This is a genomic window from Micromonospora zamorensis (genome assembly GCF_900090275.1).
Taxonomy (GTDB): Bacteria; Actinomycetota; Actinomycetes; order Mycobacteriales; family Micromonosporaceae; genus Micromonospora; species Micromonospora zamorensis.
The window spans coordinates 1,947,633-2,005,303 of record NZ_LT607755.1 but is presented as its reverse complement, the minus strand read 5'-3'; the positions used below and the strand labels follow the sequence as shown (position 1 = coordinate 2,005,303).

The following is a 57,671-nucleotide window of genomic DNA, read 5'->3' as shown; positions in this document are numbered from 1 at the left end:
TCCGTCGCCCGCGCCGGAGCGGCGTAACAGGACACTGCCGGCAGGCCTCGGCGCTCGCCGAGCAGCGCGGTCCAGCCCGCTTCATTGGACAGCCCGTCCCACAGGCCGACCCGGCCGAGCTGACGGCAGGAGTCCGAGGCGCACCGGTCGTCCAGCATCGGGAACTGCAGCAGCTGCCCCTTGGGCCTGAGACCACCGCGGTCCCGCGCGAGCAGGGCCAGGCCGGCAGCCAGGGCGCCACCGGCACTGTTACCGCTCAAGACGATCCGCTCGGGATCAAGGCCGAGGGAGGTGGCGTGACTGGCGAGCCACAGCAGCCCGGCATAGCAGTCCTCCACCGGGGCCGGATCCGGGTGCTCGGGCGCGAGCCGGTATTCGACCGACACCACGGCGAGGGAGAGCGCCTGAGCTCGGTCGAGCTCGCCGATCAGCTCGGTGCTGCGGTGGCTGCCGGCCACCATGCCGCCGCCGTGGGTGTGGTAGACCACCGGAACCGGCGTGGTGACGCCCACCGGTCGGCAGATCAGCAGAGTGATGTCAGGGGCACCGGCCGGGCCGGGGACCTTCCGTTCCTCGATCTCGAACGCCCCATCGCGGCGGATCTGCGCGTCGGTCAGACGGCCGGTCCGGGAGCGTTGCCGTCGGTCGGCGATCAGGTCGGCGGTGAGTGGCATCGGCAGCTCGGACAGGATCTCCGACAGCGGACCGGCCAACTCGGGGTCGAACGGTGGTGGGGCTGCGGCGGCCGCGGTCCCGGTCATCACGCCTCCTCCAGCAGTGCCAGAGCGTCCACTTCGAGCAGCAGGTCCGGGCGGTAGAGCGCGACCACCTGCACGACGGTGCTGGCCGGTGGCCGGGAGGTGTCGATGAACTCGTCGCGCACCGCCAGCACCGTCGGTACGAACGCGACGTCGGTGACGAACCAGGTGAGCTTGACGACGTCGTCGAAGCTGCCGCCGGCTGCGGCGAGACAGCGGCCCATGTTGGTGAAGACCTGCCGCGCCTGCGCCTCGGGATCGCCGGGGCCGACCAGCTCCCCATCGGCGTCGAACGCCATCTGCCCGGCGATGGCGGCGAGCCGGCCCCGCGCGACGACGACGTGGGTGTAGCCGGAGCTTGGCTGCACACCGGCGGGCTCGGCCAGGTGGGTGATGCGGGGTGTTGGCACAGTGTCCTCCCGAGGATTCGGTGATGGTGCGGGCGTACGCGACGACCACCGCGGCTCCAGGACGCCGAGCGATCAGGGCCTGATTGCCGGGCGGGCGCGGCGGTGGTCGCCGGTTACCGTGCCCGCAGCCGGACCGGCAGGCTCTCCGTGCCGTTGACAGCGATCGAGCTGACCCGGCGGACCGGGCCGTCCAACTCGATCGCGTACGCCCCGTCGAGCAGTTCGGAGAAGAGCACCCGCATCTGTGCCCGGGCCAGCGTGGCACCGATGCAGAAGTGCTCACCGACGGCGAGGGCGATGTGCCGATTCGGCGTACGCGTGATGTCGAACTCGTACGGGTCGGTGAACACGTCCTCGTCACGGTTGGCGGAGGGAAGCCAGAGCACGACCTTGTCGCCGGGGGCGATGCGCTGCCCGCGCAGTTCGTACGGGCGCGTGGCGGTCCGCACGCTGTGGGTGGCGCTCGATGTCCACCGCATGATCTCCTCGATCGCGCTGGGCAACAGCGCACGGTCCTGAGCGAGGCGTTTCCACTGCTGCGGGTGTTCGAGTAACGCCTGTGCCCCGCCAATGAGGGCCAGCCGGCCGTTCTCGGTGGCACCGATGAGGTTCTCGCAGTTGAGCACGACCTCGATCTCGGTGAGCAGGTCACCGCCCACGGTGCCGTGCAGCAGCGCGCTCACCAGGTCGTCGGTCGGTTCCTCCATCCGGCGGTACAGCAGGTCCATGAAGTAGTCGACGATGTCGGGGTGGGAGACGAGCGAGCTGTGGGCCGCGAAAGCCTCGTCGGTCCATCGGTACAGCTTGTCGTGGTCGTCTTCGGGCACCCCGAGGATGTGCGCGATCGTCATCAGGGACAGCCGTCCCGCCACGTCGGTGGCGAAGTCGCAGGTGTCCTGCTCTGCCGCGCGGTCCAGGACGCCTCGGACACTGGCGCGCACGTAGCCCTCCAACGCCCGCACCGCGCGGGTGTTGAACCAACCGGCCATCAGCGTCCGCAACTGCTTGTGGCGGGGGGCGTCGGTGAGCGCGAGCGTGAGGTTGCCGCCCGGATCGGGGCCGGCTGCGGCTGGCCGCAGCAGCACGCCCTGCGCCGAGCTGAACGTGGCGCTGTCCTGGTAGACCGCGCGGATGTCCGCATGCCTGGTCAGTGACCAGAATCCGGGCAGCTCGGTCGCGGGCTGCCAGTGCACCGGGGCTTCGGCGCGCATCCACGCCCACAGTGGGTGCGGATCGCCGGTGGCGTACAGGTCCGAGTCGGTGAGCTGGGACAGCGGCGGCGTGCCGGCAATGGCCCGGCCGGACGCGTCGGTCTCCGCTGGCTCGGTGGTGGTGGCCGGAATGGTGCTGATGGTCATGGCCGGACTGCTCCCGTCGCCTGGCTGTACACGTACTCGGAAAAGTGCTTGGCGAGGTCGGCCGCGGTTTTCTCGGTGACCACCGCGGGGTTGTACGTGACCTCCAGCCGCAGGCCCTCGCCGTCGGGCCACAGCTCGGCGTGCAAGTCCAAGGGCAGGTCGAGATACGGCTGCCGGACGAAGGTGACGCGGGCGTCCGGAAGCTCCAGCTCGGGTAAGGCATTGTTCTGGTAGGCGAACAGCGTCTGGTACGCCGGTGGCCGCCCAGCCTCGCCGAGCAGGTGGAATCCGGCCAGACTCTGGGCCGCGAGCATCTGTTGGACGTTGCGGCCCACGATCCGGACGGCACCGGTGTCGCCGGCGCACGCGGCATCGCGCAGCCGCAGGCAGACCATGGTGATGTGGCAGCCGATCGCGCCTTCCAGGGCGGGGTCGTCGCGGCGGGCCACCGGCACCCCGAAGGCGACGTCCCGCTGGCCGGTGACGTCGGCGACGCTGGCCGCCCAGAGGGCGAGGAGGACGACGAAGCGGGTGACGTTGGCTGCTGCGGCGGCGGCGTCAACGGCCGCGAGGGCGTCCGCGGCCAGCCTGACCTCGACCCGCTCGGGTTGCCGACGCGACCTGATCGGCACGATCGCAGCTGGTGCCGTCGTGCCGGTGGAGGGGTCGAACGCGGTCGCACCGTCGGCTGCGGCGAACTCGGCGAATGCGACGCGGCCGTCGGAACCCGTGCCGTCGCCGTCGAGGGTTGACGGATCGGACGACCACCGCAACGGCGGCACACCCGCCAGGGCGGCGCGCACCTCGGCGAGGCGGCGTTCGGGCTCGGCCAGCCGGCAGCGGGCCAGTTCGGCGCGGACCAGGTCGGCCAGGGCCGGGCCGGGCCCGAGCGCGACCGCGACCCGGTCGGGGTTGGCGCCGCCCAGGGCGATCCGGTACGCGGTGCTGAGATCGTTGGCGAGGACGGCCTCGGACCAGCCGTCGAAGGCGACGTGGTGCACCGCGCATCCGAACACGGCCGTGGGCGCTGCCGGCTCCGGCACGTCGACAGGCACGAGGACGGTGTGCCACACCTGGGCGTCCTGCGGTGCCAGCGGCGCGGCGAGCACCTCGCGGGCGGCGGCGAGGGCCGCGTCGACGCCGGCCTGCGGCGGCAGCACAGTCAGCGCGGGCGCCGGCACGTCGTCGGGATACGCCGCCGGCTCCGGGTCGAGCAGGTATGCCGCGCGCAGTGACTCGTGGCGCAGGTGTACGGCAGCGATCGCGACGGACAGGGCCGACCTGTCGAGTTCGCCCTCGACGACCCAGCTGAGCAGGCAGTGCCCGGTACGGTCGGCCGGGTTCAGCAGTTCCCGGGTCAGTTGCATGACCTGGACGGCGGTCAGCGGGGCCGCGTCGTCGTCGGGTACTGACAGGGCCGCCTCCCGCCCTGCCCCCGGGACGGCGGTCGCGTCGGACAGCCGGCGAGCAAGGCCGGTGACTGTCGGGTACTCGTACAGCCAGGACACCGGCACCGGAATGCCGGTGCGCGCCGAGAGACGGGCACACACCCGGCCGGCGTCGAGCGAGGTCAGGCCCATCTCGGGGAACGGCGTGTCCAGCGGGATCGTGCCGACACCGAGGACGGCGGCGGAGCACTCGGCGACGTCACGCAGCACCGGGTCGCCGAGGGTGGCCGGGTCGCAGCCCGCGACCGGGTCGGAGTTGACGGCGGGGGGTGTCAGCAGCGCCAGCAGCGCCCGCTCGTCCAGCTTGCCCTGGGCCGTGAGCGGAAACGCGCCGACGCTGACCACTGCGGCCGGACGGTGGTAGGCGACGAGCGCGTCGCGGATCCGGGACGTCGCATCGGGCAGCGGGTCACCGTCGCGGACGGGCACGCAGAACGCCACCAGCTCCCGGTCGCCGCGCCCGGTGGCGCGGGCCACCACCCGGCAGTGCCGTACGTCGGAGAGCAGTTCCTCGATCTGGCGTTCGACCTCGGCCGGCTCCACCCGGTTGCCACGGATCTTGAGCTGACGGTCGGCGCGGCCGCTCAGGTGCAGCAGTCCGTCCTCGTCCCAGGTGCCGAGGTCGCCGGTGCGGTAGACGCGGACGTCACGATCGCCGACGCGGATCCGGGTGAACTTGACGGCGGTGAGGGCGGGGTCACCGAGGTACTCGATCGCCAGGCCGTCGCCGGCCAGGCAGATCTCGCCGGTTTCGCCGACAGCGCAGGGGCGCTGTCCGTCCAACACGTACACCTCGGTGCCGGGCACGGGTCGCCCGAGCGGAATGCCGCCGGGCCGCTCGCAGTCGTCGGCGCCGATGCGGTGGGTGGTCGCGAAGACCGTGCACTCGACCGGGCCGTAACCGTTGAGCAGGACGGTGTCGGGATACAGCGCCAGGAACCGGCGTACGTGCGGCACGGACAACCGCTCCCCGCCGATCATCACCTGGTCCAGGCCCTCGAACGCGTCGGGCGCCTCGTCCATGATCAGATTGAACAGGCTTGCGGTGCACCACGCGGTGTTCGCACCGTGCCGGGCCACCCCGTGGCGCAGGGCCGACGCCGACAGGTAGGGATCGGCCACGATCACCGAGGTGCCGCCGTTGAGCAGGGCGGACCACAGTTCGAGGGAGAACGCGTCCCAGGGGGTGGCGGCCGCGAGCGGGATCACCGTCCGGTGGTCGAAGCGGGCGAAGCCGCCGGGCTGCAACAGGCGGGCCGTGGCCCCGTGCGGGCTGACCACCCCCTTCGGCCGACCAGTCGTGCCGGAGGTGAAGAAGACGCAACACGGGTCGGCAGCGGCGACGGCCACAGACCGGAAACCGGGGCCCGCGCTGACCGGTGCGGCCGAGATCGGCCATGCCGGCGCCGCAAGGTCTCCGGCTGGTTCGGTGCCGGTGACCACCAGTGGGGGCCGCAGGTCCGTGAGCACGGCGTCGAGGCGCGGCGCGGGCCAGTCCGGCGGCAGCAGGCAGTAGGCGGCTCCGGTCTTGAGCACTGCCAGCAGCGCGACGACCAGGTCGGCGCTGCGTGGCAGCAGGATCGGCACCCGGTCGCCGGGTCGCACCCCGGCGGCGACCAGGCCCGCCGCCCAGGCATCCGCGGCGGCGTCGAGCTGCGCGTACGTGATCGTGCGAGGGCCCTCCACGACGGCGGCGGCGCCGGGTCGGCACCGCGCCTGCCGGGCCACGGTCTGGTGCAGCCCTTCCGCCGGAGCGGTGTTGGGCGAGCCGACCGACCATCGCGGGTCTGCGTGCACGCTGTTTCCCCTCGTCGGTACCTCTCGGGGTGATCAGGCGACGTGCGTCGCCATGTTCAACACGAACGTTGCCATGACATTGCCTAGTCTGGCAACCTACTGGCAAGCCCGGGCATGTAGACCGCATCGATCCACGCCGGACGGTGCTCCTGGTGACCGATCAAAGGTGGGTGCATGGCACGCGACCGTTCCCTCGACATCGCCGTATCCGGCATGGCCGGCAGGTTTCCCGGCTCATCGGAGCTGACCCAGTGGTGGGACGCTCTCACTGCCGGCCAGGTGCTCACCCGTCGTTACCAGCGACAGGAACTCGCATCCGAAGGGGTGCCCCCGGACCTGCTCGACGACCCGGACTACGTGGCGGTGCACGGCCACCTCGCCGACGCCGACCGGTTCGACCACGTGCTGTTCCGGATGAGCCCGCGCGAGGCCGAGATGCTCGACCCGCAGCACCGGCTGATGCTGGAGTGCGCCTGGTCGGCCCTTGAGGACGCCGGCGCCAACCCGCTCGACACCGGCCTCACCACCGGTGTGTTCGCCAGCGCCAGCAGCAGCGACTACCTGCGGCGGATGGTGGCCGGCGGCCAGCTCACGCCGCTGACACTGGAGGACGCGCTGCACGGCACCGAGCCCGACTTCCTGGCCAGCCTCCTGTCCTACCGGCTGAACCTGAACGGCCCCGCACTGGCGGTGCAGACCGCCTGCTCGTCGTCGCTGGTGGCGGTACACCTCGCCGCGCAGGCACTGCTCAACGGCGACTGCGACCAGGCGCTCGTGGTCGCCGCCGGGATGGCCTTCCCACAGGCGGGGCACCTGCACGTGCCGGGCGGCATCCACTCCCCCACCGGCCACTGCCGCCCGTTCGACGCGAGCGCCGACGGCATCGTCGCCGGATCCGGTGTCGCCTGCGTGGTGCTGCGGCGCCTCGCCGACGCCCTCGACGACGGTCCCGCTCCGCACGGGGTCATCCTGGGTACCGCCATCAACAACGACGGCTCGGCGAAGGCCGGCTACTACGCGCCGTCCGTCGAAGGCCAACAGGCCGTCATCCGCGCTGCCCTGCGGGCCGCCGACGTCGACGGCGACTCCATCGGATACCTGGAGAGCCACGGCACCGGCACCCGCATCGGCGACCCCATCGAGTGGGCGGCCGCATCCGCGGCCCTGCGCGCGAGTGGTGCCCGCCCCGGCCAGGTCGCTGTCGGCGCGCTGAAGGCGAACACCGGCCACCTCGACAACGCCGCGGGTGTGGCCGGCCTGATCAAGGCGATCATGGTGGTCCGGGAAGGGGTGATCCCTCCGGTCGCCGGGCACAGCACGCTCAACCCGCTCCTCGAACACGACGGGTCGCCGCTGTACGTGCCCGGGCAGGCTCGGTCATGGCCCGGCACGGAACCTCGGCGCGCCGGGGTCAGCGCGTTCGGCGTCGGCGGCACCAACGCCCACGTGGTCGTGGAGCAGCCCCCGGTCGACAGCACCGCCCGCCGCGGCGCCAGCACCGGCCGCCACCTGGTCGTGCTGTCCGCAGCCGATGGTGCCGCGCTGGACCGCGCCGCCACCCGGCTCGCCGCGCACCTCCGCACCCACGACGTCCTGCCGCAGGACGTGGTGCGAACCCTGGCTACCGGCCGAGCACACCTGGCCGAGCGACTCGCCGTCATCGGAACCGACACCGACGAACTCGCCGAGCGGCTGGCCTCCCGTGGCACCACTGCGCGCGGCCGCGTACCCGCGACCGGCCCGGCACCGCTGGTGTTCGCCTTTCCCGGGCAGGGCGCCCAGTACCCCGGCATGGCCCGGCCGCTGGCCGCCGACCTGCCCGGCTTCAGCGCCGCGCTGGCGACAGTGCTCGACGAGTACGACCCCACCACCGCTGAACTGGTCGGCCGCGCGCTGCTCGACCCGGGTTTCCCCGCCGACGACCTGGCCGAGACCGCCCTGGCCCAGCCCGCCCTGTTCGCTGTGGAGTACGCCGCCGCGATGGCGCTGCGCGGGCTCGGCCTGCACCCGGCGGCCGTCACCGGGCACAGTCTCGGCGAGATCACCGCTGCGTGCGTGGCCGGTGTGCTCGACCTGGCCGACGCCGCCCGGCTGGTGACCGTGCGCGGGGCGGCCATGCAGCAGTGCCCACCCGGTGCCATGCTCGCCTTGACCTGCGGCGAACAGGACACCGCTGACCTGGTACACGCATCCGGCCTGGCGCTGGAGACCGCCGCCGTTAACTCTCCCGACCACACCGTGGTGGCCGGCCCGCCGGACGTCGTCGACGCTTTTGAGGCCTGGCTGAGCGGCCGGGTGCGTGCGCGGCGGCTGCGCAGCCGGCGCGCGTTCCACACCGCGCTCGTCGACGCCGCGGTTGCGCCACTGCGGGAGGCACTGGCCGGGATGCGACTCGGACCGCCCACGCTGCCGTGGGCAACCAACAGCGGTGAACTGCTCCTCCCGGGAGCCCCTGTTGGCGCGACCCTGTTCACCGCACAGGCGCGCCACACGGTGCGGTTCGGACCATCACTGCAACGGCTGGGCGAGCGGTTCACCGATGCGGTCGTGGTCGAGGTCGGGCCAGGCCACGCACTGTCCATTCTGGCGGAGAGCGGCGGCCTCACCGCCGTGCCGCTGTGCGGCGGTCGGCCCGGCGCCGACGACGAGGCGGTGCCCGACGCCCTGGGACGACTGTGGACCGTCGGTCAGCCGGTGGACATCGACGCGACGTGGCCCACCGGGCGCCGCGTCCACCTTCCCGGCTACGCCTTCCACGGGCCACGCCACCTGGCCGTCGAGGCCAGACCGGCGCCCGCCGGGCACAACCCGTCGGCTGTCGTCCCGCTGCCCGTCACCGCCGCGGCTTCGGCTGCGACCGTGTTTGCGACCGGGCGCGACGATGGCATCGGCGCGGCGCCTGGCACCGATCGCCCGGCCGGGGCCTTCGAGCAGGACGTGCCGTCGCTGCTCGGCCGGCTGTGGACCGATCTGCTCGGTCGGGACCAGTTGTCCGATGACGCCGACTTCTTCGCGCTGGGCGGCGACTCGCTGAGCATCACCCACCTGGCTCGCCGGCTACGCACCGAACTCGGCATCCGGGTGCCGATCCGCGACCTCATGACCCGCCCGACGCTCGGCGATCACACGTCGATGTGCCGAGCCCTGGTCGACAGCGACCGCGCACCTGTCGCGGTTGGCTGATCGACGCCGGGGCGGCCACCGTCCGCCGCTACCGCACCTCCGTCCGCACCCTTGTCACCAGGGAAGAAGGAGCTCGTCCATGACCACGCTGTCGATAACCCCGCCGCTGGGCACACCGGCCGACCTGCCGTGCCCGGCGTACCTCGGCGGTCCCCTGCCGGACGGTCCGCTGCCGCCGGTGCCGGACCTGGTGACCGCGGTGGCCGCGCGCACGCCGTCCCGGCCGGCGGTGCGCTGCGGCACCGACGAGATGAGCTACGCCGAACTCGGCACACGCAGCTCCCGAATCGCCGCCGCGCTCACGAACGCCGGTGTGGGCCGCGGCGACCGGGTGGCGGTCCTCGCCGAAGCCAGCACGGCCACCGTCGCCGCCATCCTCGCCGTGCTGCGCTGCGGCGCGGCGTACGTACCCCTGGACCCCGGCCAGCCCGACCAGCGGTTGGCCGAGATCCTCGCCGATGCCCAGGTCAGCGCGGCCCTGGTCAGTGACGGCACCGCCGACCGCCTGGCGGGCACGGGCCTGCCCCTGGTGCCGGTCACGGCAGGCGACACCGCCGCCGGCACCGACGGGGCACCGGTCGACGTCCCCGTGCTGCTCGCCGACTCGGCGTACCTCATCTACACCTCCGGCAGCACCGGGGAGCCCAAGGGCGTGGTGGTCGAGCACGGGCAGTTGGCCGCCTCGACCCTGGCCCGGCGCCTGGTCTACCCGGGCGAACCCACGTTCCTGCTGGTGTCCCCGCTCAGCTTCGATTCCTCGGTGGCCGGCCTGTGGGGCACGCTGACCGCAGGCGGCTGCCTGATCGTGGCAACCGGCGCGCAGGTACGCGACCCGGAGCAGTTGGTCAGACTGGTCGACGACCACAGGGCCACCCATCTGCTGTGCATCCCCTCGCTGTACAGCTACCTGCTCGATGCCGCCGCGCGCATGGGAGGGGGCCGCCTGGAGTCGCTGCGGACCGCGATCGTGGCCGGTGAGGCCCTGCCGCAGGAGCTGGTGGAGCGGCACTTCGTCGAGACCTCCGGTCGCTGCGAGCTGGTGAACGAGTACGGCCCGACGGAGGCGACCGTGTGGGCGACCTACCAGCGTTTCACCGCACCAGCCCCGGTGACCATCGGCCGCCCCATCCCAGGCGCCCGGGTGTACCTCCTGGACGAGCAGCTGTGCCCGGTCCCCGTCGGCGAGTCGGGCGAGCTGTACGTGGCCGGCGCCGGTGTGGCCCGCGGCTACCACGGGCGGCCCGAGGCCACGGCCCGGGCGTTCCGCGACGATCCGTTCGCGGCCATCCCAGGCGAGCGGATGTACCGCACCGGTGACCTGTGCCGGTGGACCAACGACGGCACCCTGGAGTTCCTCGGTCGCCGGGACCATCAGGTCAAGGTCCGCGGTCATCGGATCGAGCTTTCGGCCGTCGAGGCACAGCTGTGCGCGCTGCCCGGCGTCCGCGAGGCCGTGGTCGTCCCCGCCGCCGGTGACACCGAGCTGGTCGGCTTCGTCCTCTCCCCCGCCGGAGCTGCTCCGGAGTCCCTGCGACGGCAGATGGCCGACCGGGTTCCGGCGGTCATGGTGCCGAGCCGGATCGTGGTCCTGGACCACTTCCCGCGCACGGCCAACGGCAAGACCGATCGGGCCGCACTGCGCGGCCTGGCCGACGCCGGCCCAGTGACCGCCGAGGCGGCGACGCCGGCCGGACCGGCCCGACCGCCCACAGCGGACCCGGCCGAGCTGGCCGTGCAGGTCAGTGCGGCGTGGACCGATGTGCTGCAGCGCGACGACGTCCCCGCCAACGTCAACTTCTTCGACCTGGGCGGTCACTCGCTGGCGATGTTCCGGCTACGAGACACGCTGGAGCGGCGTACCGGGTGCCGGCTGTCGGTGGTCGCCCTGTTCCAGCACACCACTGTGGCGTCGCAGGTGGCGCTGCTGCGCGACGGCGGCGACGCGGCTGACGCCGACACGGCCACCGGCGAGGCACGCTCCGCCCGTGCCCAGCGGGCCCGCGCGCTGCGCGCCCGGCGTACCGGCCTGATGCAGGAGGCAGAGTGATGACGATGCGCGAATCCACCACCTGGCTGCGGTGCCCAGCGCCGCTCACCGACCCGGACGTGCGTCTGGTGTGCTTCCCCCACGCGGGCGGCTCCGCCGCCATGTTCCATTCGTGGGGCGGGCGTCTGCCCGGCGTCGAGGTGCACGCTGTCTGCTATCCCGGTCGCGCGCACCGGATCGCCGAACCGCCGCCCACCGACCTTCGCCAGCTCGCCGTGCAGATCACCGAGGCGCTGGTGCCGTTGGCGGACCGGCCGCTGATCCTGTTCGGTCACAGCATGGGCGCGGCCATCGCCCTGGAGACCGCTGTCGCGCTGCAGGAGCGTGGGATCGAGCCGTTCCACCTGTTCGCGTCGGGATCGCGCGACGCGCCGTACCCAGGGCCGGAGCAGTTGTCGGACCCGGACGACCTGAACGACGCGGCGGTCGTGCAGCGCCTGCTGACGCTCGGCGGCACGGACCCGGAGTTGGCCGCCGACCCCGAGTTCCAGGAGTTGGTCCTGCCGTACGTGCGTGCCGACGGCCGGATGTTCCACGCGTACGAACCGGGAACGGGGCCGATGCTGCGGTGCCCGGTGACGACGATCGTGGGCGACGCCGACGACGACGCCGACTGCCGCCCGTGGTCGACGCTGACCACCGGGACGGTCCGCGCGTACGGTGTCCGTGGCGACCACTTCTACCTGGTGGCCGAGCCACCGCTGGCGCTGCTGGGCGACTGCCTGCCCGCGCCGGTGAGGAGTGGGCCGTGACGATCACCTCCGCCGCGCTGGGATCTGTGACCACCGGCCTGCCCCGTTCACCCGCCGACGACGTCGGTCCCGTGGACGGGTCGCCGCGCCGGACCGCGGCGGACGTCCTGGCACTGGTCGAGCGGCACGACCTGGAGATCGTCCGCTTCCTGTGGGTGGACCACAACGGGATCCTCCGGGGCAAGGGCGTGGGCCGGGAGGTGCTCCCCGGCCGGCTACGGTCGGGGGTGCCGCTGTCGGTGGGTCGCCAGGCGGCGAGCCTGCTGGACCAGGCCCAGCCGGTGCCGGGGTTCGCGGTGATGGACGAGGTGCGCATCTCCGCCGACCCGGACACCCTGGCGCTGCTGCCGCACGCGCCGGGCTCCGCGGCGATGCTCGGTGACCTGCTCACCAGGGACGGCGCCCCGTGGGGTGCGTGTCCGCGGGCGTTCCTCCGCGACGCCGTGGCCGAGGCCCACCAGGAGGGGTACGCCGTCGTGGCCGCGTTCGAACCGGAGTTCACGCTGCTGCGCGACGGGGTGCCGTTCGACGACGGGCTCACGCTCGACAACGAGGCGTTCGACGTCACCAACGGCTACGTGATCGCGCTGATCCGCGCCTTGCGCTCGGTCGGTGTGGCGGTGGAGCAGTACCACCCGGAGACCTCTCCGGGCCAGCACGAGGTCACGGTCCGGCCCGCCCCGGCACTGCGTGCCGCCGACAACCACGTGTGGCAGCGGATACTCACCCGTGGTCTGGCCCGGCAGCACGGGCTGCGCGCCACGTTCGCCCCGGTGCCGCTGTCGGGGCTGCGCGGCAATGGCAACCACCTGCACGTGTCCCTCTGGCGCGACGGCAACGCGTTCGCCGCGCCCGGAGCGGGGCTGTCGGACGTCGCGCACCACTTCATCGCCGGGGTGCTGACGCACCTGCCAGCGCTCACCGCCCTGCTGTGCCCCAGTGTCAACAGTTACGCGCGGCTGGTGCGGGGCAGGTGGGCCGGTGCCTACGGGTGTTACGGCTTCGACAACCGCGAGGCCGCGGTCCGGGTCCCGTCGGTGCTGGGCGGCGACGAGTCCGGCACCACCAACGTCGAGATCAAGCCATGCGACGGCACCGCCAACCCGTACCTGGCGCTGGGCGCCGTCATCCATGCCGGGTTGGACGGGGTACGGCGGCGGCTCGATCCAGGCCCGCCACTGACCGTCGACCCGAACACCCTGTCCGACGCGGAACTGCGGCGCCGCGGGGTCACCGTCCTGCCCGCCAGCCTGGCTGAGGCGGTTGCCGCGTTGGAGCGCGACGAGCTGTTGATGTCGGTGCTGGGTTCGCCCCGCCGGGACCTCTACACCGCGATCAAGCGCGCAGACGTTCGCGACCTGGCGGCGATGCCCGAGTCGGAGGTGTACGCCCTGCACAACACCCGGTTCTGACCCGGATACGCAGGGTTGCCGACGCGGCAACGCGCCGGCAACCCGTGGAGGCAACCCCTGTGCCGGCACGCTGTCACGCGGCCCGTCGGCGTGGCTATACTCCTTTTCAACCACATACCGTCGGTGGCAATGCCGAGTCATTACCGGCGGTCATACCTGCGGCGCTTGATGTCGGTTGTCGGAGACCTTGGCCTTGGGGGTTGGAGATGCTGCAGCAGTCCGAGTTCGGGCCCCGGCTTCGCGCACTGCGCGAAAAGCGCGGCCTTTCCCAGGCGGCGCTGGCAAAGGGTGGAATCTCCACCGGCTACCTCTCCCGCCTCGAGTCCGGGGCCCGGCGTCCGACCCCCCGTGTGGTGGCGTACCTCGCGCAGCGCCTCGGCGTGCCGGCCTCGGTCCTGGAAGACCCGAACGCCGACCCGGTGAACGTCGTGCAAGCTTCCCCGTTCACCCAGATCCTGGCCGCGATGATCTCCGCCAGCGGTGACGACCGCGTCGCCGAACCACTGGCCGAGGCGCTGCGTACCGACGGCCAGCGAGACCCGGCCGAGCGTTGGCAGGCGCTCTGGCTGCTCGCGGAGATCCGCGGTGACGCCGGCGAGCGCGACGAGCAGCGCCACCTGTTGGAGGAGCTGGTCAAGCTGAGCACGCAACTCGGCGTCGCGCCGCTGCTGGCCCGCGCGCAGACCCAGCTGTCGCGTTGCCTGCGCACCCTCGGCGACACCACCGGCGCCCGGGAGTACGCGCAGCAGGCGCACAGCATCGCCGACGAGCTGTCGCTCACCGACCGCGCGGCGACCCTGCAGGCCCTCGTCTCCGCGCTGGCCGAGGCGGGCCAGCTCGATGAGGCCCGCACCCACGCCGACGAGTTGTGCCACCTCACCAAGCCTGCCGGCGGGACGCTGCACGTCGAGGCACTCTGGTCGGCCGCGACGGTCCGCACCCGCCAGGGTGACCACGCCGGCGCCATCGCCTATCTGGAGGAGGCGTTGTCCGGCGCGAACAGCCGCAACGACCTGCAGCTGTGGATCCGGCTGCACCTGGCCGCCGCCTCGCTGTATCTGCAGATCACTCCGGCGCAGCCGTCGCAGGCCCGCACCGCACTCGATGCTGTCGGCCCGGTCCTGAACCTGATCGGCACCGAGCGTCAGCACCAGGAGTTGCAGAGCCTCCAGGCTCACCTGGCGTTCGCCGAGGGGCGGCTCGACGACGCGCGCGTGCTGTGCGAGGCGGCCGCCTCCCAGCGTTCGCTGCTGTCGTTCCGCGATCGGCTCAAGCTCGCCGCCCTACACGCGCGTCTGTCCATTCTGGGCGGTGAGGCCGAGGGCGGCATCCGGGCGCTGCAGGACCTCGCCCGCCAGGCCGACGAGGCCCACAACGTCGAGCTCGCCGCCGAGCTGTGGCGCAACCTCGCGGAGACCCTGGCCAAGCCGTACGGTGACGGCCCTGCCCTCGCCGGCCGAGCCGCCACCGGCTGAACCGGTCCGGTGCCCGTTCGCCCCTCGACGGCAGGCCATTTCAACATCGGTCAGGCGGCGCAGATCCGGCGCAGCGACCGGCCGAACGCCTCGATGTCGGCAAGGCTGTTGTAGTGGTGCACCGACGTGCGCACGAACCGTTCGATCCCGGCCGCGGCCAGGTACAGCGGAGTGTGCGCGCCCACGCCGACCCAGGTGTTGAGCCCGTCGTCGGCGAGGGCGTCACGGATCCGTTCCGGCGGCAGCCGGTCGTGCGTGAAGGACGCGATGCCGCTGTGTCGGCTACCGGGCATCAGTGGCCGGGCACCGGGTGTCTGCCGAATGGTGGCGGTCAGTGCCGCGTACACCTCGGCCGTCGGCGCCAGCGATGCGGCGCGGGCGTACTCGGCGGCGGCGAGCAGGCCGAGTACCGCGGCGTTGCCACGTTCGGCGGTCTCGAACCGGGCCGCCGTGTCCACGTCGCACCGGTGCTCGTGCAGCGAAAGCGCCTGCGCGACGTGCAGGTCGTAGAACACGGGGTCGATCCGGTCCCACAGGTCGGGGCGCAGGTAGGCGAAGCCGGTGCCGCGCGGGCCGCGCAGGAACTTGCGGCCCGCCGCGGTGAGCGCGTGGCAGCCGATCGCATCGACGTCGACGCGGATCTGGCCCACCGTCTGGCACGCGTCCACCACGTACACCGCCGCGGAGCCGGCCAGCAGCGCGCCGATCTGCTCGACCGGCTGGATCAGCCCGACCGCCGACGGCATATGGACCACGGACACCAGCGCCACCCGATCGTCGAGGTGGGCGCGCATCCACTCCAGGTCCAGGTCGCCGGTGCCGCCCACCGGGATCACCTCGAGGGAACACTTGCGGCGGGCGGCAAGCCGCTGCAGGGCGATGAGGTTGCCCGCGTACTCGTAGGGGGTCGTCCAGATTCGACTTCCCTGGGGCAGGGTGAGATGGCACGCGATCCGGCACCACGCGTCGGTGGCACTGGCGAACAGGGCGATGTGCTCCGCTTGCGCACCGACAAGGTCCGCGAGCACGGCGTACACCCGGTGGGTGAGATCGTCGGCGCGGGCCTGTTCGGCTTCGTACGGCCCGGCCGTGGCCTCCGCCTCGAGGTAGCCGGTCATCGCGGCCGTGACGCCGGGGGCCGGCAGGCCCGCGCCGGCGGTGTTGAGGTGGATCATGCCAGCCGTCATCGTCGGGCCCTGGCCGGTACCGGCGACTCCGCAGGCGCCGCCGCCACTGGTCGTGCCGGCGCGGGCAGCGGTGCCGGCTGTGGTTGCGGTGGCGGCGTCCACGAGTGCCTGGCCAGCGCGGCGATCTCGGCGAAACTGCGCTGCCCCGGGTCGCCGGGATCGCCGCCGGTGCGACGCCACTCGCGGTATTTCCCGGCGTAACTGATCAGCGTTTCCTTGTCCCTGCGGCCCGGCGAGCGGGTCATGATGCCGGCCCACATCCCGTCCCACAACGCGTAAGCCGGATCGCCGAGCAGGATCCGGTGGGCCTTCTTCATGTTCCAGAAGGGCACGCCGGTGTTGAGGTGGTGAACCAGGTGGTAGTTGTCGTTGTGGCGCCCAAGCAGGAACCGTTCGATGGCCCAGCCGTGGCGGTTGCGGGTCATCAGGATCTGCCTGTTCTCGCTCTCCGGCAACGGGAAGTGTTCGGCCAGTTCGGACAGCCAGCCGATGGCGACCGCGGTGGTGAACAGCGGCACAATCCAGAACAGGACGAATTCGAGCAGGTAGCCGCCGGACACGATCGGGGTCAGCAGCACCGTCCATACTCCGAGCAGCAGCCAGCGCTCGGCCCGCAGGCTGATCGGCATCGAGACGGCAATCTGGTCCTCGCGGAACAGCAGCCGGTCCTCCACCACGTAGCGGACATACTCGAGGGTTCGCAGACCCAGAGCCGCAAGGAGAATGTTGCGCAGGAAGAAGGCCCGGTTGGAGCCGCCCGGATCGTAGATGCCGCACTCCACGTGGAAGCTGTAGTCGGGGTCCTTCTCCCGGTCCCCGAGGTAGCGGTGATGGAGGCCGATGTGTGAGCTGCGGTAGGGGTTGTGCATGTGGAACACCAGGTGCCCGGTGAAGACCGTGCTGAGCACCAGGTTCAAGGTCTGATTGCGTGCCAGCACCTTGTGCGACGCTTCGTGCAGGAGGTTGACCAGGGCACGCTGGGTGGACCCGATGAGCACCAGGGACACCGGGTAGAACCAGTACGACACGCCCACGCTGAGATACACGGCGAATGCCACGACCGCGTAGTCGAAGAGGACGCCGAGTATTCCGTGGTGGTTGTCCAACCGGCACAGCTTGCGCAGCTCGCGCCGGATCTCGGGAGACAGCTTGCTGAAGTCGAGGTCGGTGGGCGGGCTGAGGGTGTTCACCGAGGCCATTCGAGACTCCTCGCAGAGGGCACGCGCCGGAATGTGCACGTGGCAAAAGGCCGCCAGCAGTGGCGAACCCAGCGCCCGCTGGCGACCGGCCGCGGGACCAGCCGGCGGCTGGCGGAATGGATGGCGAGCTGGGACAGGGTGGCGCTCAGCGACGACGGTAGAGGACGGCAACGTCTTTGACAATGCTGTTGCCTGACGTTGACAAGGCCGCTATTCCACGACTACGGTCAAGCCACCAAGAGGCGCTGGGGGGATCACATTCGTGATGCCGCAACCCGTCTGCATTCTGCCGTGATTGCGTGTCTCGGCAGATGTGAGTCGATGCCGAGTGGCACCGCCTCCCACACCTCAGGGATGAGACATTGGATCAGCCGCAGTTCGGTCGACGCTTGAGGGCCCTCCGATTGGGACGCGGACTGTCGCAGGCTGCACTCGCGGGGGATTACATCTCCACCGGCTATCTGTCGCGGCTGGAGTCGGGCGCCCGGCAACCCACGCCACGTGTGGTGGCGTACCTGGCAGAGCGGCTCGGGGTCGAGGAGGCCGCGTTCCTCTCCCAGCCGATGTCGGCAACACTGGCAATCGTGCTCGCCTCGGTCACGTCGGGTGTGCAGACCGACAGCGCCGAACGCGTGGCCGAGGCGCTCCGCCTCGACGACGGACGCGCGCCGGAGCTGCGCTGGCAGGCCCTGTGGCTGCTGGCCGGGCTGCGCAGTGACGAGGGCGCGCACGAGGCGGCGTACGCGTTGCTTACCGAACTGCTCGCGCTGGCCGAGGAACTTGACGTGCCCGAACTGCTGGTGCGCACATGTACCCGGATGTCGCGCTGCCTGCGGGTCCTCGGCGACATCGTGAAGGCCCGCGAGTACGCCGAGCGGGCCGTCAAACTGTCCACCGCGCTCGCTCTGCCGGACCGGACGGCCGCCCTGCACGTGCTGATCCCCACCGAGGCCGAGGCGGGCCGGCTGAGCGAGGCACGCCGGCACGCCGACCTGCTGTGCGCCCTCACCGAAGGCACTCCGGGCACCGCGTACGTGGAGGCGCTGTGGGCATCGGCGACGGTCAGCATGCGCCAGGGTGACTACCGTGCCTCGCAGGAGATGCTGGAACAGGCACTGCGACTGCTGGACAGCCACGAAGATCTCAAGCTGTGGGTGCGACTGAGGCTCGCCGCTGCTTCGCTGTACCTGCAGAGCACCCCGGCACAGGTTGCGGAGGCACGTGCCCGCCTGGAGGAGGTCGCCCCCGTGCTGCGGATGATCGGGTCCGAGCTGCACCAGCAGGAGATGCTCTCCCTGCAGGCACACCTGGCGTTCGAGGAGGGGCGGTTCGCCGAGGCCCAGGATCTGGCCGGCAGGATCGACGACTCGGACGGGCGCCTGTCGTTCCGGGATCGGCTGCGGATCGAGGTGCTGCGCGGCCGCCTCTCCATCGTCGGAGGCGACACCGAGGCCGGCATCGCGCACCTGCAGCGGCTGGCGCACAACGCCACTGCGGCGCACAACCTGGAGTTGGCGGCGGAGGCCTGGCGCAGTCTGGCCGAGACACTGTCGGCGTCGGCCAGGCTACGGGGAATGAGCGCGCGACCACCGGCGAGCAGCGGAAAGGACGGTTGAGATCGTGGGAGAGACGCAGATCAGGCCGATGCGGGTCGAGGACGTGCCAGCCGCCGAGCGAGCCTCGGCGGTGACCTTCTTCGAAGGCGACCGGCTCAGCCGCCGGGTGAGCGAGCCGGAGGTTCAGCCCCGGTCCGCCGCGGTGGGCAAGCAGTGGATCGACCGGATGTCGTACCTCGTGGAGACCGATCCGGGCGGCTGTTGGGCGGCCATGGACGGTGACGACATGGTCGGCTTCGCCATCTCGCAGAATCGGGAACAGGTCTGGTATCTGGCCACGTACGGCGTGCTGCCCCAGCACCAGGGGCGCGGGCTGGGCCGACAGCTGATGGACGCCGTCCTGGCCCATGCCGATGGGCGTCCGGGGCTGTTCTCGTCGACAGTGCACCCCGGGGCCACCCGCCGCTACCGGTTGGCGGGTTTCCTGCTCTATCCGCAGATGCGCATGGTGGGCAGCGTGGACCGGTCCACGCTGCCGACGGTCTCCGGCCTGAGCGAGGGCGACGAGAACGACATCGAGTGGATGGATCGGCTGGACGTGAGCCGGCGCGGCGCCGGGCACGGCCCTGACCACGAATACATGATTCGCCGGATGCGTCTGGTGGTGTCCCGGCAGTCGGGTCGGCAGGGGTACGTGTTCATCGACGAGGATCTCGGGCAGGCGAAGCTGCTGGCGGCCCAGGACCCGCAGACGGCGTCCTCGCTGCTGTGGGAGGCGCTGGCCTCGTCGCGCGGGCCGACGCTGATCAACTGCATCACCACCGCCAACCACTGGGCGATCGACGTGGGGCTCGCCGCCCGGCTGGACATCGGCCAGGAGGGCTACCTGGCGCTGCGGGGCATGACGGAACCCACGCCGTACCTGGCCAGCGGCCACTTCCTCTAGCCAGCGGGGCCCGAGCCGTCCGGTGTGGGCGTCGCCACGGCGGCGCCGCCCACACCGGGCAGCCTCGTCAGAAGTAGGTCCGGACGAAGTCGACAACGGTTTCGCCCCGTACGACCGGGATCAGCTGCCACTTGTCGAAGGCCGTGCACGGGTAGGACAGTCCGAGCATGACCCAGTCCCCCACCGCGAGCCCGTGCCCGGCGGGCAGTGTGAGGAAGGCGTGCTGGTCGTTGACCGCGCGGATGGCGCAGTCGGCCAGCTCACGGATCTCGCCGTCGACGCCGCGGACCAGCTGCGGTTCCGGCGGCCAGGCATCGAACGACAGGTCCCGCTTGCCGGCGGTCAGCAGGGCCAACCCTGGCTCCGGCATCGAGGTGACCCGCGCCCACAGCTTCAGGGCCGGCCGTAGCGAGCCGTTGGCGGCCTCGCCCCGGGAGAACGGGGACATCCACCGGTAGAAACCGTCGTCGTGGGTGACATAGCATCCGCTGCGCAGCACGGTGGTCACCGACATGCCCGGCCACGGCCCGCCGAACACCTCGGCGACCTGGTCGAAGAAGCAGCTGCCCCCTGCGGTGAGCAGGATCTCGTCGGTCTCGAACAGTCCCTCGCGATGCAGGGCGATGGTCAGTTCGCGCATTCGGTGCAGGAATTCGTTGACCACCGAGATGCTGTGCGGCGACGGATCGTTGACCAGCACACCCTCGTAGCCCCCCACCCCGACGAGACGCAGGAGTGGGCTGGCCGCGGCCGCGCGGGCCACCGCCGTCGCTTCGGCCACCGACCGCGCCCCGGCCCGTCCGGCGGTGCGGCCGACCTCGACCAGGACATCCACCGGCGCTGCACCCACCTGACGCAGCGAGGCTTCCATCTGGGCCACCACCTCGACCGAGTCGACGAAGCAGACGAACTCGAACCCGGGGTCCGCGGACCGTTCCTCGTCGACCCAGCGCAGCCCGGCACTGTCGACCAGTTCGTTGGCGAAGATGACTCGGGACACCCCGAAGGCGCGGTACACCCGCAGCTGGGCGGTGTTGGCCGCAGTCAGCCCGTACGCCCCCGCCTCGATCTGGCGAGCCCAGAGCTGCGGCGCCATCGTCGTTTTCGCGTGCGGGGCGAGCTGCATTCCCCGGTCGGCGCACCACTTCGCCATCGTGGTGAGGTTGTGGGTCAGGGCGTCGTCGTCGAGCACGAGCATCGGCCCGAGGAATCCGTCCTCGAACAGGTTGAGCCCGCGTTCCGCGGCGTTGGCGATGGTGCAGCCGTCCAGCGCCACCGGCAGCCCCTTGTACCTCCAGGTGATCAGCTCCTGGCGGATCGCCTCCACGGCCTCGGTATCGATCATGTTTAGCCCTCCCACGAGACGATGCGCTTTGCCAAAGCCTGCCAGATTTGGCAACAGCCAGCAATCGGCGGACGCCGAGCCGAGGTTGCTGCTGACTGAAAAGTAGTTCTTATACTGCGGATTCAGGCGTTGCCAGGGCTGGCAAGACTTGGCAATATGGCTCTCAAGACCGGCGGCGTTGGCCAGGCGCCCAGACGTGGAGCGTGTGCACTTCCCCAGGCTCCACGCGGGCAGAGCCGTCGACTCCGACAAGGAAGGGCAGGACCAGGTGACTCACACCATCGAGAACCCCGTCAACACCCGGGTCCGGATCCGGCAGGTGGCGGGCAACATCGGCGCCGAGGTCCTCGGCGTGGACGCCGCCGAGGACCTCAGCGACGATGTGATCCGCGAACTGCGGCAAGCGCTACTGACGCACAAGGTGATCTTCATCCGGCGTCAGGATCTGGACTACGACCGTCTGGTGGCGTTCGGCAAGCGGTTCGGCACCCTGACTCTGGGGCACCCGATCTACGGCGGCCCCGAGGGCAAGCCGCTGCTGCGGGAGATGGACTCCCGCGGCGAGGGCACCCGCGCGAACTACTGGCACGCGGACTTCACCTACATGGACAACCCGCCGGCCTTCGCCTTCCTGCACAACGTGGTCTGCCCCGAGGTCGGCGGCGACACGATCTGGGCCAACACCGGTGCGGCATACCGGGACCTGCCGGAGGGACTGCGCACGCTGGCCGACGGACTGCGCGTCGTCCACTCCAACGATTCGGACTTCACCGACGCCACCTACGACGGCGACGTGCGGACCAAGTACCTCAAGAACCGCTTCGCGGCCGAACACCCGGCCGTCCGGGTGCACCCGGAAACCGGCGAGCGCTGCCTGCTGCTGGGCGGGTTCGCGCGGGCTGTCACCGGCTACACCCCGCAGGCCGGCCGCGACCTGCTCCGGATCCTGACGGAGTACGCCACCAAGCCCGAGTACACGGTGCGCTGGAAGTGGCAGAAGGGCGACCTGGTGATCTGGGACAACCAGGCGACCCTGCACTACGCGATCAAGGACTACACCGAGCACCGCCGCGGTGAGCGGGTCACCGTCGCCGGCACCACCACTGTCGGTGTCGACGGCGCTCCCGCTGTCACGTTGCAGGGCAACACCTCCGACTTCGTGGCGGGCGCGGGCATGTAGCCCACCGCCAACGTGCTCGGGGCCAGTTCCCCGGGTGCGCGCCGGTCCGCCGGCGTACACCCGGGGTTCGCCGTGTCACCGGCACCCGGCGAGCCGCCACGGGATTCATCAGGCGGCGGGGGTGGTGGAACACGACGACGGCTCCCGGCGGGACCGGGAGCCGTCGTGTCAGTCAGTCCAGGAGTGTCGGCAGCGGGGACAGGCAGCGCCGCTCAGGGCAGCGGGACCGCCGCCGAGGCGGCGCGCTCACCGGGCGGCACCTGGACCACCGCGTCCAGGAACGGGGCGGCGATCCGCTTCAGGTCCACCGGCTCGTCGCTGATGACGTACCCGGTCAACTGCCGCTCGTGGCGCCGGCCGGGCACATACCCGAGCATCAGTCCGGGCCCGCTCAGGTGCGTGCCGGTCAGGACCAGGTCAGCGAGGTCGCGGCCCTCGGGGTCGTGATTGTCCTGCGACGGCACCGGGTGGAATCCCATGGCGACCTTGAATGGGAACAGGCCCATCTTGGTCAGGTGGCCGTACAGGTTGGGTTCATCGCCCAGCGTCACCCACTTGAAGCCCTTGTCGCGGGCCACTCGCATCGCCCCGAAGTAGAGGGTGCGAGCCAGGCTGGCCCGCCGCCACTCCTCGGTCACGGCGGAGAAGCGGATGCGTACCGTCTCCTCGTCCGGGCATTCACGGACCAGGCACCCGCCGGCGATCTCCGCGCCGTCCATCGCGAAGACGCCGTAGTACTTGTCCGGACCGTCCAGCATCGCGTCCCGGTACCGGCACGCGATAGTGATTCCGTAGGTCATCTCCGCCACACGGGAGCGGTACAGGTCCAGAAACCGGTCGAGCAGCGGCGCCGGCAGGGTGTCATGGACAGTCAGCGTGAGCGCGGCCTCGGCCCGCTGGATGGAGCGCCTGATGTCCTGGCGTGGCTTCGTGGCCAGCCGGGCCAGGAATTCCTCCTCGTCCGGGCCGAGTTCGGCGCGCCACGACAGCAGTTCCGGCTTGTGGACGAAGCCGAGTCCGGCGAGGTCGGGCAGGAGATCGTCCGGGGGGTTTGGCAGGCGTACCACGTCGATGTGCTGGTCGCTGCCGCGCCACGGCCGCTGCGCCACCTCCTTTGGGACGATGTCAGCGACAGCCAGGCCGTGGTGGTCGGTGATCCGCACAGCGTCACCCCCTCGTCTCGGCCAGGACAGCCGTCGCAGAATCGTCGACCGGCTCCGCTGCCACGTCGATGCGGTACCGGCGCGCGATCTCCGCGCATCGCTCGGCCACCTGCGCCTCGGTCGCAGCCCGGATCAGCACGATGCCGGCGTAGACCGAGGAGTCCACCGGACCGGCGAGGTGGTCGCCGACCTTCGTGCTGATCTCGACGTACTCCACGCCAGCCGCGGAGCGCAGGTCGGCGGCGGCACTGATCGCGGTGACCGTGCCCACCGGCCGGGGCAGCATGTACTGGATCATGTAGTCGGATCGGGACGGGACGTCCAACTCGACCGGGTCGCCGATGGACGTGGCGATGAGGGCGTCGGTGGTGTCCACTCCGTACTGGTGCTCAAGCTGTAGAGGGATGCCACCGCCGGCGGTCCGGCAGGCGATCTCACCGACCAGGTAGCCGCGCGAGGACTTGAGCACCTCCAGGTGGGTGACGCCGTCGGGGAGCCCCAGTGCGGTGACCACCCGATCGTGCAGGTCGCAGATCAGGCGGGCATCGGCGTGGTCGTCCGGCAGCGTGTACGAGCCGATCACGCCGCCGAGGCTGTCGAGGACCGGGGCGAGGTAACGGGAGGCGGCGGCGAACACGGCCTTGCCGTCGACGACGACCCCGTCGCAGTGGAACTCGGTGTCGATGTCGACGAACTCCTCGGCCAGCATCGGGCTGTCCAGGTCGCTCAGACGGGCCAGGGTCTCCCCGGCCATGATCGACTTGGCGTGCTCGGTGTCGCGGACGACGAACACGTTCTCCGAGCCGCCGCCGAAGGCGGACTTGAGCACGTACGGCCAGCCCAGCTCGTCACCGACGGCGACGAGCTGACCGAGCGTGTTCACCCGACGGAACCTCGCCACCGGCAGCCCGGCCGCGGCGACCTTCTGCTTCATCACGAACTTGTTGGAGAACGCGTTCGCCACGTCGAAGCTCGGCCCGGGGATGCCGAAGTAGGAACGGATGAAGCCTCCGGCAGGGACGCTCCACTCCGACGGGGCGACCACGTAGTCGAAGGGATTACGCTCCCGGATCCGCAGGGCGGCAGCGCGTACCAGATCCAGGTTCTCGATGGTGTCGACAACCTCCAGGTCGGTGCCCGCGTCGTACCAGTCGAGGTAGCCGGGCATGGAGATGACCGACAGCAGGATGTCGTCCCGTTCCTGGAGTGCGCAGCCGACGGCCTTGCGACCCGAGTTGATCAGCAGCACGTTCTTCATGTCACAGCCTCTTCCTCACGGTCCGACAAGGGCCGTGGCGTCAGCGCAGGCCGGCGCTGTATGCGGAGGTGTCACCGGCGATGGTGACGCTGGCCTGCCCGTCGATGCCGACCGGGGTCTGGCCGATGGTCGTCAGCCGCTCGCCACGACGGCGCTCCCGGCCGTAGTCGTAGATCGCGTAGTGCATGGTCGCCTGGTTGTCCCAGATGACGAGGTCGCCGACGCGCCACTGCCAGCGAACGGTCTGCTCGGGCTGGGTCACGTACTCCTGCAGCAGCCGGATGAGGTCGCGGCCGGCGGCCGGGGTCATCCCCACGACGCTGCGGGCGAAGCCGCCGAGCAGCAGCGCACGCTCGCCGGTCTCCGGGTGCACCCGCACTGCCGGGTGCTCAGCGACATAGGCGGTGGACACGTAGTCGTCGCGGTGGTCCACGGTGTCGTCGGTGAAGTCGGAGTCGTTGCTGTGCAGGATGCGCAGCTCGTCGGCGAGTGCGCGCAGCGGAGCGGGCAGCGACTGGTACGCGGTGACGCAGTTCGCCCACATCGTGTCCCCGCCCACCGGCGGAATGATCTTGGCGTGCAGGAGGCAGAACGCGGGTGGGCGCTCGATGAAGGTCAGGTCGGTGTGCCAGTGGTTTGCCTTCGTGCCGTGGGCGGAGTCCATCTCGCGCAACGCGGGACGGCGCTCCGGTGCGGCGTAGATGGGGTGGCTGAGCGTGAGCTCGCCCAGCCGCTCGGCAAACGCCTGCTGGCTGTCGTAGTCGAGGTTCTGGTCGCGGAGGAACACCACCTTGTGCGCCAGCAGGGCGGCACGGACGGCGGCGACGGCGGCGTCGCTGAGCGGTCCGCTGGTGTCGACACCACCGATCTCGGCGCCGATGTTGCCCGCGAGCCGGGTCACGGTGACGGACGATGGGGCCACGAGGGTCTGCGCCACGGTACTGCCTCTCTCTCGGATGAGTGTGGGCGTGGATTGCGCCTGGCTCGCCTGGCACGCACAAGGCCTGGCCATTGTTGCCAATCCTGCGAAGCGGGAGCACCCCTCATCGCGCCATCATCGTGACCGCATTGCCAAGATTTGGCAAGACGTGGCAACATGACTGTCGACGGATAGCCGCGCCGGACGATTTCCCCAACGGAGTCCGCCGCACCGCCAAGGCCCTGCCCGACACAGCGAGAGCCGCACCCGGCCGCGACGGCGATGGGAAGATCATGAGAAAGTTCTGGTTGTACACCGGAGCGACGGCCATCTCCATGGCCGGAAACACGTTCCTGTACCTGGCCGTGCCCTGGGCGCTGCTCGAATCCACCGGCTCCAGCCTGCTCGCCGTCACGAGCATGGCCGCCCAGACCGCGCCCTTCCTGCTTGCCCCGCTCCTCGGCGCGTTCATCGACCGGCACGACCGGCGCACCCTGTTCATCGCCGGCGAGATCGTCCAATGTGCCGCCGTGGCGATGATCCCCTTGCTGCTCCTGTTCGAACAGGTCGCCCTGGTCTTCGTCATGCTCGCCGTCATGGGCCTGGCCAAGGTGGTCTCCGACGTGGCAGGCGACTACGGCCTGATCCCCGCCCTCGTCCCCCGCGAACGGCTCGACCAGGCAGCCAGTTGGTTCAACTCCGCGCAGCTCGTCGCCCGGTTCGCCGGCCCTGCCCTGGCCGGTCTGACCATCGCCGCCGCCGGTGTCACGTGGGCCCTCATCATCGACGCCGGCAGCTTCCTCGTCACCGCCGTCGCCGCCCTGTTCCTACCCAAGGTGCGCACCGTCATCGAACGCCACGGCCCCACCATGCGAGAGCAGATCCGCGAGGGGATCGCCTACTTCCGGGCCCGACCAGACCTGCGCCGGCTCACCGCAGCCGTAGCCCTCTACAACCTCGGCGCCGGCGCCGTCGAACCCACCATCCTCACGATCGGCACCAACCAGTGGAACTGGTCCCCTGGTGCGCTCGGTATCGCCGTCTCCTTCGGTGCCGTCGCCGCTGCCATCGGCTCCTGGGTCAGCCCTCTGGCACCGAACGGGCCGCACCGTCGCCACCTGCGCATCGGCGTGTGGCTCGGCGTCGCAGCCCTCGGCTCCGTCGGCCTGCTGCTCGTCGCGCCCATCCTCGTCGTCATCGCGTTCTGCCTGCTCTGCTTCGGCGAAGGCGGTGTCAACGCCACGACCATGGCCTACCGGCAAGCCGAGATTCCCGCCGAACTGTCCGGCCGGGTCAACGCCGTCATCCGTACCTTCATCACCGGCACCGTGCCGCTGTCGTCACTGCTGCTCGGCCTCACCGTCGGCCTCACCGGCTCCGTGTTCGTCTTTCTGCCCGCCGCCGTCACCGCCGTACTGGCCGTTGTCATCTGGACCAGATCGCCCACCCGTACCAGCCGGTCCACCGACCCCAGACCCGTCCGGACGGAGACCCCCGCCATGGCCCACGCCGTGCCTCAGGAAACGGTGGGGTGATCATGCCCAACGTGCTGCTCGTCAACTCCAACTGCCGCACCGGAGCCCGGCTCCTGCAGGACCGACCCGACGTCCGGCTCTCCGTCATCACCATCGACAAGTACCGGCACTTCTACGACCCGGGCACCGACGTCGAACTCGTCGACTCCGTGGCCGACCTCACCGGCGTACGGCTCGCCGCCCTGCGAATCCGCGAGAGGCACCCCTTCGACTGGGTGGTCGCACCCTCCGAATGGAGCGTCCAGGCCGGCGGCTACCTACGCTCCTACCTGGGACTGCCCGGCCCCGGATATGAGGTCGCCAACGCGTTCTCCAACAAGTTCGTGATGAAGCAGAAACTCGCAGCGGCCGGCCTGCCCGTCACCGCGTTTCGGCGGATGGAATCCCTCGACGACACGGTCGAGGCCGCCCGGCACCTCGGCTGGCCCGTCGTCGTCAAACGCGCGTGCGGCGGCGGCGCCGGTTACGTCGTCGTCATCCGCGACCCCGACCACCTGCACGACGTCTTCGCCGACGACAGCCGCGCCGCCATGCGCACCGCGCCGTTCCCTCTGCTGGCCGAACAGATGGTCGACATCGAAGCCGAATACCACTGCGACGGCGTGGTCATCGACGGTCACGTGCGGTTCGCGCCCGTGTCCCGCTACTTCGCGCCCGTCCTCGACAGTGTCGGCGGCGTCATCGGCTCGTACACCCTGCCCGACCACGACCCCGAAACCCACCTCATCGCCGACCTGCACACCCAGGTCGTCGACGCCCTCGGGCTCCGCGACGGCGTCACCCATCTCGAAGTCTTCAAGAGCCCGGACGGCTACCTCATCGGTGAGATCGCCTGCCGCCCCGGCGGCGGCGGCATCACCGCGCAGATCCGCCACCAGTACGGCATCGACCTGTGGGACACCTTCATCGACCTCGCCACCGGCGCCGGCGTTGACATCGCCTCCGCACCCCGCGACGACCACATGATCCAGTACATGCTGCCCCGCCCCGCCGGCACCGTCACCGCCATCACCAGCCGAGAGGAACTGCTGCGCCTCGACTGCGTCGTCGACGCCACCATCACCACCCGCGTCGGCGACAACGTCAGCGGGCCGCTCGACTCGTCCGTCTACGCCGGCGTCGTCATCATGCGGGCCGCCACCCGCGGCGACATCACCCGCAACGTCGCCGCTATCGACGCCGCCTTCCAGATCGCCGTCGCCGACGGCCGCACCACCGTCCCCAGCGGAGGCAAGGTCTAGGTGTGCGTACGGCCCTGCCGAGAACCCGGCGCTGCCGGTCCAGCCGCGGCGAGCGGACATCGGACGATGCTGCCGGGCCCGTGGCCATGCTCGCGCAGACTGCCGCTCGATGTCGCCCGGAGCGGTCCGCTCAGCGACGGCGCAGCCGTTCGTCGTCGAAAACGATCTCGATCAGCGGGCTGTGCTTGAGCCAGTCTTCGAGGTGCTGGCGCTGGGTGACGCGCATGCGCAAACCGGGCTCGTCCTACAGGGCGACTACCGCGGACAGTACGCGATGGCGCACCGCGGGATCCTTGACCGGCACTGCCGTGGCCGGCAGGTCCGCCCGGACGCCGTTCTTGAGGTGGACGGTGAAATGGGGATGCGCCGACAGATTCGCGTACCAGCTTCGGGGCACCGGCATCCCGCTGAGGTACCAGCGGCCGCCGACATGGTGGAACCAGATCTCGATGCGCCTCGGGCGACCGGTGCGCCGGCCCAGGGTGGTGATGTCGATGGTGCGTGCCTCGCGCGGCGAGCCTGGACCGATGGCCAGAGCGCGCCTGACCGCGCTCACGTCGTAGCTTCTGTCCGCGGTGTCGGTCATGGTCGGCTGCCTCACTCGTGCCTGACGGAAATGGTGTTTGAGGCAAGTCAACCGTCACGCCGGGAGGGCTGCTAGGGACATCCTGGCGGATCTTTGCACGATCCTGCCCACGCGCAGGCGCAGCACGGCGGCGAGCCGGGCAGTCACGCAAAGGCCAACGCTCCCGGCACGGCTGACATGGGCCCTGCCCCGGCCGTGCAAGAGGATTGGGCAAGAGGCGAAGAGGATCATTCTTTTCGCGGGCCCGGCGCAGCGGTCTGCTGGAAGGGACACACTCCCCCCACGGATTCCGACGAATCCTCAGCCCAGGAGGCACACCATGAAGGTAGCCGTCGTCACCGGTGCAAGCTCCGGCATCGGCAAGAGCGCCGCCCTGCAGATCGCCCGGCGCGGTACGGGCGTCATCCTGACCTACAACTCCAACGAACAGGGCGCCAAGGACACCGTCGCCCAGATCGAGCAGCGGGGCGGCACTGCCGTGGCGCTGCACCTGGATCTCGGCGATACGGCGGGATTCACCATCTTCCGGGAGACCGTCGCCGAGGTGTTGCGCGAAACCTTCCAGCGGGACTCCTTCGACCACCTGGTCAACAATGCCGGATTCGCCGGCATGGCGATGATCGAGGACACCCGCGAGGAGGAATTCGACCGGCTCACGGACGGCCTGTTCAAGGGGCCCTTCTTCCTCACCCAGGCCCTGCTGCCGCTCCTCGCCGACGGCGGTGCCATCGTCAACCTGACCAGCAACTCCACGCTGCCCCAGGTGACCGCACCGGGATACTCCGTCTACGCGGCCCTCAAGGGCGCCGTGGCGGTGCTCACCCGCTACATGGCCAAGGAGTTCGGCACCCGCGGCATCCGCGTGAACTCGGTCGCACCGGGAGCCACCGTCACCCGCTTCGCCGACGACGCGTTTCGCAAGAACCCGCAGATCATCCCGGAACTGGCGAAGACCTTCACTCTCGGCCGCGTCGGCGAGCCCGACGACATCGGCATGGTCATCGCCATGTTGGTCTCCGAGGAAGGCCGGTGGATCACCGCCCAGGACATCGAAGTCTCCGGAGGTCAGAACCTCTGAACCACTTCGACCGTCGGCTGTGTGCCCAATCCTGCCCGGCCAGCGAGTCCGTGTGCAGGTTCGTGCAAAAATGGATTCATGCCTGCCCTGGACGAAATGCGTGAGCTTCTCAACCGGCACGCGCGGCCCGACATGAGCACGGCGATCGACGGCATCCGGGTATGCAAGTTCACCCATCCCAATGCTTCGGCGACCGGGATGTCGGGGACCGTGCTCGCAGTCATCGCCCAGGGCGGCAAACGCCTCGCCCTCGGCGAGCGCCTCTACGAGTACGGGCCCGGCGAGTACCTGATCGCCTCTGCCGACCTCCCCGTCACCGGCCATGTCCTGGACACCGGGCAGCCCACCCTCGGCTTCGGCATGACTCTCGCTCCCTCAGCCCTCGCTGAGCTCCTCCTGGAAGCCGACCCCCGAGACCTGCCGACCACCCCACGCACCGCATCACCCGGCATTGCCGTCTCCACGGCCTCGCCTTCACTGCTGGACGCCATCGTGCGCCTGCTGCGCCTGCTGGAGCAGCCCGCAGACCGCAAGATCCTCGCTCCCATGGTCAAGCGGGAAATCCTCTGGCATCTCCTGCGCGGCGAGCAGGGAGTCGCCATCCGCCAACTCGGTCTCGCCGACAGCGGACTGGCCCACATCAACCGCGCCGTGCGGCAGATCCGGGAGAACTACGCCACCGCCTTCCGCGTAGAGGACCTGGCGGAAATCGCCGGCATGAGCGTCTCCGCGTTCCACCGCAACTTTCAGACCGTCACAGGGATGAGCCCCATCCAGTTCCAAAAACGCATCCGCCTGCAAGAAGCACGGCTCCTGCTCGCCAGCCGCCCCTCAGACATCACCGGTGTGGGTCTCAGCGTCGGCTACGACAGCCCTTCCCAGTTCAGCCGCGAATACCGCCGCATGTTCGGCACACCGCCCAGCAAGGACACCCAACTCCGCACTCCGCCAGCAGAACTCGTCACCGCGCTGCCCTGACCTCGACCCTGTCGGGGATCTTGGTGTTCCGGTGCGGCGCATCTCGCCCTCGGCGGCCGTGAGCGGCCTTGGGATTAGCGGCAAGACCGAGAGCGACGCGGTCAAAAGCGCCAAGAAAGATGCGTCCAGCCAAGCGCCGCGAGGCTGCCGCACCAAGCACTGTCGGGCGGCGGACTGCACCAAGAGCCGCGTCCGCCAATTCTTGGACGGTGACTTCACGCCACGCGTCATTCACCAGCGCAACCCACCGGACTGGATGCGTCGCTGGAACCGATGGTCAGGAGGCCTATTCTTCTACAACCAGGTCTGGCGGGGTACCTATGGCAGCTTGTGCGGATGTGGGCCCTGGCCACTGACCCCTGGACGAATGCGGGCTTGCATGTGAGGTCGGCGCCGGCCCCTTGCCGACAGATGGAGATACCGCGTATGACCACTCTCGAGACCGATGACGGCCAGGCCCAGCTATGGCGGATCACCATCCCGGTGGTCGCCTCTGCCAGCGAGGTCGATGCCTTGACCGATCGTCTGGTCGAAACTCTCTGCCCGGACACCGCTCACGAGGGCCCCTGCCCAACACCATGGGCCCTACACGTCACCGACGGCAATTCGCTGAGCAAGGCCGAGCAGCGCCGTCTCCGCGAAGAGATAGCCGACACCAACGGGCTGCGCACCTGAAGGATTCGCACCGTCCGGTCCTGCGTCAGGAAACCTCACGCCAGCGTGGCACTGAGGGAACGGTGGCTGAGGCTGCCGGTAGCCGGAACTCTTCGTCGTCGTGCTGACTCACGCCATCTCCAGGTCGCGTACACCTCTTGTGCACGAGCGGATGCAGAGTGAGACGCGATCGGTGGCACCGGGGTTGAGTGGGAACCAAACGTCGAGACCGGCCTCGCCGGTATCAACGTTGCGGGTACGCGGTTGGTACCGTGATGCAAGACGTGCGTCACCGTATCTCACGAGAGGGCAGCCCATGGCCCGGAGCGCATCCGCGAACGCACCGTCCCCCGGGCTACCCGAGGCAGGTCATGACGGGCACAGCGGCCAACCGCTGCTGCCCGCGTCCGGCCCGGAGTCGCTGCTGGAACGCGCGTTCACCGAGGCGCTGGAACGCGCGGACGACAGCGACGAGGTCACCGCACGGCTTCTCGACGCCGCCTACGAGCAGTTCTGCCGCATGGGCATCCGGCGGTCCACCATGGAGGACGTGGCCCGCCGGGCCGGCGTCTCCCGAATCACGGCGTACCGCCGGTTCGCCACCAAGGACAGGCTGGTCGAGCAGGTGGTCCGGCGGGAGTTCCGTCGCTACTTCGACCAGTTCCTCCTCGACATCCAGCAGGCGGCGACCGTCGGCGACCGGGTGGTGCTGGGCTTCGTCAGCGCGTTGCAGGCTTTCCGCCGCAACCCGCTGATCGGAGGGCTGATGACCGCCGAACCGGACGCGGTCATCCCCTCGATGACCAGCGACGGCGGGCGTACGCTGGCCACGGTGCAACGGTTCGTCGCCGGCCAACTCCGCCGCGAGCAACGCGCCGGCACCATCTCCGAGACGGTGGACGTCGAGGTGGTGGCCGAGTTGATGACGCGCCTGTCCTGCTCCTTCCTCGTCACTCCCAGCGCCGTCGTCGACCTCGATGACGCCGAACAGCTGCGTGCCGTGGCCCGGCGGTTCCTCGTGCCCATGTTGGAGTGCGACTCACAGGCCGAGTGACCGGCCGATCACCTCCTTCATGATCTCGGTGGTGCCGCCGTAGATCGTCTGGACACGGGCGTCCAGGTACGCCTTGGCCACCGGGTACTCGCGCATGTAGCCGTAGCCGCCGTGCAACTGGAGGCAGCGGTCGACGGTGCGGTGTTGCAGCTCGGTGCACCACCATTTCGCCATCGCCGCCGTCTCCGCCGTGAGGGCGGGCTCGACCAGGCACTGGTCGACGAAGACCCGGCCGAGGCGCAGTTCGGTGGCGAGTTCGGCCAGCACGAACCGGTTGTGCTGGAAGGTGCCGATGGGACGGCCGAATGCCTCGCGCTGCTTGCAGTACGCGAGGGTCTGCTCGAACACCGTCTCGGCACCGGCGAGCGCCGCGACGGCGATCGACAGCCGCTCGAAGGGCAGGTTGCGCATCAGGTAGGCGAAGCCCTGCCCCTCGACGCCGAGGAGATTGGCCGCGGGCACCCGGACGTCGGCGAAGAACAGTTCGGCGGTGTCCTGCGCCTTCTGCCCGATCTTGTCGAGGTTGCGGCCGCGCTCGAAGCCGTCCATGCCCCGCTCGACCACCAACAGGCTGATCCCCCGGTGCCTCGCTCCCGGATCGGTGCGGGCCACGACGATGACCAGGTCGGCCAGGATGCCGTTGCTGATGAAGGTCTTCTGCCCGTTGAGGACGTAGGTGTCGCCGTCGCGGACCGCAGTGGTCGTGATGCCCTGTAGGTCGCTGCCGGCGCCGGGTTCGGACATGGCGATCGCGGTGATGATATCGCCGGAGCAGAAGCCCGGCAGCCACCGCTGCTTCTGCTCGTCGTTGGTCAGGTCGGTGAGGTATGGCCCGATGATGTCGTTGTGCAGGCCGAACGCCGGGCCGCTCGCGCCCGCACGGGCCAGTTCCTCGGTGAGGACGGCGCTGAAGCGCCGGTCCGTCACCCCTCCGCCGCCGTACCGCTCGTCGACGGAGAAGCCCAGCAGGCCGGCGGCGCCGGCGGCCCGCCACAGGCCGCGGTCGACGATGCCGTCGGCTTCCCAGCGGTCGTGGTGCGGCGCGATCTCCTTGTCGATGAAGGCGCGCACCAGTTCGGTGAACGCGAGGTGGTCGTCGGAGAAGATGGTGCGGTTCGCCATGTACGTCAGCTCCTTGCTCCACAGGTCCCTACCGGGCCATGTCCTTCACTGAGGCGATGAGGCGCCGCGGATCGGAGCCCAGCGGCGTGACGTTGAGGATCGTGACGCCGGCGTCGCGATAGGCCTGGACGCGGTCCCGCACGTAGCTCTGCGGCCCGATCAGGCTGGTGCGTTCCAGCAGTTCCGCCGGCACGGCGGCGGCAGCCTCCGCTTTGCGGCCAGCCAGATAGAGCTCCTGGATGCGGCTCGCCTCGGCGGCGTAGCCGTAGCGGCACAGCAGGTCGTGGTAGAAGTTGCGACCCTTGGCGCCCATGCCACCGACGTACAGGGCGATCAGTGGCCGGGCGAGGTCGCGCAGGCCGGTCACGTCCGGTCCGATGGCCAGTGGGCCGCCGGCCACGACCTCGAGCGGTCGGAGATCGTCGGGCCGCTTGGCCTGGCCGGCTGTCAACGCGGTGCCCCAGACGTCGGCCGCGCGCTCGGGGTCGTACAGGAAGGGCAGCCACCCGTCGGCGAGCTCGGCGGTCATCTGCACGTTCTTGTCACCCAGGCTGGCCACGTAGATCGGGATGTGGTCGCGGACCGGGTGGGTGAGGATCTTCAGCGGTTTGCCGAGGCCGGTGCCCTCCCCGGCGGGCAGCGGCAGCCGGTAGATGCCGTCCTGGATCAGCGTCTCGCGTCGCCACACCTGCCGACAGATCCGGATCACCTCGCGGGTCCGTCCGAGCGGTCGGTCGTAGGCGACGCCGTGCCATCCCTCGATCACCTGCGGTCCGGACGCGCCGAGGCCGAGGATGGCGCGGCCCCCCGAGATCGCGTCCAGGCCGGCCGCGGTCTGTGCCAGCAGCGCCGGGGTTCGGGAGTAGATGGGCAGGATGGCGGAGCCGATCTGCAACCGGGTCGTCTTCGCGGCGAGGTAGCCCATGATCGTCGGGGCGTCGAAGCCGTAGGCCTCCGATACCCAGACCACGTCGAGGCCGTCATGCTCCCATTCGGCCACGGCGTCCGCACCGCTCCTGGGGTCCGTGGCATAGGCCAACGGTGTCGCGATCCGCATCAGCGAACTCCTTGTGTCTGGCTGACGGCGCCGTTGTCCAGCCACCGCTGTCGGTGTGCGCCGAGACCCCACTCGGTGAGCACGGCCTCGGTGTCCGCGCCCGGCACCGGCGGGCTGCCGCCGATCGCCCCCGGTGTCCGCGACAGGCGGGGCGCCACCGCGGGCTGCCGGACGTCGGAGTGCTCCTCGAACGTCGCGCGGGCCACCAGGTGCGGATGGCGCTGCGCCTCGGCGAGCGACAGCACCGGCGCCACGCAGGCGTCGGTGCCATCGAACAGCTTCGTCCACTCGTCGCGGGTGCCCTCGGCGAAGACCTTCGCGAAGCGTTCGCGCAGCACCGGCCATCCGGCGACGTCGTGCTGGGCCGGCAGGTCCACGTCGGCCAGCCCGAGCAGCCGCAGGAGTTCGGCGTAGAACTGGGGTTCCAGTGCGCCGACCGCCATGTAACCGCCATCAGAGGTCGCGTAGACGTCGTAGAACGGCGCCCCGCCGTCGAGCAGGTTGCGGCCACGCTCGGGCTGCCACGCGCCGGCAGCGAGGAGGCCGGTGAACATCGTGGTGAGGTGGGCCGTGCCGTCGACGATGGCGGCATCGACGACCTGCCCGCGCCCGGTGGTCCGGGCCACGTGCAGCGCCGCCAGGCAGCCGACGACGAGGTAGAGCGCGCCACCACCGAAGTCACCGACGAGGTTGAGCGGAATCTGCGGCGGCTCGCCGGCGCGGCCGATCGGATGGAGTGCGCCGGCGACGGCGATGTAGTCGATGTCGTGGCCGGCGGCGCGGGCCAGCGGCCCCTGCTGTCCCCATCCGGTCATTCGTCCGTAGACGAGGCCCGGGTTGCGCTCCAGCGCAACCTGCGGTCCGATGCCCAGCCGTTCGGCCACCCCGGGACGCCAGCCCTCGATCATGATCGCGGCGTGGTCGGCCAGTCCGAGGACCACCTCGGCCCCGTCGGGATGCTTCAGGTCCACGACGACCGACCGCTTGCCCCGGTTGAGCAGGTCCCGTCCCGGGGAGCCAGCCGACAGCGCGCCCGGCTCCGGTCGGTCGACCCGGATGACGTCGGCGCCCAGGTCGGCCAGCAGCATCGCCGCGAACGGGCCCGGGCCGATCCCGGCGAGTTCCACGACGCGGATGCCGTCCAGCGGGCCGTTCATGCGCCGGACCGCGCCGCGAAGCGGGGAGCACGCCCCTGGACCTGGCTGGCGAGGGCCTCACCGAACTCGGCCCCGGCGAGGGACGCGGCCATGAGCCGGTTGGCGTCGGCGGCAGCCTCGGCGGCCCCGGTCTCCAGGCCCGACCACACCTGCCGGCGGATGACCGCCATGGACGCCGGTGAGCAGTGCGCGGCGAGATCGGCGGCATAGGCTTGTGCCTCGGCCAGCACCTCGTCGCGTGGGAGCACCCGTTGCACCAGTCCGATCCGGAACGCCTCTGCGGCGTCGATCTTGCGCCCGGACACCAGCAGATCGAGCGTGTTGCCGACACCGACCAGCCGGGGCAGCAGCCAGGCGCTGCCGTACTCGGCGATGAGGCCGAGCCGGCTGAACGCGGCGGCCAGGCGTGCCTGCGACGACAGGAACCGCACGTCGGCATAGAGCGCGTGGACCAGGCCGAGGCCGGCGGCGCCGCCGTTGACCGCCGCGACGATCGGCGTTCCGAGCGTCAAAGGCAGATGGGGTGCGAAGCCGAAATCGTCCACCAGCCGGTCGCGGTGACGCTCGTCGAGCAGCGCGTGCAGCGCCTCCGGGTCGGCGCCCACACAGAACCAGTCGCCGGCACCGGTCACCACGATCGCCCGCACCTGCGGATCCGCGTCGGCGGCCTGCAACGCCGCGTAGTAGTCGCGGAACATGTCCAGCGTCATCGCGTTCCGCTGCTCGGGCCGGTCGAACCAGATCGTGCGGACCCCGGCGTGGGTGGCGGCCCGCAGACCGTGACCGGCCGGTTCGGCCTCCCGCAGGGAGCTCATCGACGCATCCCTTGTGACATTTGACATTTGATACCTTATCGGTGTGGCGGAGCGGAGCAAGGTCCAGGACGTTTCTCATCCTCAGTTGTCAGAGACGGTGGCGAGCCTGCTGCGCGACCGGATCATGTCGGGGCAGCTGCGCCCCGGTGAGCGGATCCGGCTCGAGGAGGTCGCGCAGGAGACCGGGCTGAGCATCACGCCGGTGCGCGAGGCCCTGCTGATGCTGCGCGCGGAGGACATGGTCGAGCTGCAGCCGCGACGGGGCCACGTGGTCGCGCCGCTGTCCAGGCAGGACATCATCGACGTGTTCAGTCTGCAGGGTCACATCGCCGGCGAACTCGCCGCCCGGGTCGCCGTCAGCATCACGCCGGCCCAGCTCGACGACCTGCGGCAGCAGCACGAGCGGCTGCGCCGGGCCGCCCAGGCCAGGCAGGTCAGCCGGGTCGAGCAGCTCGAGTTCGAGTTCCACCGCAGCATCAACCGGCTGACCGACGCGCGCAAGTTGTCCTGGCTGCTGCGGACGGCAACGCGCTACACGCCGTCGCGGTTCTACGCGGCCGACCCGGAGTGGCGGGCGAGCATGATCGCCGATCACGAGGCCCTGCTCAACGCGCTCGATGCCCACGACCCTGTCACCGTCCGGCCCGTCATGGCCCGCCACTTCACCGACGGCGCAGAGCGGTTGGTGAAGCATCTCGATGGTCTGGGGATGTGGAGCGGGTGAGTCACCGGCGACCATGGCGCCACTTGAACATCGCCAACGAGGTCCGCATGGCGGAAGCGGTCGGCTGCAACGTCATCACGTCGATCGCCGGCCGGAACCGCTGCCAGGTGACCGACCGCGGGCGGCTGAACTCACGCAGGCCGTCGGCGCCGTGGACCCGCCCGAAGCCCGAGTCGCCGACGCCGCCGAAGGGCAGTGACGGCACACCGGCGTACCCGAGCACCGAGTTGACCGACACCGCGCCCGCGCGCAGCCGCGCGGCGAGCGCCAGTCCGCGGCGGCGATGGCGCGTGAAGATTGAGCCGGAGAGCCCGTAGCTGGTCGCGTTTGTCCGGCGCAGCGCCTCGTCGGCGTCAGCCACCGGGTTGACCACCAGCACCGGACCGAAGGTCTCGTCGGTGACCGCCGTGCTGTCCTCGGGGACGTCGGCCAGCAGGACCGGCTCGACGAACGGAGGCCGCACCGAACTCGTGTCACCGACGACCGCCCGGCCACCCCGGTCGATCGCGTCGGCGATGTGGCTCAGCACGATGCCCGGCTGGGCCGGCGTGCTCATCGGCCCGTACGCCGCATCCGGTTCGGCACCCGGCCGGACCTGCCGCACCAGATCGGCCAGCTTGGCCAGGAACGGCTCGTACACGGCCTGCTCGACGTAGACGCGCTCGACTCCGGCGCACGTCTGCCCGGCGTTGCCCAGGCCACCGAACACGGCCGCCTGGGCGGCCGCGTCGAGGTCGGCGTCGGCCGTGACGATGAGCGCGTCCTTGCCGCCGCCCTCGATAACGACGGGGATCAGGTTCTCGGCGCAGGCGGCCATGACCGCCCGTGCCGTCGCGGCCGACCCGGTGAACGCGATCTTGTCGACCCCTGCCCGGCACAGCGCGGCCCCGGTCGTGCCGTCACCCGTGACGGCCTGCAGGACCGGTCGGTCGGGATGCAGCTCGCTCCAACGCTGGGCCAGCCACAGGCCGACACCGGGGGTGTACTCGCTGGGCTTGAAGACCACCGCGTTGCCGGCGGCCAGCGCGTGCGATATCGCCCCCATCGGCGTGTAGACCGGATAGTTCCACGGCCCGATCACGCCGACGACGCCGTACGGCACGTACTCCACGGAGCTGGCCTGATTGAACGCGAGCAGGCCGGAGGACACCGACCGCCGTTTCAGCACATGCCGGGCGTGCCGGGCGGCCCAGTCCAGGTGCTCGACGGCGAGCATCACCTCCAGCTGGGCCCCGGCGAGGGGCTTGCCGGTCTCGCTGCGGATGAGCTCGGCCAGCTCGTCGATGCGGCTCGCGACGAGTGCCTTGTAGGCGAGCAGATGACGCCGACGTTGCCGGGCGTCCAGGCCGGACCACCAGCCGGCCGCCTCGCGGGCCTGTTGCACGGCGGCACTCACCGCGGCCTCGTCGGCCAGGTCGTAATCGGTGCGGGACTCGCCGGTGATCGGGTCGACGACGTGCAACCGGCGAGGGTGCTCAACGAGGGACGTCATCGGCATCCTCCTGACATTTGATATTCGATAGTCTAGCCTTGCTGTCAATCCCTTTGCGATGCTGGAGGTACAGCTGTGGAATGGAGCGACGAGCAACGGTCCCTTGTCGCGGCCGTGCAGGATTTCTGCCGCCGCGAGGCCGGAACCCGTGAGCAACGGCAGAGACTCACCAACGGCGGACGGGAACCCCACAGCCCGGAGTTGTATCGCAAGATGGCCGACCTCGGCTGGCTGGGTCTGTCGCTGCCGGAGGAGTTCGACGGCGGTGGCGCGGGGATGGTGGAGCTCTGCCTCTTTCTGGAGGGGACCGCCAGAGCGATGGCGCCGATCGGCGGCTTCACCACGTCGATCATCGTCGCCGCCACCTACGTGCGGTTCGGTTCGGCGGAGCAGAAGAAGCTCATCCTGAGCGGGGTGGCCCGCGGCGTCGTCGAGGCGGTCGCGATGTCCGAGCCCGAGGCCGGCTCGGACGTGGCCAACCTGAGCTGCCGCGCCGAGCGCCGGGGCGACGGATTCCTCATCAACGGCCAGAAGACCTGGTGTTCCAACGCCCATCTCGCCGAGCACATTCTGCTGGTCGCCCGTACGTCGGGCCGGGCCGGCGACCACGACGGCCTGACCATGTTCCTGGTCCCCGCCAACGCACCCGGACTGACGATCTCCGGTATCGACACCATGGGCGGCCGGGAGGTCAACGACCTCTACTTCGCCGACTGCGCGCTGCCCGCCGACGCCGTGGTCGGCCAGATCGACAACGGCTGGCGGCAGCTGATGGCCGGGCTCAACATGGAGCGGCTGATCCTCGCCAGCCTGATGCTCGGCACCGCGCAGCGGGCGTTCGACGACGTCGTGGAATACGTCAAGAACCGGCAGCAGTTCCGCCGGCCGATCGGGTCGTTCCAGGTGATCCGGCATCGCCTGGCCGACCTGGCCACCGAGATCGAGTGCGCCCGGCTCCTGGTCTACAACACCGCAGCCCAGGTCGACCGCTCTCCGGACACGTTGCTGCCCCGGGAGAGCTCGATGGCGAAACTCAAGGCCACCGAGACCGCCCGCCGCGTCGCCCTGGACGCCATGCAGATGATGGGCGGCTACGGGTACGCGACCGAGTTCGACATGGAGCGCCTGGTCCGGTCCTCGGTCGTGTCCACCGTCTACGGCGGCACCAGCGAGATCCAGCGCGAGATCATCGCGAAGACCTACGGACTGTCCGACCACATGCGGTAGGGCTCAGCGACACGCCGTCGATGACACGTCCACCGACGGCGGACACCCCGGCCGACGAGTGTGCCGAACACTCACCGGCCGGGGTGCTTTGTTAGTCATGGTTCACCATCACCCTCCGGCGACATAGCCCTCCAGCAGAAAGCCGGGCAGTCCGGCAGTGGCCCTTCTTAGTGCGAGGTTCAGAACCCTTCCCAAGAAGTTACGCGTGATTTACAGTGCCGTAAGCATGAAGAGGGTCCCCGCGCCAGCGATTCGCGTGTACGTCCTGGACTACGGGGCCGTCATCGCATCCGGGACGCCGCGCGCCGAGCTCTCCCACCCGGCCGTGCGTACCGCGTATCTCGGATCGGAGCTCGTGCCGTGAGCGATGTCCTGCGACCGGACCGCGGTGCGGGAAAGACGACGGCGCTGCTGACCGCCGCCGGGGTTGTCCGGCCAATGGTCGGCCTTCGGCACCACCCCCGCGCCTGGTGCCGGACACGCGAAACCCCGCCCACCGCTCTGAATGGAAAAATCATGGAATTATCTGCCAGACAGCGCGCCGCCCTGGCAAGCATCTGCGACACGTTCGCACCGGGCGATGGGGCCGACCTCCCGTCGGCCAGTCAGCTCGGCGCGGTCGACATCATGGCCGCGCTGGTCCTGCACAACCCTCGCGCCGCCGAGGTCAGGCAGTTCCTCCAACTGCTGGATCTGTGGGACTCCCGCGCCACCCAGTTGATCCTCGGCGGCGGCGCACGGCGGTTCTCCCGGCAGACCCAGCAGCGCCGCGAGCGGATGCTGCTCGCCCTGGCCGAATCGGGTGTCACCCGCAAGCGGGCGCTCTTCCAGGCGCTCAAGGGCGCGGCCACCCTGTCCTACTACATGGCGCCCGGGCCGACCGGTCGATCGCCGGTGTGGCCCGCCATCGGTTACCCCGGACCGCTCGGCACCAGGACCGACGCCCCCGAGCCCGTCCTGGCGCCGATCCGTCCGTCCGTGGCCACCACCCTGGACTGCGACGTCGTCATCGTCGGATCGGGTGCTGGCGGCGGCACCGCCGCGGCCGTCCTCGCCGGGCACGGCCTCGACGTGATCGTCGTGGAGAAGGGCGAGTACTACGACGACAGGGACTTCGACGGCGGGGAGCTGTCTGGATTGTCGCGGCTCTACGCCCCGGGCCCGTCGGCCACCGCAGAGGGCCAACTGAGCATTCTCCAGGGGCAGTGCCTCGGTGGCGGCACCGTGGTCAACTACACCACGTCGTTTCGCACCCCGCCTCGGGTTCGCGACGAGTGGGCCGCGCTGGGCGTCCCACAGTTCGCCACGGACGAGTACGAGCGTTGCCTCGACGCGGTGTGGTCCCGGCTCGGCGTCAACCGCGACCACGGCCGGATCTCGTCCCGCGACGCGCTCATGGAACGCGGACTGACCACGCTCGGCTGGCATGTCGACGAGATGCCCCGCAACGTCGACGGCTGCGACACCGGCATCGAGTGCGGGCGGTGCGGCCTGGGCTGCCGCATCGGCGCCAAGAAATCCGCGACCAAGACCTGGCTCGTCGACGCCCAACGCGCAGGTGCGCGCCTTCTCGTCGACGTCGACGTCCGCACGGTCACCATCACGGCCGGCAGGGCGACCGGCGTCGCCGGCCACACCGCCGACGGTCACCCGGTGATCATTCGCGCCCGCGCGGTGGTCGCCTCGGCCGGCAGCGTGCAGACGCCGGCCCTGTTGCGCCGCTCCGGCCTCACGAACCCGAACATCGGCCGGCACCTCCATCTGCACCCGGCCACCGGCGTCTGGGGCGTGTTCGCCGAGGAGGTCCGCCCGTGGGAGGGCGGAATGCAGACCCGGTACTCCACCGAACACGCCGATCTCGATGGCCTCGGCTACGGCGTCATCTACGAGACCGCCGCCACCAACCCGGCCACCGCCGTGTCCTTCATGAGCTGGACAGGCGCCCGGACCCACCTGGACCAGATGCGGTCGCTGCCGAACCTCAGCGGGGTCGGCATCATCACCCGCGACCGCGACAGCGGACAGGTCAAGGTCGGCAGCGACGGCGAGCCGGTGGTGCACTACCGCCTCTCCGCCTACGACGCCGCCCACATGCGGGCCGGGATCGCCGGTGCCGCTCGCATCGTCGAGGCGGCCGGCGCCCGCAAGCTGTTCTCCGGTCATCAGCGCGGCACGATCTGGGAAAGCGGCAAGGGCTCCATCGAGGACTTCATCCGCCACACGGACACCCTGGGGACCGCGCCCGGTCAGGTCGCCATGGCCGCCCTGCACATCATGGGCGCGGCCCGCATGGGCGGCAGCCGGGCCACGTCGGTAGCCGGGCCCGACGGTGCCACGTGGGAGGTCCCGAACCTGGTCCTCGCCGACGCGTCCACCTTCCCGGCGTCGTTGGGCGTCAACCCGATGATCTCCGTCGAGGCCATCGCGTACATGAACGCCCAACGACTCGCCGCCGGGCTCTGACCAACTATTCGAACCGCTCGCCCCGGTCGGCCATGGCCAACAGCAGTTGGGGCGGGCTGAACCGGTCACCGTAGCGCTGCGCGAGCACTCGCGCGCGGGCCACGAAGCCCGGCAGCCCGCCCTCGTACTGGTTGATGTACTGAAGGACGCCGCCGGTCCAGCTCGGGTAACCGATGCCGAGGATCGAACCGACGTTGGCGTCGACCACCGAGGTGAGCACCCCGTCTTCGAGGCACCGCACCGACTCGACCGCCTCGATGAAGAGCAGCCGCTCCTTGAGGTCCTCGAAGGGCGTGCCGAGGTTCGTACCGCCGAAGTTGTCCCGCAGGCCCGGCCAGAGGCCGACCCGCTTACCGTCGCGGTAGTCGTAGAAGCCAGCGCCACCCGAGCGTCCGGGCCGCCCGCAGTCGTCGATCATCCGGTCGATGACCGCGTCGGCGGCGTGCGGCTGCCAGGTGCCGCCGGCGGCGACCGTGGCCGCGGCCGTCTCCTGCCGGATCTTGCGGGGCAGGGTGAGGGTGAGCTCGTCCATCAGCGCCAGGACCGGTGCGGGGTATCCGGCCTGGCTGCTGGCCTGCTCGATGGTTGCAGCCGGAATTCCCTCGGCCAGCATCGCGATGCCCTCGTTGGTGAACGTCCCGATGACCCGGCTGGTGAAGAATCCGCGGCTGTCGTTGACGACGATGGGCGTCTTGCGGAGCCGACGTACGAGGCCGAGGGCCCGTTGCAGCGTGGCCTCGTTGGTGCGCTCGCCGCGGATCACCTCGACCAGCGGCATCTTGTCCACCGGCGAGAAGAAGTGCAGGCCGATGAACTCCTCCGGCTTGCTGACGCCCTCGGCGAGCAGGGTGATCGGCAGGGTCGACGTGTTGGAGGCGATGAGCGCGTTCGGTGCGACCTGCTCGGTCTCGGCGTACACCTTGTGTTTGAGGGCGGGATCCTCGAAGACCGCCTCGATGGCGAGGTCGACGTCGGCGAGGTCGGCGAGGTCCTCGGTCGCCTGGATCCGGGCCAGGATCGCGTCCCGCTCGTCCAGCGTGGACACACCGCGGGCGACGGCCTTGTCGAGCAGGCCCACCGAGTAGTCCCTCCCCCGCAGCGCCCCCAGGAGGGTCACGTCCTTGAGCACGACCTGCATCCCGGCCCGAGCACACACGTAGGCGATGGCGGCGCCCATCATGCCCGCGCCGATGACCGCCACCCGCCGCAGCGGCGGGTGGCCCGCGCCGATGTCCCGCGATCCGGCGGTCTGCACGTCGAAGAAGAGTGCTTTGATCATGTTCTTGGCGATCTGACCGGTGGCCAGTTCGGTGAAGTACCGTCCCTCGATGGTGAAGGCGGTGTCCAGGTCGACCTGTGCGCCTTCGACGGCGGCAGCGAGGATGTTGAGCGGGGCAGGGTAGGGCGCGCCCTTGAGCTGCTGACGCAGAATGGCTGGCATCGCCGGCAACTGGGCGGCGAGCGCGGGGGTGGACGGGGTGCCGCCGGGAATCTTGTAGCCCTTGCGGTCGTACGGCTGGGCCGCTTCGGGGTTGGCGGCGACCCAGGCACGGGCCGCACCCAACATGGCCGCGTCATCCGGGGCGATCTCGTCGACCAGCCCGTGCGCGAGTGCGTCCTGCGGTCGGCGCCGCTGGCCGCGGAGCAGCCAGTTGGTCAGCGCGTCGGTCACGCCCAGCAGCCGGACGCTGCGCACGACGCCACCGCAGCCCGGCAGCAGGCCGAGGGTGACCTCTGGGAAGCCGATCTCGATGGCCGGGTTGTCGAGCACGATGCGGTGGTGGCAGCCCAGGGCGAGTTCCAGCCCGCCACCGAGGGCCGAGCCGTTGATGGCGGCCACGACCGGACGACCGAGTGTCTCCAGTCGGCGTACCGCGTTCTTGAGCATGCGGGTGTTCGCAGCCGAGGTCTCGGCGTCGGCCGGCGTCAGCCGCAGCAGGGCTTCCAGGTCGCCGCCGGCGAAGAAGGTCTTCTTGGCCGAGGTGATGACCACGCCGGTGGTCTGGTCGCGCTCGGCTTCGAGCCGATCGACCGTCGCTACGAGGCTCGCACCGAATTCGTCGTTCATCACGTTCGCCGAACGCCCGGGGTGGTCGAGGGTGAGCAGGACGATGCCGTCATCGCCGCGCTCCCACCGGATTGTGTTGACCATTCGTGACTCCTCAGATTCGTTCGATGACGGTCGCGATGCCCATGCCGCCGCCGACGCAGAGCGTGGCGAGCCCGTAGCGACCACCGCGTCGCTCCAGTTCGTCGACGAGCGTGCCGAGGATCATGGCGCCGGTTGCCCCCAGCGGGTGCCCCATCGCGATCGCGCCGCCGTTGACGTTGACGATCTCCATGCTCAGCCCCATGTCGGCGACGAACCGCAGGACCACTGCCGCGAACGCCTCGTTGATCTCCACCAGGTCGAGGTCCTCGACGCCGAGGCCAGCCTTGGCCAGCGCCTTGCGAGCGGCCGGAGCCGGGCCGGTGAGCATGATCGTCGGATCGGCGCCGCTGAGTGCCGTAGCGACGACGCGCGCTCTCGGGGTGAGGCCGGCGGCCGCACCGACGGCCTCGCTGCCGATGGCCACCAACGAGGCGCCGTCGACGATGCCGGACGAATTGCCCGCCGTGTGGACGTGGTTGATGCGCTCGACCCAGTGGTACTTCTGGAGCGCGACCGCGTCGAAGCCGGCCTTCTCCCCGATGCCGGCGAAGGAGGGGCGAAGCGCGGCGAGGCCCTCGGCGGTCGAGTCCAGCCGGATGTGCTCGTCGCGGTCGAGGACGGTCAGGCCGTTGCGGTCCCGCACGGGGACCACCGAGCGGTTGAAGTAGCCGTTGGCCCACGCCTTCGCCGCCCGGGCCTGCGACTGCAACGCATAGCCGTCGACCACGTCGCGGTCATGGCCGTCGAGAGTCGCGATCAGATCCGCGCTGACCCCCTGCGGCACGAAGCCGGTGTTGAAGTTGGTCTCCGGATCCAGCGCCCACGCTCCGCCGTCGGATCCCATCGGAACCCGGGACATCGACTCGACGCCGCCGGCGAGGACCAGATCCTCCCACCCTGAACGCACCTTCTGCGCGGCGATGTTCACCGCTTCCAGGCCCGAGGCGCAGAAGCGGTTGAGCTGCACGCCGGCCACCGTGTCGGGCAGGCCGGCGGTGATGGCGGCCGTCTTGGCGATGTCGGCGCCCTGGTCGCCCAGCGGGGACACCACCCCGAGCACGATGTCGTCGATCAGCGCCGGGTCAAGGCCGGGCATCCGCCGCAGGGTCTCCTCGATCAAACCAGCGACGAGCGAGACCGGCTTAACCCCGTGCAGCGATCCGTTCGGCTTTCCCCGACCGCGCGGTGTGCGCAGTGCGTCGTAGATGAACGCCTCGGTTGTCATCGCCAAGCTCCTCGCTGCTCACCCAAATGCGAATCCAGCCTAACTTTCGTTGAGCTCACGGCCGCTTGTCAAGCAACGTCCACACCCGATACGCGCGGGCTGCCTTCGGCCTTACCCACGCATGGCACGCAAGATGACCGAGGGCAATCGCAGCAACCCTGCGAGGTGGCGCTAACCTGTAGGGGTGCGACCAGCAGCGAGCGGTGTGGGCCCGGCAGCGACCAAACGACCGAAGGATCGCAAGGACCGCATTGCGCTGGCCGGCGCCGAGCTGTTCTGCGAGCGGGGCTATCACCTGGTCACCGTCGACGAGATCGCCGCCGTCGTCGGCATCAGCGGCCCGGCGGTGTACCGGCACTTCCCGAACAAGTACGCGATCCTGGTGCACGCCACCCGGGAGGTCGTCGGCGCCCTGCTCGCCGCGACCGCCGATCCGCAGGCGAACACCACCGAGGGTGTCCTCGACGAACTACTGAGCACGATCGCCGAAGTCGCCGTGAGCAAACGGCGCGTCGCCGGGCTGTACCAGTGGGAGGGCCGCTACCTCACACCCGAGCATCGGCGGGAGTTCGCCACGACCCTGGCCACGCTGGTCGGCCGCCTCGCCGGCCCCCTGCGCGAGCTGCGGCCCGAGCTGACCGCCGGGCGGGCGGAGCTGCTGGTCAACGCGGCACTCAGCGCCTTCGGCAGCGTGACCACCTACCGCGCGGCGGCAACCGGCACCGACACCGAGAAGCTGCTCACCCGGGTCGCCTGGACTCTGCTGCGGGCCGACGCCCCCCAGTTGCCGCCACAGCAGCACGCCACGCCGGGCACCGCGCCGGTGCGCCCCGCCTCGCGCCGTGAACTGCTGCTGATCGAGGCGATCCGTCTGTTCCACCGCCACGGCTACCACGCCGTCGCCGTCGAGGACATCGGGCGCGCAGCCGGCATGCAGGCATCCAGCGTGTACCGGTACTTCCCCAGCAAGGCCGACCTGCTCGCGGCCGCCTACTACCGCGCCACCGACCGACTCGCCGGGGCCACGACAACGGCGATCGCCGAGGCGAGCGACGCGGCGGACGCTCTGCGCCGGGTCGTGCAGGCCTACGTCGCCTACGCGTTCGGCCAGAGCGACCTCGTCGCGGTCTACCTGGCGGAGAACAACAACCTGCCCGACGAGGACCGTCACCAGCTGCGCGGGGCGCAACGCCTGCACGTCGAGGAATGGATGCGCCTCGTCGAGACGGTACGACCGGACCTGCCGGCCGCCGACGTCCGCGTGCTCGTGCACGCCGCGCTCAATGTCGTCACCGACATCGGCCGGCTCGGCCGCTTCGACCGCGCCGAGGGCTACGACACCCAGACGGCCCGTCTCGCCCTCGCGGTGCTGCACGCCTGAGCTCTCGAAGCGTCGATGGCGCTGTGATTGACTAGCGCGTATGGCACTGCGTCCGCCCGCCTCTGATCGATTGATCCGGTGACCACCGGGCCGACTGCTGCCACCCGACCGCGCAACCGCAGGCAGGTCATCGTCGAAGCGGCCGGCCAGGTGTTCAGTGAACGCGGCTACCACGCGGCGTCCATGGAGGAGATCGCCGCCGTGGTCGGTATCAGCGGCCCGGCGCTGTACCGGCACTTCCCCAACAAGTACGCGCTGTTCGCCGAGTGCGCCAATGTCATCGTGAACAAGCTCGTCGAGGTCATCGACGAGTGCCCGCCAGAGGCGGCCCTGAAGGATGTGCTCGTCGCCGTCACCCGGGTGACGGTCTCCCGCCGCGCGTCGGGCGGCCTCTACCGGTGGGAGGCCCGCTACCTCGAGCGCGCGGACCGCCGGCTGCTTCGGACGAAGTTCGCCCACGTCGTGGGGCGGGTGATCGAACTGGTGCGGCGCGAATATCCGCTGCCCGGCGAGCACCTGCGGGCGGTGGCGGCCCTCGGTGTGATCGGGTCCGTCACCATGCATCACACCTCGATCGCCCAACGCCGGATCGAGGATCTGTTGCTGACATCTGCCCTGGGCGTGGTCGCGACCGATCCGGCGACGGCGGCGGGCAGCGCGAGCCTGGTCGAACTGCCCGCCCAGCCCGTGCCGCGCACTCGACGTGCCGAGATCCTGGCGGCGGCCATCCCGCTGTTCGCACAGGACGGGTTCGCCAACGTCACGAACGCGCAGATCGCACAGGCCGTGGGGTTGGCCCCGTCCGCGATCTACCGCCACTACCCCGGCAAGGTCGACATTCTGGTGGCGGCTTGTCTGCAGGCTGCGGGCCTGCTGGCTCAGGCGGTGGAGCGGAGCCTTCAGCGGGCGACCGATCCACGTCAGGCCGTGGTCGCGCTGGCGGCGGCGTACGTGGCCTACTGCTTCGAGCACAACGCGCTCAACAGCGTCGCCGACGCCGAGGTCGCCAGTCTTCCGGCCGACCTGCGGCGCCCCTTGATCCTCGCGCAGCGTGAGCACATCGCCGTCTGGGAGCAGCAGTTGCGGTTGGTCCGCCCGGAGCTGGACCCCCGACAGGCCCGGATGCTGGTCCATGCGGGTTTCGGCGTGGTGGTCGAGGCCGGGCGCGCCCTGCGCTGGCAGGATACGCCCGGCCATCGGGACACGGTCACCGCACTGGTCACCGGTGCCCTGATCCGGTAAGTCGGGACGTCGACTCAGCTGCCGGGCCGGTTCATCGTCGGAATGGTGATGGGGGTGTGGGACGACGAGGTGCCGTTGTTGAGGAAGAGCATCGCCAGGCCGCGCACGAAGTGGTCGAACATCGAGAAGGTGCCCGGCATGACCGGCGACAGCCCTTCACGGAACATGATGTACGTCGGCCAACCGGCCTCGATCACGCCGCGCGAGATGAGGTCACGCGGCAACCTCAGCCAGTTGCCGATCCGGTCGCTGAGCACATAGCGCGCGAACTCGCGTTGGAATCCCTTGGTGATGCCCAGGTCGATCGATGAGGTCAGGTTCAGCAGGGTGTCGGCCAGGTCGATGCCCTCCCGCGTCGGCGCCAGGATCGGCGTCAGTGCGTACTGCGACTGCTCGTGGGCGGCAGCCCAGGTGGCGGGGATGAATTCGTCCCGTACACCGAGCAGGTGCAGCGCTACCTGCCACATGTGCAGGTAGGCCTCTTCTTCGGCGGCCGACACCCGGAGGCCGTAGCGACGCCACTCCACCAGCTTGCTGTGCACGTAGGTGCCCAGGCTGTGGAAGGTGATCAGGATGTCGCCGTTGCTGATCGGAATCGGGTGGTCCGTGACCCCCCGCCACGCTGCTGACTGCGGCAGCAGGTGCCGCACCGCGGCGTGCGTCAGGCGGGTCTTGGTGGAGGTGGTGATGAAGTTGCCCGTCGCCTTGAAGGCGTCGGGCGTGTTCAGGTCGTAGCCGTACGTGAAAGTCTTGGCCGCGCGCGACTTCATGTCGGCGCCGCCCTCGGACCAGTAAACGTTGCGGGCCTCCCGCGGGATCACCGTGCTCATGATGCCGCTGCCCAGCCCGTAGAGCAGGAACAGGTACATGCTCATGCGCTTGTTGAACTGGGCGGCACGGTCCAGCTTGGCCTGGTCGGCCCACGACGGCAGCTTGTTGACCTGCCCGATGTAGGTGGCGAGCGCGGGGGGCAGGCCGCTGGGCACCGGGTCGCCGTTCTTGATGAACGTCTTGAACGCGTTGTTGACGGCCGGAATCTGGCCGTTGTCGAGGAGGGAGGCGACGAGCGGGTCGGTGTCGTCGTCCCAGACGTCCCACGGGTCGGTGACCGTGTTGGTTCCGGCGATCGAGTTGGCGGACGACCACGCCCATGCCTTCGGCACGTCGGTCACAGTCACCAGACCCAGCGCGGCACCGAGGGTCAGGACACTTCGTCTGCTGAGATTCTCCATTAGCCACCACTTCCCGGGCCAGCCGGACATCGCCCTGAACGCCAGCTTGTTGGGGCACTACAAGCGCGTTTCAAGTCATCCAGGCCTGTGATTTTCTATTAACATAGAGGAGCTTGACTCCGCCTGCAAGGGGCAGGTACGACAAGGGCACCGCCGCCATCTCGGCGATGCGACGCGGCTCAGTCGAAGGTGAGGACGGGCTTGATCGCGGAGCCGTCGCGCATGCCGTCCACGGCGGCACCGATGTTCTCGAAGGGAAAGGTGACGATGAGCCGGTCCAGCGGAAAGAGGCCACGCTGGTGGAGATCGACCAGTTCGGGGATGAAGCGCGCCGGGTTCGCGTCGCCCTCGAGCACGCCGTGGACCCGGATTCCCTTGGCGAGCAGGCTCATGACGTTGAAGGCGACTGTGGTGCCGACACCGACGAGGGCGAGGTCGCCCCGGGGACGCAGGATGGCGACGGCCCGCTGAAGCATCTCCGGCCGGCTGGTGGTGTCCACGATGTGGTGTGCGCCGCCGCTGGTGAGGTCATGCACGGTGCCGACGAGGCCGGCCGCCGTCGGGTCCAGGGCTGCCTTGGCGCCGAGCTCAGTGGCCAGGGCGCGTCGCGAGGCGACCGGCTCGATGACGATGACAGGGTCGCAGCCGCGAACGATCGCGGCCATGAGCGCGGTGAGTCCGACCCCGCCGGCGCCGATGACGACCAGGGAGCTTCCCGGCTCGGGGCGCAGGCGGTTGAGCACCGTACCCGCCCCCGTCTGCGCACCGCATCCCAGCGGCGCGGCAACGACGGCCGGCAGGTCGGCGGGGACCCGGATGGCGTTGCGCTCGTGGGCGAGCGCGAACGTGGCGAAGCTCGACTGGCCGAAGAACCCGCCGTGTACGGGGGTGCCGTCGCAGGACAGTGGGGTGGTGCCGTCGCCCCGGCCGCCGGAGGTGTTCAGGGCCTCCTGGCGGCGGCAGTAGGCCGGGTGGCCAGCCACGCACTGCTCACACGCACCGCAACTGCTGAAGGTCAGGCAGACGCGGTCGCCCGGCGCGAGAGTGGTCACCTCCGCGCCGACTGCCTCGACCACGCCGGCCCCCTCGTGGCCGAAGACCATGGGAGTCAGCCGCGGGGGCCAGATCGCCTGCATGCTGAGGTCGGTGTGGCACACACCGGCGGCGGCGATTCTGACCAGCACCTCGTGCGGCCGTGGAGCCTCGAGATCCACGGCCTGGACGACGAACGGTCCGCTCTGGGTGTCGGTGACGGCAGCTCGGATTCGCATGGGGAACTCCTTCGCACGGTCGGCCTCAGGCCACGCGCTCGAGTACGAAGTAGAAGAAGGGACCGTCGGCGGGGACGTACTTGCCGTTCATGATTCCCATGAGCGTGTTCTCGTCGGCTCGCTTGAAGTGATCGAAGACCGGCTGCCCGTCGTAGACCATCGTCGCGGTCGACTCGCCGCGGAACTCGACTGCCCACAGGCTGGCCTCGCCCTTGCCGAGCACGGTGTTGGAGTACAGCTCGCCCTCGTCGTTCCGGCAGATCAGCGGCTTGACGTCGGTGAGGGTGACGAAGGCCTTGCCATACCACCGCACGTTGTCCAGCTGCCCGTTGAGGGGGTGCCCCGTGTCGAACGCGCTGCCCTTCCACTCGCCGAGGATCTCTTCGGGGCGAACCGTGTCCAATTCGGCCCAGATCTCGTCGAGCTCGGCTGCGGAGACCCGGCCACCCGCTCGGCGCAGCTCGGAGAAGCGGGCTAGGGCCAGGCTCGCGTTCATGATGGCTTCCTCTCGCCGTACGCCGGGGTGGGTAGCGACACCCGACTGCGCTGACAGAATGGACAGTGATTGTCGGGATGCCGCGAAGTCGCGGAGAACCGCACGGACAAGGATCCGGAATTGCGCCGCCGCTGCTCCACGTCGCGCGACTCCCGGCGGCGCCGCACCCGGCCTTGACAACGCGCCGCGCCGTCGCCGAACCTGCTGGGGAGGTGATCGCGATGGCTGATGGCGGTCGGCACCGCTGGTTGCGTCGTATCGAGGAACTCGATCCGGTTCGCGACCACCACGAGATATACCGGATCTCGATCGGTTTCGAGTTTCCCTTCGACTACCAGCGGGCCCTGGAGCTCGCGCTGCTGCGGACGTACTGCGTGCCCAGCATCTCCGCGCTGCTCGACGCGACAGGCGAGTTCCGGCTGCGGGCGCAGCAGCGGTACGACGACACCGCGTTGCTGATGGCCGAGATGGCGGAGCACGGCTATGACTCGCCGCGCGGCCGGCAGGCGCTGAGGGTCATCAACCGGGCGCACCAGCGGTACGCGATCTCCAACGACGACATGCGCTATGTGTTGTCCACCTTCGTGTACGAGCCGATCGACTGGCTGGACCGGTTCGGCTGGCGTCGGCCCCACGAGCACGAGCGGCTGGCCGCGTTCCACTACTACCGGGCCGTCGGTGCGCGAATGGGTATCCGCGACGTGCCGGACGACTTCGACGCGTTCTGGGATTTCAAGCGCGAGTATGAGCGCACCACCTTCCGCTACGCCCCGACCAACCAGCGGATCGGCGCCTACACCCTGGACCTGTTCGGCTCGTGGTACCCGGCGCCCTTGCGTCGTGCGGCGCGGCTCGGCGTACTCGCGTTGCTGCCCGCCGAGCTACGTGACGCGTTCGCGTTCCCGGCCGCGCCGCGCTGGCTGTCCGTGGCGGTCACGGGTGGGTTGCGGACCCGGGCCGCGGTGGTGCGGCTGCTGCCGCCGCGTACCACGAGCAGGTTGACCCAGGCGCCGCGCAACCGCACCTACCCCGGCTACCCCCACGGGTACCAGCCCGCCGATCTGGGCTCGCCGCCACCGCCACCCGACCTCGACCCGACGTGGCTGGCCAGCCCGGAACCGCCGCCGGCCGCCGGGCCGGAGCCGTTGGGTGATCGCTGACCCTTCGACTCCGGCACGGACGGGTTGTGGAGGCGGCCGGGGGCGGCGTGGTCGACCAGTGGCCCGAGTCGACGCTCAGGCCCCTATCCGGTGACGGACTCGACAGCCGGGTCCGTCGCCCGGTAGAGGGCGTCGATGCTCTCGCCGTACCGGTCGACGATGACACGGCGGCGCAGCTTCAGGGTCGGGGTCAGCTCCCCCGATGCCGGCGTCCAGCTCGACGGCAACACCTCGAAGGTCTTGACCTGCTCGGGTCGGGCGAGCCGGGCGTTGGCGGCGTCGACGGCGGCCTGGATCTCGGCGAGCAGCAGCGGGTCCGAGGCCAGGCCGGGCAGCTGCGCGTCGCTGATGCCACGCGACCGCGCCCACTGGGGCGCGACCTCGTCATCCAGCACGATCAACGCCGTGACGTACGGCCGCCGATCGCCGATCGCGACCGCCTGACCGATGAGCGGATGTGCCCGAAGCAGCCCCTCGATGTGCGCAGGCGAGATGTTCTTGCCGCTCGAGGTGATGATGAGTTCCTTCTTGCGGTCGGTGATGGTGAGGTAGCCGTCGTCGTCGATCGTGCCGACGTCGCCGGTGGCCAGCCAGCCGTCCGCGTCGACGATCGGCTCGACGCTGCCGTCGCCGCGCAGGTACCCGGAGCAGACCAGCGGCCCGCGTACGAGCACCTCACCGTCGTCGGCAAGGCGCACCTGCATGCCGAGGTGGGGCCGGCCGACGGTACCGGTGCGGAAACCCTCCGGGAGGTTGATGGTGGCGGTGCCGGTGGTCTCGGTCATGCCCCACACCTCCAGCACGTCGACGCCGAGCCCGGCCAGGAACCGCAGGACGTCGACCGGAATCGGGGCGGCACCACTGCCGGCCCAGAGCATGTTCTGCAGGCCCAGTGTGGACTGCAACGGTCGCAGGACGGTGGCTTCAGCCTGCGCCAACCGGGCAGCCAACTCGTCGGGCACGGCCTGGCCCGCCGCGCGCAGCTCGTACGCCTGAAGGGCGACGGCGCTCGCGGCGCTGAAGGCGGCCTGCACCGCCGGCTCCGCGGTGGCCAGATGGGCCTGGACACCGGCGGCCATCTTCTCCCAGATTCGCGGAACGCCGAAGAACGATGGCGGACCGACGGTGCGCAGGGCCTTGATGAGCTGGGTGGGGTCGGGGCAGATGGTCACGTGACCGGCGCGGTAGATGGGGTTGTAGATTCCGAGGAACCGCTCTGCGATGTGGGCCAGCGGCAGGTAGGCCACCGACGGGGAGTGGTCGGGGACCGATACGTTGGCCTCCAGGGCCACGGCCTGATAGATCACGTTGTGGTGGCTGAGTACGACGCCCTTCGGGTCACCTGTCGTCCCCGACGTGTACAGCAACGTCACCGGCTGCTCGGGTCGGATCGCGCGCCAGCGCCGATCGAAGGCGGCCGGGTCGGCCTGGTGCGCGGCCTGGCCGACGGAGCGTACGTGTGACAGCGGCACGGCGTCCGAGGTCGTGTCGCCCAGTCCGGGCTCGTCGACCAGCACGACCCGGCGCAGGTTGGGCAGGTCCGGTAGGACCGAACGCCAGCGGTCCAGCTCGGCGGCACCTTCCAGCACGAGCACCTGGGCCCTGCTGTGTAGCGCCAGGTGTCGCATCTGGTCGGTGCTCAGCGTCGGATAGATCGTGGAGGGCACCGCGCCCAGGTGGACGGCGGCGAGGTCGACCAGCCAGTGCTCCGGCCTGCTCGACATCATGATCAGCATCTGGCCGCCCGGCTCCAGACCGATCTCGGCCAGGCCACCGGACAGCTCAGCGACCTCATCGCGCAGCTCGGCCCACGTGCGGGTGTCGTCGCGGTCGAGCGTTGTCAGCGCCGGCAGGTTGGCGAACTCGGTGGCGTTGCGGTGCAGGAGGGCGGGGACGGTGAGGTTTGCGGCCGTCTTGGCGCATCGGTCGGCAAGGGTGTCGGCAGGATCCATGAGGTACTCCTTCAACCGTAACCGGGCCTGTTGGTGGTGTGAGTTGAGGTCGGCGCACCCCTCATCGTGGTGCCGTCGAGGGCGCCGCGGCCCGTCCCAGCACTGTAAACGACGGCTAACTTTCTGGGAAGGAGCGATCGGTGTTATGCGCTCGACTCAGGGAGCGGGCGGCACCGGTAGACGAACGCAGGCTAACCAGCCGGGCCGTGCGGGTTCGCCGCTCGTCACTGGGCGGTCCACCCACCATCGACGTGCAGGACGCTGCCTGTGACATAGCTGGCAGCGTCCGAGGCCAGGAACGCGACAGCGCCGACAACCTCACGCGGCTGGCCGAACCGACCCATCGGAATGCGCTCGCGCAGCCGCTTCGACCACTGCTCGTGGCTGCGTAGCCCCTCCGTCATCGGCGTCTCCAGGTAACCGGGCGCCACGGCGTTCACGCGGACACCGGCGGGCGCCCACTCCAGCGCCAGCGTCCGGGTGAGTTGCTCGACTCCGCCCTTGCTGGCGCTGTAGGCGGCAAGTCTCGGAAGGCCGACCTGACCGTGCACCGAGGACATGTTGATGATGCTGCCCGCGCCTTGCTCGATCATGACCGCGCCGGCGGCGCGGGCGCAGATGAACACCCCGGACAGGTTGGTGTCGATCACCAGCTGCCAGTCCGCGACGCTCAGGTGCTCGCTGCGGTGCAGCGCCGGACTGATCCCGGCGTTGTTCACCAGGACGTCGAGACGACCCCATCGCTGCCGGGCCAACGTCACGACGGCATCAGCGATGGACTCGTCGGTGACGTCGCCGGCCACGATGTCCGCCGTGCCACCATTGGCGACGATCTTGTCCCGCACCGCCAGCAACGCGTCCCTCCGGCGCGACTGGAGGATCACTGACGCGCCGGCCTCGGCCAGCCCTTCGGCGATCGCCGCTCCGACACCCTGGCCGGCGCCCGTCACCCAGGCGACCTTGCCCTGAAGTTGTCCCTTGACCGTGGTCATGCTCGGATCCCTCCCTGCGGGTCTCTCGTCACGAACTCAGCGCTGCCCTGCCCGCCGCGTCGGGCGGCCTCGTACCGCCGGACAGCGCGGCGAGCCACCGCCCAGCGATGCACCTCGGACGGGCCGTCGTAGATGCGGAACGGGCGAACCTCGGCGAGGAACCGCGCCAGCGGTAGGTCATGGGAGACACCCTGCCCGCCGCACAACTGCACCGAGCGATCGACGATGCGCCCGACCGCCTCGGACACGAACGTCTTGGCGATCGACGTCTCGTTGTTCGCGCGCCCGTGCTTGTCCAACGTCGCGGCGGTCGTACGGATCAGTGCCCGGGACGCCGCGATGTCGATCTCGTTGTCGGCGATGAGGTGCTGCGCCAGACCGAGATCGGCCAGCCGGTGACCGAACAGCTCACGCTCGACGACATAGCCGAGCATGATCTCGTGGGCGCGGCGGGCAACACCGAGCCAACGCATGCAGTGCGTGAGGCGGGCGGGCCCGAGCCGGACCTGGGCGTTCGCGAAGCCGCGGTCGACCTCGCCCAGCACGGCGGACGACGGCACCCGGCAGCGTTCGAACACCACCTCGCAGTGCCCGCCGGTGAAGCCGGCATCGATGGTCGGAATGTGCCGACCGACCGACAGACCGGGACTGCCGGCGTCGACGAGGAACATCGTCGCGGCGTCGGCGCCGGTGCGTGCCATCACGATGAAGAAGGAGGCACCGTCGGCGCCGGTGATGAGCCACTTACCGCCATCGATCAACCAGTCGCCACCGTCGCGCACGGCCGTCGTGGTGAGCGCCGCGGGGTCCGATCCGGCACCGGGGGCGGGCTCGGTCATCGCGAACGCCGAACGAACGTCGCCGGTGGCCAGTGGTCGGAGATACCGCTCGCGTTGCGCAGGCGTGGCGACGTGTTCGAGGAGCGTCATGTTGCCCTCGTCGGGCGCCGCGCAGTTCATGACGAGCGGGCCGAGCAGACTCCGGCCGGACTCTTCGAGAACGTCGGCCTGTTCGAGCATCGACAGCCCCAGACCGCCGTACCCCCTGGGTGCCGACGGGGCGAAGACGCCGGCGGCGCGGGCGGCCGCGCGAAGTCCTGCGCGGACCTCGGGGTCGGTCTCGATCTCGCGTTCGACGGGGATCACCTGGTGATCGATGAACTTCCTCACCCGATCCGTCAGGTCCTGCACGCCGTCACCAGGCGCCTCCGATCGGCCCGCGCGGCGTCCCAGACCAGCCCGTGTCCGAAGTGGATCCGCGTGGGCCGGCGTCGTGGGCTCACTCGCCTCAGACATCGAGCACCATCACATTCATTCTTGTGATCACTGACACAGTGTGCTCTCATCTGATACACGGACGCAACATTCGTTTCATCGTATCAGTGGGGGCTCGAGGAGGAGACAAGCATGGATCCACTCAGCAGACGCAAGATGTTGAAGGCCGGTGGGGCGTTGGGTGCGCTCGGCGCATTGGGTGTCGCCGCGCCGGCGCAGGCCCAGTCGCTGTGGACCTGGTCCCCCTCGGGCTCAGTGGCGGGCGCCGGAGCGGGCGTCGACCCGCGGTGGGTGTGGGATGAGGAAGCCGACCCACTGGTCGCCTCGCTGCTCGACCGCGGCGACGTGCCCATGGTCAACCAACTGCTACGGGGCTGGACCAAGAACGGTCAGCCACTGCCAGCCGGGCTTCCGGCGGATGTGCACCAGTTCATCGAGCGCGCCCGCGTGCTGCCGTCGTGGGTCGACCACGGGAAGCTGGCCACCGCCGTGCAGTTCAACGAGAAGCGGGGGCTCTACCTCGGCGTGCTCTACGGCCTGGCCAGCGGCATGATGAGCACCGTCATTCCGAAGGAGGCCCGCGCCGTCTACTACTCCAAGGGCGGCGCGGACATGAAGGACCGCATCTCCAAGACCGCCAAACTCGGATACGACATCGGGACGGCCAACGCCTACCAACCCGACGGCTCGATGATCGTGACGGCCGTCAAGACCCGGC

Annotated in this window: 45 protein-coding genes (2 of these 45 cut by a window edge); 21 read left to right on the top strand and 24 right to left on the bottom strand. The window is 70.2% G+C overall.

What is annotated here, in order from left to right; genetic code table 11:
* The 4 genes from GA0070619_RS08945 to GA0070619_RS08930 all read right to left on the bottom strand — a co-directional run.
* On the bottom strand, window positions 1-761 hold the 5' portion of the coding sequence (locus tag GA0070619_RS08945; protein ID WP_172862007.1) for an alpha/beta hydrolase. The gene continues 223 nt to the left of window position 1, outside the view; only the first 761 of its 984 coding nucleotides appear in the window; it begins with the start codon at window positions 759-761; the stop codon falls past the left edge of the window.
* Window positions 761-1,168 (bottom strand): RidA family protein, encoded by a 408-nt coding sequence (locus GA0070619_RS08940; protein WP_088947628.1) that lies wholly within the window; start codon window positions 1,166-1,168, stop codon window positions 761-763. The genes GA0070619_RS08945 and GA0070619_RS08940 overlap by 1 nt, the downstream gene beginning before the upstream one ends.
* Before the next feature lie 113 nt (window positions 1,169-1,281).
* Window positions 1,282-2,526 carry a cytochrome P450 gene (locus GA0070619_RS08935; RefSeq protein WP_088947627.1) on the bottom strand — a complete coding sequence of 415 codons (1,245 nt, stop codon included), beginning with the start codon at window positions 2,524-2,526 and terminating at the stop codon, window positions 1,282-1,284.
* Window positions 2,523-5,771, bottom strand: coding sequence for a non-ribosomal peptide synthetase (locus tag GA0070619_RS08930; RefSeq protein WP_157743957.1), 3,249 nt, complete (start codon window positions 5,769-5,771; stop codon window positions 2,523-2,525). The genes GA0070619_RS08935 and GA0070619_RS08930 overlap by 4 nt, the downstream gene beginning before the upstream one ends.
* Before the next feature lie 174 nt (window positions 5,772-5,945).
* Between GA0070619_RS08930 and GA0070619_RS08925 the strand changes: the two genes are divergently transcribed.
* The 5 genes from GA0070619_RS08925 (at window position 5,946) to GA0070619_RS08905 (ending at window position 14,640) form a co-directional block, all read left to right on the top strand.
* Window positions 5,946-8,954, top strand: coding sequence for a type I polyketide synthase (locus GA0070619_RS08925; protein ID WP_088947626.1), 3,009 nt, complete (start codon window positions 5,946-5,948; stop codon window positions 8,952-8,954).
* 79 nt (window positions 8,955-9,033) lie between these two features.
* Entirely contained in the window at window positions 9,034-11,001 is a 1,968-nt protein-coding gene (locus GA0070619_RS08920; RefSeq protein WP_088947625.1) for a non-ribosomal peptide synthetase, read from the top strand.
* 5 nt (window positions 11,002-11,006) lie between these two features.
* On the top strand, window positions 11,007-11,753 hold the full coding sequence (locus GA0070619_RS08915; RefSeq protein ID WP_197699620.1) for a thioesterase II family protein: 747 nt from the start codon (window positions 11,007-11,009) through the stop codon (window positions 11,751-11,753).
* Window positions 11,750-13,165: a glutamine synthetase family protein gene (locus GA0070619_RS08910; protein ID WP_172862006.1), complete on the top strand. Its 1,416-nt coding sequence runs from the start codon at window positions 11,750-11,752 to the stop codon at window positions 13,163-13,165. The genes GA0070619_RS08915 and GA0070619_RS08910 overlap by 4 nt, the downstream gene beginning before the upstream one ends.
* 206 nt (window positions 13,166-13,371) lie before the next feature.
* Entirely contained in the window at window positions 13,372-14,640 is a 1,269-nt protein-coding gene (locus tag GA0070619_RS08905; protein ID WP_088947622.1) for a helix-turn-helix domain-containing protein, read from the top strand.
* 50 nt (window positions 14,641-14,690) lie between these two features.
* On the opposite strand, the gene GA0070619_RS08900 is transcribed toward GA0070619_RS08905, so the two are convergent.
* Window positions 14,691-15,827, bottom strand: coding sequence for an aminotransferase class V-fold PLP-dependent enzyme (locus GA0070619_RS08900; RefSeq protein ID WP_157743955.1), 1,137 nt, complete (start codon window positions 15,825-15,827; stop codon window positions 14,691-14,693).
* Window positions 15,824-17,026 carry a fatty acid desaturase family protein gene (locus GA0070619_RS08895; protein ID WP_088947620.1) on the bottom strand — a complete coding sequence of 401 codons (1,203 nt, stop codon included), beginning with the start codon at window positions 17,024-17,026 and terminating at the stop codon, window positions 15,824-15,826. Before GA0070619_RS08895 ends, GA0070619_RS08900 begins: the two co-directional genes overlap by 4 nt.
* Window positions 17,027-17,388: 362 nt before the next feature.
* On the opposite strand from GA0070619_RS08895, the gene GA0070619_RS08890 reads away from it, so the two are divergent.
* Window positions 17,389-18,642 carry a helix-turn-helix domain-containing protein gene (locus GA0070619_RS08890; RefSeq protein WP_088947619.1) on the top strand — a complete coding sequence of 418 codons (1,254 nt, stop codon included), beginning with the start codon at window positions 17,389-17,391 and terminating at the stop codon, window positions 18,640-18,642.
* 4 nt (window positions 18,643-18,646) lie between these two features.
* The gene (locus GA0070619_RS08885) at window positions 18,647-19,528 is read left to right on the top strand and encodes a GNAT family N-acetyltransferase (protein ID WP_197699618.1); all 882 of its coding nucleotides are present in this window, start codon (window positions 18,647-18,649) and stop codon (window positions 19,526-19,528) included.
* 67 nt (window positions 19,529-19,595) lie between these two features.
* Here GA0070619_RS08885 and GA0070619_RS08880 read toward each other — a convergent pair whose 3' ends face one another.
* Window positions 19,596-20,873, bottom strand: coding sequence for an amino acid deaminase (locus GA0070619_RS08880; RefSeq protein ID WP_088947617.1), 1,278 nt, complete (start codon window positions 20,871-20,873; stop codon window positions 19,596-19,598).
* A gap of 268 nt (window positions 20,874-21,141) precedes the next feature.
* Between GA0070619_RS08880 and GA0070619_RS08875 the strand changes: the two genes are divergently transcribed.
* On the top strand, window positions 21,142-22,053 hold the full coding sequence (locus GA0070619_RS08875; RefSeq protein WP_088951652.1) for a TauD/TfdA dioxygenase family protein: 912 nt from the start codon (window positions 21,142-21,144) through the stop codon (window positions 22,051-22,053).
* Window positions 22,054-22,265: 212 nt separating this feature from the next.
* Here GA0070619_RS08875 and GA0070619_RS08870 read toward each other — a convergent pair whose 3' ends face one another.
* From GA0070619_RS08870 to GA0070619_RS08860, 3 genes are read right to left on the bottom strand one after another with little or no spacing between them, the layout of a single operon-like run.
* On the bottom strand, window positions 22,266-23,216 hold the full coding sequence (locus GA0070619_RS08870) for a GNAT family N-acetyltransferase (protein WP_088947616.1): 951 nt from the start codon (window positions 23,214-23,216) through the stop codon (window positions 22,266-22,268).
* Between the two features lie 4 nt (window positions 23,217-23,220).
* A complete protein-coding gene (locus GA0070619_RS08865) occupies window positions 23,221-24,474 on the bottom strand; it encodes an ATP-grasp domain-containing protein (protein WP_088947615.1) in 1,254 nt (417 codons plus the stop codon).
* 40 nt (window positions 24,475-24,514) lie between these two features.
* Window positions 24,515-25,375 carry a TauD/TfdA dioxygenase family protein gene (locus GA0070619_RS08860; RefSeq protein WP_197699617.1) on the bottom strand — a complete coding sequence of 287 codons (861 nt, stop codon included), beginning with the start codon at window positions 25,373-25,375 and terminating at the stop codon, window positions 24,515-24,517.
* 311 nt (window positions 25,376-25,686) lie between these two features.
* Between GA0070619_RS08860 and GA0070619_RS08855 the strand changes: the two genes are divergently transcribed.
* Window positions 25,687-26,928: an MFS transporter gene (locus GA0070619_RS08855; RefSeq protein WP_088947613.1), complete on the top strand. Its 1,242-nt coding sequence runs from the start codon at window positions 25,687-25,689 to the stop codon at window positions 26,926-26,928.
* Window positions 26,929-26,930: 2 nt separating this feature from the next.
* Entirely contained in the window at window positions 26,931-28,169 is a 1,239-nt protein-coding gene (locus GA0070619_RS33775; RefSeq protein WP_157743954.1) for an ATP-grasp domain-containing protein, read from the top strand.
* 244 nt (window positions 28,170-28,413) lie between these two features.
* Here the strand turns inward: GA0070619_RS33775 and GA0070619_RS08845 are convergent, their stop codons facing one another.
* The gene (locus tag GA0070619_RS08845) at window positions 28,414-28,755 is read right to left on the bottom strand and encodes a nitroreductase/quinone reductase family protein (protein WP_231927340.1); all 342 of its coding nucleotides are present in this window, start codon (window positions 28,753-28,755) and stop codon (window positions 28,414-28,416) included.
* Between the two features lie 319 nt (window positions 28,756-29,074).
* On the opposite strand from GA0070619_RS08845, the gene GA0070619_RS08840 reads away from it, so the two are divergent.
* The 4 genes from GA0070619_RS08840 to GA0070619_RS08825 all read left to right on the top strand — a co-directional run bounded on the left by GA0070619_RS08840 (window position 29,075) and on the right by GA0070619_RS08825 (window position 32,519).
* Window positions 29,075-29,833: an SDR family NAD(P)-dependent oxidoreductase gene (locus tag GA0070619_RS08840; protein ID WP_088947611.1), complete on the top strand. Its 759-nt coding sequence runs from the start codon at window positions 29,075-29,077 to the stop codon at window positions 29,831-29,833.
* Between the two features lie 78 nt (window positions 29,834-29,911).
* Entirely contained in the window at window positions 29,912-30,811 is a 900-nt protein-coding gene (locus tag GA0070619_RS08835; protein ID WP_088947610.1) for an AraC family transcriptional regulator, read from the top strand.
* 426 nt (window positions 30,812-31,237) lie between these two features.
* Window positions 31,238-31,486 (top strand): hypothetical protein, encoded by a 249-nt coding sequence (locus tag GA0070619_RS08830; RefSeq protein WP_157743953.1) that lies wholly within the window; start codon window positions 31,238-31,240, stop codon window positions 31,484-31,486.
* 295 nt (window positions 31,487-31,781) lie between these two features.
* Window positions 31,782-32,519: a TetR/AcrR family transcriptional regulator gene (locus GA0070619_RS08825; RefSeq protein ID WP_088947608.1), complete on the top strand. Its 738-nt coding sequence runs from the start codon at window positions 31,782-31,784 to the stop codon at window positions 32,517-32,519.
* Here the strand turns inward: GA0070619_RS08825 and GA0070619_RS08820 are convergent.
* The 4 genes from GA0070619_RS08820 to GA0070619_RS08805 are packed head-to-tail and all read right to left on the bottom strand — an operon-like array spanning window position 32,505 to window position 36,670.
* Window positions 32,505-33,641 carry an acyl-CoA dehydrogenase family protein gene (locus GA0070619_RS08820; protein WP_088947607.1) on the bottom strand — a complete coding sequence of 379 codons (1,137 nt, stop codon included), beginning with the start codon at window positions 33,639-33,641 and terminating at the stop codon, window positions 32,505-32,507. The genes GA0070619_RS08825 and GA0070619_RS08820 overlap by 15 nt on opposite strands.
* A 28-nt stretch (window positions 33,642-33,669) precedes the next feature.
* Window positions 33,670-34,698, bottom strand: coding sequence for an LLM class F420-dependent oxidoreductase (locus GA0070619_RS08815; RefSeq protein ID WP_088947606.1), 1,029 nt, complete (start codon window positions 34,696-34,698; stop codon window positions 33,670-33,672).
* Complete coding sequence (locus GA0070619_RS08810) at window positions 34,698-35,855, bottom strand: CaiB/BaiF CoA transferase family protein (RefSeq protein ID WP_088947605.1); 1,158 nt, start codon at window positions 35,853-35,855, stop codon at window positions 34,698-34,700. The genes GA0070619_RS08815 and GA0070619_RS08810 overlap by 1 nt, the downstream gene beginning before the upstream one ends.
* Window positions 35,852-36,670, bottom strand: coding sequence for an enoyl-CoA hydratase-related protein (locus GA0070619_RS08805; RefSeq protein WP_088947604.1), 819 nt, complete (start codon window positions 36,668-36,670; stop codon window positions 35,852-35,854). The genes GA0070619_RS08810 and GA0070619_RS08805 overlap by 4 nt, the downstream gene beginning before the upstream one ends.
* Window positions 36,671-36,755: 85 nt before the next feature.
* On the opposite strand from GA0070619_RS08805, the gene GA0070619_RS08800 reads away from it, so the two are divergent.
* Window positions 36,756-37,394, top strand: a complete 639-nt coding sequence (locus GA0070619_RS08800) for a GntR family transcriptional regulator (RefSeq protein WP_231927339.1) — start codon at window positions 36,756-36,758, stop codon at window positions 37,392-37,394.
* A 1-nt stretch (window position 37,395) separates the two neighbouring features.
* Here the strand turns inward: GA0070619_RS08800 and GA0070619_RS08795 are convergent, their stop codons facing one another.
* Complete coding sequence (locus tag GA0070619_RS08795; protein ID WP_088947602.1) at window positions 37,396-38,886, bottom strand: aldehyde dehydrogenase family protein; 1,491 nt, start codon at window positions 38,884-38,886, stop codon at window positions 37,396-37,398.
* Between the two features lie 75 nt (window positions 38,887-38,961).
* Between GA0070619_RS08795 and GA0070619_RS08790 the strand changes: the two genes are divergently transcribed.
* Window positions 38,962-40,113 carry an acyl-CoA dehydrogenase family protein gene (locus tag GA0070619_RS08790; RefSeq protein WP_088947601.1) on the top strand — a complete coding sequence of 384 codons (1,152 nt, stop codon included), beginning with the start codon at window positions 38,962-38,964 and terminating at the stop codon, window positions 40,111-40,113.
* Between the two features lie 516 nt (window positions 40,114-40,629).
* Window positions 40,630-42,576 (top strand): GMC family oxidoreductase N-terminal domain-containing protein, encoded by a 1,947-nt coding sequence (locus tag GA0070619_RS08785; protein ID WP_088947600.1) that lies wholly within the window; start codon window positions 40,630-40,632, stop codon window positions 42,574-42,576.
* A 4-nt stretch (window positions 42,577-42,580) separates the two neighbouring features.
* On the opposite strand, the gene GA0070619_RS08780 is transcribed toward GA0070619_RS08785, so the two are convergent.
* Window positions 42,581-44,728 carry a 3-hydroxyacyl-CoA dehydrogenase NAD-binding domain-containing protein gene (locus tag GA0070619_RS08780; protein ID WP_088947599.1) on the bottom strand — a complete coding sequence of 716 codons (2,148 nt, stop codon included), beginning with the start codon at window positions 44,726-44,728 and terminating at the stop codon, window positions 42,581-42,583.
* A gap of 10 nt (window positions 44,729-44,738) precedes the next feature.
* Complete coding sequence (locus tag GA0070619_RS08775; RefSeq protein WP_088947598.1) at window positions 44,739-45,953, bottom strand: acetyl-CoA C-acetyltransferase; 1,215 nt, start codon at window positions 45,951-45,953, stop codon at window positions 44,739-44,741.
* 184 nt (window positions 45,954-46,137) lie between these two features.
* On the opposite strand from GA0070619_RS08775, the gene GA0070619_RS08770 reads away from it, so the two are divergent.
* Entirely contained in the window at window positions 46,138-47,334 is a 1,197-nt protein-coding gene (locus GA0070619_RS08770; protein WP_088947597.1) for a TetR/AcrR family transcriptional regulator, read from the top strand.
* A 78-nt stretch (window positions 47,335-47,412) separates the two neighbouring features.
* Complete coding sequence (locus GA0070619_RS08765; protein ID WP_172862005.1) at window positions 47,413-48,576, top strand: TetR/AcrR family transcriptional regulator; 1,164 nt, start codon at window positions 47,413-47,415, stop codon at window positions 48,574-48,576.
* A 14-nt stretch (window positions 48,577-48,590) separates the two neighbouring features.
* Here GA0070619_RS08765 and GA0070619_RS08760 read toward each other — a convergent pair whose 3' ends face one another.
* From GA0070619_RS08760 to GA0070619_RS08750, 3 genes are all read right to left on the bottom strand, one after another.
* A complete protein-coding gene (locus tag GA0070619_RS08760) occupies window positions 48,591-49,808 on the bottom strand; it encodes an oxygenase MpaB family protein (protein ID WP_088947595.1) in 1,218 nt (405 codons plus the stop codon).
* A 179-nt stretch (window positions 49,809-49,987) separates the two neighbouring features.
* Window positions 49,988-51,079: an NAD(P)-dependent alcohol dehydrogenase gene (locus GA0070619_RS08755; RefSeq protein WP_088947594.1), complete on the bottom strand. Its 1,092-nt coding sequence runs from the start codon at window positions 51,077-51,079 to the stop codon at window positions 49,988-49,990.
* A 25-nt stretch (window positions 51,080-51,104) separates the two neighbouring features.
* Entirely contained in the window at window positions 51,105-51,575 is a 471-nt protein-coding gene (locus GA0070619_RS08750) for a DUF4334 domain-containing protein (RefSeq protein WP_088947593.1), read from the bottom strand.
* A gap of 221 nt (window positions 51,576-51,796) precedes the next feature.
* Between GA0070619_RS08750 and GA0070619_RS08745 the strand changes: the two genes are divergently transcribed.
* A complete protein-coding gene (locus tag GA0070619_RS08745; protein ID WP_088951651.1) occupies window positions 51,797-52,735 on the top strand; it encodes an oxygenase MpaB family protein in 939 nt (312 codons plus the stop codon).
* A gap of 83 nt (window positions 52,736-52,818) precedes the next feature.
* Here the strand turns inward: GA0070619_RS08745 and GA0070619_RS08740 are convergent, their stop codons facing one another.
* The 3 genes from GA0070619_RS08740 to GA0070619_RS08730 all read right to left on the bottom strand — a co-directional run bounded on the left by GA0070619_RS08740 (window position 52,819) and on the right by GA0070619_RS08730 (window position 56,869).
* The gene (locus GA0070619_RS08740) at window positions 52,819-54,687 is read right to left on the bottom strand and encodes an AMP-dependent synthetase/ligase (protein ID WP_088947592.1); all 1,869 of its coding nucleotides are present in this window, start codon (window positions 54,685-54,687) and stop codon (window positions 52,819-52,821) included.
* A gap of 224 nt (window positions 54,688-54,911) precedes the next feature.
* The gene (locus GA0070619_RS08735; RefSeq protein WP_088947591.1) at window positions 54,912-55,679 is read right to left on the bottom strand and encodes an SDR family NAD(P)-dependent oxidoreductase; all 768 of its coding nucleotides are present in this window, start codon (window positions 55,677-55,679) and stop codon (window positions 54,912-54,914) included.
* Window positions 55,676-56,869: an acyl-CoA dehydrogenase family protein gene (locus GA0070619_RS08730; RefSeq protein ID WP_231927337.1), complete on the bottom strand. Its 1,194-nt coding sequence runs from the start codon at window positions 56,867-56,869 to the stop codon at window positions 55,676-55,678. The genes GA0070619_RS08735 and GA0070619_RS08730 overlap by 4 nt, the downstream gene beginning before the upstream one ends.
* 216 nt (window positions 56,870-57,085) lie before the next feature.
* On the opposite strand from GA0070619_RS08730, the gene GA0070619_RS08725 reads away from it, so the two are divergent.
* Window positions 57,086-57,671, top strand: partial view of an oxygenase MpaB family protein gene (locus tag GA0070619_RS08725; RefSeq protein ID WP_088947589.1) — the start only. 638 nt of this gene lie beyond the right edge of the window; only the first 586 of its 1,224 coding nucleotides appear in the window; its start codon is at window positions 57,086-57,088; its stop codon lies beyond the right edge, outside the window.

Coding starts and splice junctions, on each gene's coding strand:
- GA0070619_RS08935 (WP_088947627.1), bottom strand. CDS start 2,526: ATGACCATCAGCACCATTCCGGCCACCACCACCGAGCCAGCGGAGACC.
- GA0070619_RS08925 (WP_088947626.1), top strand. CDS start 5,946: ATGGCACGCGACCGTTCCCTCGACATCGCCGTATCCGGCATGGCCGGC.
- GA0070619_RS08920 (WP_088947625.1), top strand. CDS start 9,034: ATGACCACGCTGTCGATAACCCCGCCGCTGGGCACACCGGCCGACCTG.
- GA0070619_RS08915 (WP_197699620.1), top strand. CDS start 11,007: ATGCGCGAATCCACCACCTGGCTGCGGTGCCCAGCGCCGCTCACCGAC.
- GA0070619_RS08905 (WP_088947622.1), top strand. CDS start 13,372: ATGCTGCAGCAGTCCGAGTTCGGGCCCCGGCTTCGCGCACTGCGCGAA.
- GA0070619_RS08900 (WP_157743955.1), bottom strand. CDS start 15,827: ATGACGGCTGGCATGATCCACCTCAACACCGCCGGCGCGGGCCTGCCG.
- GA0070619_RS08895 (WP_088947620.1), bottom strand. CDS start 17,026: ATGGCCTCGGTGAACACCCTCAGCCCGCCCACCGACCTCGACTTCAGC.
- GA0070619_RS08880 (WP_088947617.1), bottom strand. CDS start 20,873: ATGATCGATACCGAGGCCGTGGAGGCGATCCGCCAGGAGCTGATCACC.
- GA0070619_RS08865 (WP_088947615.1), bottom strand. CDS start 24,474: ATGAAGAACGTGCTGCTGATCAACTCGGGTCGCAAGGCCGTCGGCTGC.
- GA0070619_RS08855 (WP_088947613.1), top strand. CDS start 25,687: ATGAGAAAGTTCTGGTTGTACACCGGAGCGACGGCCATCTCCATGGCC.
- GA0070619_RS33775 (WP_157743954.1), top strand. CDS start 26,931: ATGCCCAACGTGCTGCTCGTCAACTCCAACTGCCGCACCGGAGCCCGG.
- GA0070619_RS08845 (WP_231927340.1), bottom strand. CDS start 28,755: ATGACCGACACCGCGGACAGAAGCTACGACGTGAGCGCGGTCAGGCGC.
- GA0070619_RS08840 (WP_088947611.1), top strand. CDS start 29,075: ATGAAGGTAGCCGTCGTCACCGGTGCAAGCTCCGGCATCGGCAAGAGC.
- GA0070619_RS08835 (WP_088947610.1), top strand. CDS start 29,912: ATGCCTGCCCTGGACGAAATGCGTGAGCTTCTCAACCGGCACGCGCGG.
- GA0070619_RS08830 (WP_157743953.1), top strand. CDS start 31,238: ATGACCACTCTCGAGACCGATGACGGCCAGGCCCAGCTATGGCGGATC.
- GA0070619_RS08825 (WP_088947608.1), top strand. CDS start 31,782: ATGGCCCGGAGCGCATCCGCGAACGCACCGTCCCCCGGGCTACCCGAG.
- GA0070619_RS08820 (WP_088947607.1), bottom strand. CDS start 33,641: ATGGCGAACCGCACCATCTTCTCCGACGACCACCTCGCGTTCACCGAA.
- GA0070619_RS08815 (WP_088947606.1), bottom strand. CDS start 34,698: ATGCGGATCGCGACACCGTTGGCCTATGCCACGGACCCCAGGAGCGGT.
- GA0070619_RS08810 (WP_088947605.1), bottom strand. CDS start 35,855: ATGAACGGCCCGCTGGACGGCATCCGCGTCGTGGAACTCGCCGGGATC.
- GA0070619_RS08805 (WP_088947604.1), bottom strand. CDS start 36,670: ATGAGCTCCCTGCGGGAGGCCGAACCGGCCGGTCACGGTCTGCGGGCC.
- GA0070619_RS08795 (WP_088947602.1), bottom strand. CDS start 38,886: ATGACGTCCCTCGTTGAGCACCCTCGCCGGTTGCACGTCGTCGACCCG.
- GA0070619_RS08785 (WP_088947600.1), top strand. CDS start 40,630: ATGGAATTATCTGCCAGACAGCGCGCCGCCCTGGCAAGCATCTGCGAC.
- GA0070619_RS08780 (WP_088947599.1), bottom strand. CDS start 44,728: ATGGTCAACACAATCCGGTGGGAGCGCGGCGATGACGGCATCGTCCTG.
- GA0070619_RS08775 (WP_088947598.1), bottom strand. CDS start 45,953: ATGACAACCGAGGCGTTCATCTACGACGCACTGCGCACACCGCGCGGT.
- GA0070619_RS08760 (WP_088947595.1), bottom strand. CDS start 49,808: ATGGAGAATCTCAGCAGACGAAGTGTCCTGACCCTCGGTGCCGCGCTG.
- GA0070619_RS08755 (WP_088947594.1), bottom strand. CDS start 51,079: ATGCGAATCCGAGCTGCCGTCACCGACACCCAGAGCGGACCGTTCGTC.
- GA0070619_RS08750 (WP_088947593.1), bottom strand. CDS start 51,575: ATGAACGCGAGCCTGGCCCTAGCCCGCTTCTCCGAGCTGCGCCGAGCG.
- GA0070619_RS08745 (WP_088951651.1), top strand. CDS start 51,797: ATGGCTGATGGCGGTCGGCACCGCTGGTTGCGTCGTATCGAGGAACTC.
- GA0070619_RS08740 (WP_088947592.1), bottom strand. CDS start 54,687: ATGGATCCTGCCGACACCCTTGCCGACCGATGCGCCAAGACGGCCGCA.
- GA0070619_RS08735 (WP_088947591.1), bottom strand. CDS start 55,679: ATGACCACGGTCAAGGGACAACTTCAGGGCAAGGTCGCCTGGGTGACG.